The 57100-nt window shown below is 61.1% G+C and carries 50 protein-coding genes and 6 pseudogenes (1 of these 56 cut by a window edge); 19 read left to right on the plus strand and 37 right to left on the minus strand.

Annotated elements, in window-relative coordinates; translation table 11 throughout:
* Positions 1 to 130: 130 nt before the first annotated feature.
* The 7 genes from AC1MH0_RS22825 to AC1MH0_RS22855 form a co-directional block, all read right to left on the minus strand.
* A complete protein-coding gene (locus tag AC1MH0_RS22825; RefSeq protein WP_480966347.1) occupies positions 131 to 310 on the minus strand; it encodes a hypothetical protein in 180 nt (59 codons plus the stop codon).
* A gap of 260 nt (positions 311 to 570) precedes the next feature.
* Positions 571 to 1956 carry a PepSY-associated TM helix domain-containing protein gene (locus tag AC1MH0_RS22830; RefSeq protein WP_480966348.1) on the minus strand — a complete coding sequence of 462 codons (1386 nt, stop codon included), beginning with the start codon at positions 1954 to 1956 and terminating at the stop codon, positions 571 to 573.
* Positions 1957 to 1964: 8 nt separating this feature from the next.
* A complete protein-coding gene (locus tag AC1MH0_RS22835; RefSeq protein WP_480966349.1) occupies positions 1965 to 4337 on the minus strand; it encodes a TonB-dependent receptor in 2373 nt (790 codons plus the stop codon).
* Between the two features lie 80 nt (positions 4338 to 4417).
* On the minus strand, positions 4418 to 4936 hold the full coding sequence (locus tag AC1MH0_RS22840; RefSeq protein WP_480966350.1) for a DUF2946 family protein: 519 nt from the start codon (positions 4934 to 4936) through the stop codon (positions 4418 to 4420).
* 104 nt (positions 4937 to 5040) lie between these two features.
* Positions 5041 to 6146 (minus strand): IS3 family transposase gene (locus tag AC1MH0_RS22845; RefSeq protein WP_480966351.1). Its coding sequence is split into 2 segments (ribosomal slippage): positions 5041 to 5888 and positions 5888 to 6146, totalling 1107 coding nucleotides; the frame shifts between segments, so codons are not numbered across the junction.
* 342 nt (positions 6147 to 6488) lie between these two features.
* On the minus strand, positions 6489 to 7328 hold the full coding sequence (locus AC1MH0_RS22850; protein ID WP_480966352.1) for a helix-turn-helix domain-containing protein: 840 nt from the start codon (positions 7326 to 7328) through the stop codon (positions 6489 to 6491).
* Between the two features lie 588 nt (positions 7329 to 7916).
* Entirely contained in the window at positions 7917 to 8798 is an 882-nt protein-coding gene (locus AC1MH0_RS22855) for a replication initiator protein A (RefSeq protein ID WP_480966353.1), read from the minus strand.
* A 1184-nt stretch (positions 8799 to 9982) separates the two neighbouring features.
* On the opposite strand from AC1MH0_RS22855, the gene AC1MH0_RS22860 reads away from it, so the two are divergent.
* Positions 9983 to 10480 carry a hypothetical protein gene (locus AC1MH0_RS22860; protein ID WP_480966354.1) on the plus strand — a complete coding sequence of 166 codons (498 nt, stop codon included), beginning with the start codon at positions 9983 to 9985 and terminating at the stop codon, positions 10478 to 10480.
* Positions 10481 to 10525: 45 nt separating this feature from the next.
* A pseudogene (locus tag AC1MH0_RS22865) lies at positions 10526 to 10675 on the plus strand (PEPxxWA-CTERM sorting domain-containing protein); the annotation flags it as partial.
* 123 nt (positions 10676 to 10798) lie between these two features.
* On the opposite strand, the gene AC1MH0_RS22870 reads toward AC1MH0_RS22865, so the two are convergent.
* A complete protein-coding gene (locus tag AC1MH0_RS22870; RefSeq protein WP_480966355.1) occupies positions 10799 to 11326 on the minus strand; it encodes a DUF1996 domain-containing protein in 528 nt (175 codons plus the stop codon).
* A 455-nt stretch (positions 11327 to 11781) separates the two neighbouring features.
* Positions 11782 to 11949, minus strand: a complete 168-nt coding sequence (locus AC1MH0_RS22875) for a hypothetical protein (protein WP_480966356.1) — start codon at positions 11947 to 11949, stop codon at positions 11782 to 11784.
* 653 nt (positions 11950 to 12602) lie between these two features.
* Here AC1MH0_RS22875 and AC1MH0_RS22880 point away from each other — a divergent pair.
* Positions 12603 to 12824 (plus strand): hypothetical protein, encoded by a 222-nt coding sequence (locus AC1MH0_RS22880; protein ID WP_480966357.1) that lies wholly within the window; start codon positions 12603 to 12605, stop codon positions 12822 to 12824.
* Between the two features lie 765 nt (positions 12825 to 13589).
* Here the strand turns inward: AC1MH0_RS22880 and AC1MH0_RS22885 are convergent.
* The 6 genes and pseudogenes from AC1MH0_RS22885 to AC1MH0_RS22910 form a co-directional block, all read right to left on the minus strand.
* A complete protein-coding gene (locus AC1MH0_RS22885) occupies positions 13590 to 13988 on the minus strand; it encodes a DnaB-like helicase C-terminal domain-containing protein (RefSeq protein WP_480966466.1) in 399 nt (132 codons plus the stop codon).
* 78 nt (positions 13989 to 14066) lie between these two features.
* Positions 14067 to 14273, minus strand: coding sequence for a helix-turn-helix domain-containing protein (locus AC1MH0_RS22890; RefSeq protein WP_480966358.1), 207 nt, complete (start codon positions 14271 to 14273; stop codon positions 14067 to 14069).
* 329 nt (positions 14274 to 14602) lie between these two features.
* Positions 14603 to 15025, minus strand: a complete 423-nt coding sequence (gene tnpB / locus AC1MH0_RS22895; RefSeq protein WP_480966359.1) for an IS66 family insertion sequence element accessory protein TnpB — start codon at positions 15023 to 15025, stop codon at positions 14603 to 14605.
* Entirely contained in the window at positions 15022 to 15420 is a 399-nt protein-coding gene (tnpA, locus tag AC1MH0_RS22900; protein ID WP_480966360.1) for an IS66-like element accessory protein TnpA, read from the minus strand. The genes tnpB and tnpA overlap by 4 nt, the downstream gene beginning before the upstream one ends.
* Before the next feature lie 207 nt (positions 15421 to 15627).
* Entirely contained in the window at positions 15628 to 16929 is a 1302-nt protein-coding gene (locus tag AC1MH0_RS22905) for a UDP-glucose dehydrogenase family protein (RefSeq protein WP_480966361.1), read from the minus strand.
* A 139-nt stretch (positions 16930 to 17068) separates the two neighbouring features.
* Positions 17069 to 17559 (minus strand): annotated as a pseudogene (locus AC1MH0_RS22910) (integrase core domain-containing protein); the annotation flags it as partial.
* Positions 17560 to 18967: 1408 nt separating this feature from the next.
* Between AC1MH0_RS22910 and AC1MH0_RS22915 the strand changes: the two are divergent.
* A complete protein-coding gene (locus tag AC1MH0_RS22915) occupies positions 18968 to 20482 on the plus strand; it encodes a DUF1996 domain-containing protein (protein WP_480966362.1) in 1515 nt (504 codons plus the stop codon).
* Here the strand turns inward: AC1MH0_RS22915 and AC1MH0_RS22920 are convergent.
* From AC1MH0_RS22920 to AC1MH0_RS22930, 3 genes and pseudogenes are all read right to left on the minus strand, one after another.
* Positions 20469 to 20684: a PEPxxWA-CTERM sorting domain-containing protein gene (locus AC1MH0_RS22920; protein WP_480966363.1), complete on the minus strand. Its 216-nt coding sequence runs from the start codon at positions 20682 to 20684 to the stop codon at positions 20469 to 20471. The genes AC1MH0_RS22915 and AC1MH0_RS22920 overlap by 14 nt on opposite strands.
* Entirely contained in the window at positions 20647 to 21111 is a 465-nt protein-coding gene (locus AC1MH0_RS22925) for an Npun_F0296 family exosortase-dependent surface protein (protein ID WP_480966364.1), read from the minus strand. The genes AC1MH0_RS22920 and AC1MH0_RS22925 overlap by 38 nt, the downstream gene beginning before the upstream one ends.
* Positions 21112 to 21914: 803 nt before the next feature.
* Positions 21915 to 22117, minus strand: a pseudogene (locus AC1MH0_RS22930) (acyltransferase family protein); the annotation flags it as partial.
* 435 nt (positions 22118 to 22552) lie between these two features.
* On the opposite strand from AC1MH0_RS22930, the pseudogene AC1MH0_RS22935 reads away from it, so the two are divergent.
* Positions 22553 to 22762 (plus strand): annotated as a pseudogene (locus tag AC1MH0_RS22935) (IS481 family transposase); the annotation flags it as partial.
* Positions 22763 to 23017: 255 nt separating this feature from the next.
* Positions 23018 to 23386, plus strand: coding sequence for a hypothetical protein (locus AC1MH0_RS22940; RefSeq protein WP_480966365.1), 369 nt, complete (start codon positions 23018 to 23020; stop codon positions 23384 to 23386).
* Positions 23387 to 23411: 25 nt separating this feature from the next.
* Here AC1MH0_RS22940 and AC1MH0_RS22945 read toward each other — a convergent pair whose 3' ends face one another.
* Positions 23412 to 23630 carry a hypothetical protein gene (locus AC1MH0_RS22945; RefSeq protein WP_480966366.1) on the minus strand — a complete coding sequence of 73 codons (219 nt, stop codon included), beginning with the start codon at positions 23628 to 23630 and terminating at the stop codon, positions 23412 to 23414.
* 414 nt (positions 23631 to 24044) lie between these two features.
* Here AC1MH0_RS22945 and AC1MH0_RS22950 point away from each other — a divergent pair.
* Positions 24045 to 25144: pseudogene (locus AC1MH0_RS22950) on the plus strand (IS3 family transposase).
* Between the two features lie 498 nt (positions 25145 to 25642).
* Complete coding sequence (locus AC1MH0_RS22955; RefSeq protein ID WP_480966367.1) at positions 25643 to 26899, plus strand: NF038122 family metalloprotease; 1257 nt, start codon at positions 25643 to 25645, stop codon at positions 26897 to 26899.
* A 67-nt stretch (positions 26900 to 26966) separates the two neighbouring features.
* Here AC1MH0_RS22955 and AC1MH0_RS22960 read toward each other — a convergent pair whose 3' ends face one another.
* The 3 genes and pseudogenes from AC1MH0_RS22960 to AC1MH0_RS22970 form a co-directional block, all read right to left on the minus strand.
* Complete coding sequence (locus AC1MH0_RS22960; protein WP_480966368.1) at positions 26967 to 27572, minus strand: helix-turn-helix domain-containing protein; 606 nt, start codon at positions 27570 to 27572, stop codon at positions 26967 to 26969.
* 491 nt (positions 27573 to 28063) lie between these two features.
* A pseudogene (locus AC1MH0_RS22965) lies at positions 28064 to 28204 on the minus strand (PEPxxWA-CTERM sorting domain-containing protein); the annotation flags it as partial.
* A 525-nt stretch (positions 28205 to 28729) separates the two neighbouring features.
* The gene (locus tag AC1MH0_RS22970) at positions 28730 to 30322 is read right to left on the minus strand and encodes a DUF1996 domain-containing protein (protein ID WP_480966369.1); all 1593 of its coding nucleotides are present in this window, start codon (positions 30320 to 30322) and stop codon (positions 28730 to 28732) included.
* A gap of 597 nt (positions 30323 to 30919) precedes the next feature.
* Between AC1MH0_RS22970 and AC1MH0_RS22975 the strand changes: the two genes are divergently transcribed.
* Positions 30920 to 32044: a glycosyltransferase gene (locus AC1MH0_RS22975; protein WP_480966370.1), complete on the plus strand. Its 1125-nt coding sequence runs from the start codon at positions 30920 to 30922 to the stop codon at positions 32042 to 32044.
* Positions 32045 to 32059: 15 nt separating this feature from the next.
* Here AC1MH0_RS22975 and AC1MH0_RS22980 read toward each other — a convergent pair whose 3' ends face one another.
* The 3 genes from AC1MH0_RS22980 to AC1MH0_RS22990 all read right to left on the minus strand — a co-directional run bounded on the left by AC1MH0_RS22980 (position 32060) and on the right by AC1MH0_RS22990 (position 35689).
* On the minus strand, positions 32060 to 33517 hold the full coding sequence (locus AC1MH0_RS22980) for an oligosaccharide flippase family protein (protein WP_480966371.1): 1458 nt from the start codon (positions 33515 to 33517) through the stop codon (positions 32060 to 32062).
* A 93-nt stretch (positions 33518 to 33610) separates the two neighbouring features.
* A complete protein-coding gene (locus AC1MH0_RS22985; RefSeq protein WP_480966372.1) occupies positions 33611 to 34651 on the minus strand; it encodes a glycosyltransferase family 2 protein in 1041 nt (346 codons plus the stop codon).
* Positions 34652 to 34777: 126 nt separating this feature from the next.
* Positions 34778 to 35689: a hypothetical protein gene (locus AC1MH0_RS22990; RefSeq protein ID WP_480966373.1), complete on the minus strand. Its 912-nt coding sequence runs from the start codon at positions 35687 to 35689 to the stop codon at positions 34778 to 34780.
* Positions 35690 to 35920: 231 nt separating this feature from the next.
* Here AC1MH0_RS22990 and AC1MH0_RS22995 point away from each other — a divergent pair, with 231 nt between their 5' ends.
* Together AC1MH0_RS22995 and AC1MH0_RS23000 are read left to right on the plus strand one after the other, a co-directional pair.
* Positions 35921 to 36895 carry a glycosyltransferase family protein gene (locus AC1MH0_RS22995; protein WP_480966374.1) on the plus strand — a complete coding sequence of 325 codons (975 nt, stop codon included), beginning with the start codon at positions 35921 to 35923 and terminating at the stop codon, positions 36893 to 36895.
* Positions 36896 to 36956: 61 nt separating this feature from the next.
* On the plus strand, positions 36957 to 37985 hold the full coding sequence (locus AC1MH0_RS23000) for a glycosyltransferase family 2 protein (RefSeq protein WP_480966375.1): 1029 nt from the start codon (positions 36957 to 36959) through the stop codon (positions 37983 to 37985).
* Between the two features lie 57 nt (positions 37986 to 38042).
* Here AC1MH0_RS23000 and AC1MH0_RS23005 read toward each other — a convergent pair whose 3' ends face one another.
* Genes AC1MH0_RS23005 through AC1MH0_RS23020 form a run of 4 tightly spaced genes read right to left on the minus strand, consistent with a single transcriptional unit; the run spans position 38043 to position 42189 of the window.
* Positions 38043 to 38861, minus strand: a complete 819-nt coding sequence (locus AC1MH0_RS23005; protein ID WP_480966376.1) for a CpsD/CapB family tyrosine-protein kinase — start codon at positions 38859 to 38861, stop codon at positions 38043 to 38045.
* Positions 38862 to 38870: 9 nt separating this feature from the next.
* Positions 38871 to 40313 carry a GumC family protein gene (locus AC1MH0_RS23010; RefSeq protein WP_480966377.1) on the minus strand — a complete coding sequence of 481 codons (1443 nt, stop codon included), beginning with the start codon at positions 40311 to 40313 and terminating at the stop codon, positions 38871 to 38873.
* Positions 40310 to 41617 carry a hypothetical protein gene (locus AC1MH0_RS23015; protein WP_480966378.1) on the minus strand — a complete coding sequence of 436 codons (1308 nt, stop codon included), beginning with the start codon at positions 41615 to 41617 and terminating at the stop codon, positions 40310 to 40312. The genes AC1MH0_RS23010 and AC1MH0_RS23015 overlap by 4 nt, the downstream gene beginning before the upstream one ends.
* Positions 41614 to 42189 (minus strand): polysaccharide biosynthesis/export family protein, encoded by a 576-nt coding sequence (locus tag AC1MH0_RS23020; protein ID WP_480966379.1) that lies wholly within the window; start codon positions 42187 to 42189, stop codon positions 41614 to 41616. The genes AC1MH0_RS23015 and AC1MH0_RS23020 overlap by 4 nt, the downstream gene beginning before the upstream one ends.
* A gap of 223 nt (positions 42190 to 42412) precedes the next feature.
* Here AC1MH0_RS23020 and AC1MH0_RS23025 point away from each other — a divergent pair, with 223 nt between their 5' ends.
* The 4 genes from AC1MH0_RS23025 (at position 42413) to AC1MH0_RS23040 (ending at position 46653) form a co-directional block, all read left to right on the plus strand.
* Positions 42413 to 43960 carry a tetratricopeptide repeat protein gene (locus tag AC1MH0_RS23025; RefSeq protein WP_480966380.1) on the plus strand — a complete coding sequence of 516 codons (1548 nt, stop codon included), beginning with the start codon at positions 42413 to 42415 and terminating at the stop codon, positions 43958 to 43960.
* Complete coding sequence (locus AC1MH0_RS23030) at positions 43957 to 44769, plus strand: WecB/TagA/CpsF family glycosyltransferase (protein WP_480966381.1); 813 nt, start codon at positions 43957 to 43959, stop codon at positions 44767 to 44769. Before AC1MH0_RS23025 ends, AC1MH0_RS23030 begins: the two co-directional genes overlap by 4 nt.
* A gap of 118 nt (positions 44770 to 44887) precedes the next feature.
* Positions 44888 to 45403, plus strand: coding sequence for a serine acetyltransferase (locus AC1MH0_RS23035; protein ID WP_480966382.1), 516 nt, complete (start codon positions 44888 to 44890; stop codon positions 45401 to 45403).
* Positions 45400 to 46653 carry a glycosyltransferase family 4 protein gene (locus tag AC1MH0_RS23040; protein WP_480966383.1) on the plus strand — a complete coding sequence of 418 codons (1254 nt, stop codon included), beginning with the start codon at positions 45400 to 45402 and terminating at the stop codon, positions 46651 to 46653. The genes AC1MH0_RS23035 and AC1MH0_RS23040 overlap by 4 nt, the downstream gene beginning before the upstream one ends.
* Here the strand turns inward: AC1MH0_RS23040 and AC1MH0_RS23045 are convergent.
* Genes AC1MH0_RS23045 through AC1MH0_RS23055 form a run of 3 tightly spaced genes read right to left on the minus strand, consistent with a single transcriptional unit; the run spans position 46650 to position 49895 of the window.
* Complete coding sequence (locus AC1MH0_RS23045) at positions 46650 to 47873, minus strand: glycosyltransferase family 2 protein (RefSeq protein ID WP_480966384.1); 1224 nt, start codon at positions 47871 to 47873, stop codon at positions 46650 to 46652. The genes AC1MH0_RS23040 and AC1MH0_RS23045 overlap by 4 nt on opposite strands.
* On the minus strand, positions 47870 to 48973 hold the full coding sequence (locus AC1MH0_RS23050) for a glycosyltransferase family 4 protein (protein ID WP_480966385.1): 1104 nt from the start codon (positions 48971 to 48973) through the stop codon (positions 47870 to 47872). The genes AC1MH0_RS23045 and AC1MH0_RS23050 overlap by 4 nt, the downstream gene beginning before the upstream one ends.
* Before the next feature lie 19 nt (positions 48974 to 48992).
* Entirely contained in the window at positions 48993 to 49895 is a 903-nt protein-coding gene (locus AC1MH0_RS23055) for an EpsD family peptidyl-prolyl cis-trans isomerase (protein WP_480966386.1), read from the minus strand.
* A gap of 25 nt (positions 49896 to 49920) precedes the next feature.
* On the opposite strand from AC1MH0_RS23055, the gene AC1MH0_RS23060 reads away from it, so the two are divergent.
* Complete coding sequence (locus tag AC1MH0_RS23060; RefSeq protein WP_480966387.1) at positions 49921 to 50169, plus strand: XrtV sorting system accessory protein; 249 nt, start codon at positions 49921 to 49923, stop codon at positions 50167 to 50169.
* 13 nt (positions 50170 to 50182) lie between these two features.
* On the opposite strand, the gene epsI is transcribed toward AC1MH0_RS23060, so the two are convergent.
* Positions 50183 to 50872: an exosortase-associated protein EpsI, V-type gene (epsI, locus tag AC1MH0_RS23065; RefSeq protein WP_480966388.1), complete on the minus strand. Its 690-nt coding sequence runs from the start codon at positions 50870 to 50872 to the stop codon at positions 50183 to 50185.
* Positions 50869 to 51750: an exosortase V gene (xrtV, locus tag AC1MH0_RS23070; protein ID WP_480966389.1), complete on the minus strand. Its 882-nt coding sequence runs from the start codon at positions 51748 to 51750 to the stop codon at positions 50869 to 50871. The genes epsI and xrtV overlap by 4 nt, the downstream gene beginning before the upstream one ends.
* A 188-nt stretch (positions 51751 to 51938) precedes the next feature.
* Between xrtV and AC1MH0_RS23075 the strand changes: the two genes are divergently transcribed.
* The 3 genes from AC1MH0_RS23075 (at position 51939) to AC1MH0_RS23085 (ending at position 55791) form a co-directional block, all read left to right on the plus strand.
* A complete protein-coding gene (locus AC1MH0_RS23075; protein ID WP_480966390.1) occupies positions 51939 to 53204 on the plus strand; it encodes a DUF1996 domain-containing protein in 1266 nt (421 codons plus the stop codon).
* 65 nt (positions 53205 to 53269) lie between these two features.
* Positions 53270 to 54223, plus strand: coding sequence for a UDP-glucuronic acid decarboxylase family protein (locus AC1MH0_RS23080; RefSeq protein ID WP_480966391.1), 954 nt, complete (start codon positions 53270 to 53272; stop codon positions 54221 to 54223).
* Positions 54224 to 54405: 182 nt separating this feature from the next.
* The gene (locus AC1MH0_RS23085) at positions 54406 to 55791 is read left to right on the plus strand and encodes a sugar transferase (protein WP_480966392.1); all 1386 of its coding nucleotides are present in this window, start codon (positions 54406 to 54408) and stop codon (positions 55789 to 55791) included.
* A gap of 61 nt (positions 55792 to 55852) precedes the next feature.
* On the opposite strand, the gene AC1MH0_RS23090 is transcribed toward AC1MH0_RS23085, so the two are convergent.
* The 3 genes from AC1MH0_RS23090 to AC1MH0_RS23100 all read right to left on the minus strand — a co-directional run.
* On the minus strand, positions 55853 to 56365 hold the full coding sequence (locus tag AC1MH0_RS23090; RefSeq protein ID WP_480966393.1) for a CAP domain-containing protein: 513 nt from the start codon (positions 56363 to 56365) through the stop codon (positions 55853 to 55855).
* A gap of 85 nt (positions 56366 to 56450) precedes the next feature.
* Positions 56451 to 57080: a L,D-transpeptidase family protein gene (locus tag AC1MH0_RS23095; protein ID WP_480966394.1), complete on the minus strand. Its 630-nt coding sequence runs from the start codon at positions 57078 to 57080 to the stop codon at positions 56451 to 56453.
* A gap of 4 nt (positions 57081 to 57084) precedes the next feature.
* On the minus strand, positions 57085 to 57100 hold the 3' portion of the coding sequence (locus AC1MH0_RS23100) for a PEPxxWA-CTERM sorting domain-containing protein (RefSeq protein ID WP_480966395.1). The gene runs 878 nt beyond the window's last position; only the last 16 of its 894 coding nucleotides appear in the window; its start codon lies off the right edge, out of view; its stop codon occupies positions 57085 to 57087.

The raw sequence follows: 57100 nt of genomic DNA on the forward strand, positions 1-57100 counted from the left end.
CCCTGCAGGCTGGCCGTATCTTTCGAGAAATAGTACCCGTGCGGTGTCGAGGGTGGCAGCAAGAACGAAGTTTCGGTCCTTGTCGGCAAACGTAATCAAGGTGTCCAAGCTTCGTGCTAACCCCTCTAACTCACTTACTCGTGCCGATTCTTGCATTTTGAACCTCTCCATCTGCTCGCTCGCGCAAAGTGGCATATTCGGCAGCCATGTCCAGGTGCAGCTTCTTCACACTGGGATCAGTCGCCAACGCCGCCATATCAAGTTCCTGCTGTGCTCTCATCGCATAAAACTCGCCGTCGGTCTTCGCCACCGTTTCCCCACTAGTATGACCCGTTAACTACGTACGTCACTGTGATAATACGAATATACCGTCTGTCATACTGCTTCTCTGATCGAGTTTAGCCGTGTCGCGCTCCACGCAGATCAATCCGGCATTATCAACCTGCCATGCTCTGCCACCTTGGCAGTCCACGCTTCCATGGCGAACGGCTTCGTTAGAGGCACGATGCTGGGTTGTAGATGGCCATCACCCGAACTGCATTCGGCGCATATCCGGAATGATGAGCACCTTCAGGCTGGAGCACGCCTTAGGCCAAGCCAGTGTCGCGTCACGGGAATGCGGCGCAGGACAACCCATTCGATTACGAGGACGATCACGAGTGTCGTGCCGAACAGCGGCATGTAGATCCCAAGCCCGACGATCGCTGCCACCAACCCGATACGAAAGCGCGGACGGTTCTGCGGCAATGGTGCGCCCAGCAAACCCGTCGGTCTCCTCCGCCACCACATGACTCCGCCCGAAAAGGCCAAGACGGACAGCAGCAGCGCGGTTAGCGTGCCGAGGATCTGATTGGCGATGCCGAACAGTGCGCCCTCGTGCGCCGCGATGCCGTAGCCAATGACCCGGTCGATCCAATGGCGGTCGGCGAACGCGACACGGCCGACAAGGCGACCTGTCACACCATCGACCTGCGCGTCCGATCGCAGTGGGCGATCGGCTGCGTCCGATGACACCGCCCACGGCCCGCCTTCATGCGCGGGGGGAGACAGCAGCACGGGCGGTACAATCCGCAACGGCCGGACCGTAGCGATCACGCGCCCAAGCTCACTGGGCGAGATCGGCGGGGCAGCCATGACCATGCCGTCATGCCCGGCGTGAGCCCCAAGCATCGCGTTCGCTTTCGCCGTCGGCGCCTTGCCGCCGATCGTCCAGTCGACGGGACCCTGCGTCGTGCCCGTGAGCGTGCGGACCTCCCCCAGATAGCTGCCCCAGGCATTTGCCCAAGGGAGGCCAGTGAGGATCAGCCCGAGCGCGAACACCGAAACCCAGATGCCGGCAGTCGCGTGGATATCACGCCAGAACAAGCGTCGTCCGCCCCCCAGGCGAGGGTAGAGGATACCCGCGAGGCCCTTCCTGTTGCGCGGCCACCATAGATAAAGCCCGGTCAGGAGCATGACGATCGCCCAGCACGCGGCGATCTCGACGAGGTAGCTGCCCCACACCCCCGCGAGCAATTCGCCGTGAAGGCGCGATACCACGTTTAGCGGCCGGTCTTCCTCGCCGATGACCTTCAGCACCGCAAGCGAGTGCGGATCGACATAGACGCGGTGATCAACGCCATCAGCGGAGACAATCACACGCACGGCGTTTCCCGGATGTTCCGGGAGTATGTATTTATGCAGCGACGATCCTGGGACCGCAGCCAGTGCCGCCCGCACGTGCGCGTCGGGTGAGACGGTCCGCCCGGCAACGGGGAGATGGTCGTAGGGCCGGTCCAACAATGCTTCCAGCTGCGGTCGCCAAAGATAGATCGTGCCCGTCAGTGACAACCAGATAATGAATGGGATGCAGAACAGCCCTGCATAGAAGTGCCAGCGCCATACCGCGTTGTACCACCGCGCGCCGGGTTCCCGAGGGCCGGCGGGTGGGTTCGTGTTCATCGCTGAAGCGTCCATGCCCGCCATCATAATGCCTGGGTCAGACGTATCCCGATAGTCTGCGGCGGGCCGACGAGATAGGAAAAGTAGCTGGTTGCGGTGGTGTTGCCGGGCGACGTCGTGAACTCCTGACCGAAGACCGGCACGGCGTCGAACAGGTTGGTGACGAACAGGTCGACCCCCAAGCCGCCACGCATCGTCACCCCGGCGGAGGCGTCGATCAGCGTGTAGGCCGGACGCGGCAGCACCTCGCCTTCGCCGAACCCGCTGTCGGATCCGCCGACGTGGTGCGCCGCGGCCAACAACGTGCCGGTCAGTCCATCTGTGAGTACGGTCTCGTACTCGCCGCGCACATTCCACAGCCAGCGCGGCACATCGAGCACACGCGAGCCTGCCGGCAGCAGCAGGTTGGGCACGTCGTTGCGGTAGGTCGCGTCGGTGAACGATCCGCCCGCGTGAAGATCGAGCCCCCGGACCGGCGACACGGAAACTTCAAGCTCGCCGCCATGGCTACGAACGCGGCCGGCGTTGACGGTGAAGGAGATGGTCGTCGCGTTGTTGATCCCGCACGCTGTCTGGAACGCCTGCTGATAGTCCTTCCAGTCGATCGCATAGGCAGCGCCGTTGATCCGCACACGACCACCCCAAAGGCTGGTCTTGGCGCCGATCTCGTAATTTTCTGTACGATCGCTGTCGTAGGGCGGCGGTACATCGGGAATGCCTGCCGCGCGACGTTCCGCGGCAGAGCAGATATCATCCGTCACAGGCGCATTGACGCCCCCCGTCCGGAAGCCCTGCGAGTAGCTGGCGTAGAGCGTCGCGGCCCGGCTTGGCTCATAGCTCAGCGTGAAGCGCGGTGTGACGCCGTTCTCGCGATTGCGCTCGTCATAATCGTAGGCGAGATCGCCGCCTGCGACGCCACCGATCCCGTAACGTCGGCTCGCTTCGCGCTGGCGATAAGCAAAGACCCGGGCACCCACGGCGACCTTCACCTTCGCCAGAACGGCATAGGTCAGCTCGCCGAACGCCGCGATCTCGCTCTCACGGAAGCGCACCGTCGTGTCCTGGATGACGGCCGGGCTGCTGGCACCAAGCGGTCGCGGCGCGGTGACCCCGAACAGGTCAGCGACGGTAATCGTACGGCCGGAGTCCTGATGAAGGTCGCGGTAGAGCGCGCCGAAGACATATTGCAGCCGCCCCGGTCCATCGGACACCGCACGCACCTCCTGCGTGAACTGATTTGTGCGTCCGAAATCCTTGAGCGGCGTTGGGAATAGCCTGCCGCCTGGACCCGGTCCGACGATGTCCTCGACGATCGGAGAGTCAAATGCGGTGACGTCGAACGACAGGCGGTTGCGCCGGTCGAGCCACGACGAGTTGGATGACAGGATGAAGCCACCGAATGCATCGAACCGGTTCTCGATCAGCAGCGAGCCGATGACGAACTCGTCCTTGGCATATGTATCCTCATATCGCGCCTTCAGCCGCGCGCGCTTGCCGAAGGTCACGTCGCTATGGGGACGGTCCGCATTGCTGTACGCGTCCTGCCAGACCAACGACGGGGTGATCGTCAGGGTCGGCGTCGCATTCCAGCGCAGCGCAGCGCGAACCGTGCCGGTACGCGTCCAGTTGACGTCCTTGCGGACCGCTGACGTTCCCGCATTCTCGGTCAGGTCGCCGGTGCTGGGCCGCAGATCGTCGATCGAGCCGCCCTGCCGGACAAACCCGCCCGATATGCGCAGCGCCAGTCTATCGGCGACGATCGGCAGATTGAGCATCGCCTTGGCGTCCCAGCTTGTGCCGCCATCGGTGATGGTCGAAACGCTCGCCTGACCCAGTGCGGCGATCTTGGTGGCATCCGGCTCGTTACTCACGATGCGGACCAGGCCGCCCATCGATGACGATCCGAACAACACGCCTTGCGGTCCGCGCAGCACTTCGACCCGAGCGACATCGAATAGCTGCGGGTCGGGCTGCGAAAAGCCGCGGAGTGCACGGGTCTGAAGCGGGGTCTCGTCGAGGTAAACGCCGGTGGTCGGCGACTGGACGAACCCCACCCCGCCGATCCCGCGTATGATGTACTGCGAGTTGCCGGGCCCGGTGGTCGCGAAGGCCAAGCCCGGCACGGAGTCCGCTACGCGGGAAAAGTCCTGCACATTGAGGCGGCGAAGCAGGTCGGCGGAAAGGATGGTGACGCTTGCGGGCACGTCCTGAAGCGCCTGCTGGCGTTTCAACGCGGTTACGGTGATGTCGCCGGTTTCAGCCGGTCCAATGCCCGGCGCATTGGTGGCTGTAGTGTCGGGCTTCGTAATGTGTCCCGCGTCATCCTGAGCGGATGCTGGTACGGCGAGCAGGAGGCAGGGCAGGCACGCCCCCGCCAGCAAGTGAAATCGGATCATGGATAGGCCTTTGACCGGCCCCCGCGATTGCGCGCGAACCGTGGACGTGGTGGCTCCTGAAGGAACAGCCGATCAGTCAGTCAAAGGGCGGCCGGGGGACCTCGAAGGGGAGGCCTCAGGTAGCTGCGGCGGACCGTCGTCGGTTGGATGGCTTGTGACAGCCCGATCGCCATGACGAAGGCGATCAGAGCGACGAGCTGAATAGGATCGATCGCACCAAGCGATGCTGCTGACAGACCAGCAAAAGCGCACGGCATCTCAGCCTTATCGTGGTCCTGCGACTTGCCGTGATCGGGCATGTCGCCGCGCATCCCTGGCATTGCCCTCGTCATAGATTGAGGGGGGACGCCGGAACATAGCTCGATTGAGATCCGGCCGTGTTCGCTGCCGATCATGTACCCGGCCGGTACCAGTAGCTTAAGCAGCAGCGCTGCCGCGCACACCAGCACAGCAAAATAGCGTTGCGCTAGCAGGCGACGAACGGTCAACACGGGACGCCGGTAGCGTAGCTGAACGGTGCTGTCATTGCCGCGCTGATCCTCCCCAAAACGAACCTTCCACAAATCGATTTTTCGGGTCTGAGTACGATCTGATGTCACGGAAAAGGCGGTGCCCGTTGAATGTTTCCGATTTGGCGCTCTCTATTTCGAATAAAGGCGGTGTGTCCTGCTGACGTGCTCCCCGTTTTCAGGCCGCTGATAACTTAGCTTCGGTGTCCATATGCCCCTGGCGGGGGGCGGTTCGTAAACTCGGCGGGTGCCATCCCGCCAAGACTGCTGTGCGGACGCACGGTGTTGTAGTCCGTCCGCCATGCCTCGATGATCCGTCTCGCCGAGGCCAGCGAGGGGAACAGGTGTTCGTTCAGACACTCGTCGCGCAAGCGACCATTGAACGATTCCACAAAGCCATTCTGCTGCGGCTTCCCCGGGGCGATGTAGTGCCACTCGACCCCGGTGTCCTGACACCAGGCGAGGATGGCGTGACTGGTCAGTTCGGTGCCGTTGTCGCTGACCACCATGCACGGCAGCCCGCGACGCTCGACGATGACGCTCAGCTCGCGAACAACCCGCCGACCCGACAGCGAGGTGTCGACGATGCATCCCAGGCAATCGCGGCTGTAGTCGTCGATGACGTTGAGCATGCGGAACCGCCGGCCGCAGGCCAACGAGTCCGATACGAAGTCGAGCGACCAGCGCTGGTTGGGTTCTTGCGGGATCGCCATCGGCGCCCGCGTGCCCAGCGCGCGCTTGCGACCGCCACGCTTGCGCACCGTCAGTCGCTCCTCGCGATACAGCCGATACACCTTCTTCAGGTTCATGCCCTTGCCCTCCCGCTTGAGCAGGATCGCCAGCCGTCGATAGCCGAAGCGACGACGTTCATTCGCGATCTCGCGCATCCGCTCGCGGACAGCATCGTCCTTCCCGCGAAGCGGCTCATATTGCCACGCCGACCGGTTGACCCCGATCAGCCTGCAGGCGCGACGCTCGGAGAAGCTGTGGTCGGCCATCAGCTTCTCCACCGCAGCGTAGCGATCTCCAGATCGGGTCAGTTTTTTCCCAGCAGATCCTTCAGCGCCGACACGTCGAGCATCGACTTCGCCAGCAGCTTCTTCAGCCGGCGGTTCTCGTCCTCGAGCGCCCGCAACCGCGCCGCCTCCGACACGGTCATCCCGCCGTACTTCGCCTTCCAGTTGTAGAACGTCGCATCACTGATCCCATGTTTCCGGCACAGCTCGGCGGTCTTCACGCCGGCCTCATGCTCGCGCAGCACGCCAATGAACTGATCCTCGGTAAATCGGCCTCGCCGCATCACTCGTCTCCATCTGACGAGCTAACTTACCAATGGCATGAATTCTGGGGAGCAGGTCACGAGTGAACGCCTTTGCGCAGGTCATTCTCCAGGCGCTATCGTCAAGGACGATCCCAAATATGACACTGCCCTGAAAGGATTTAATGTCTGAGCGTAGTTCACCGACTGACCTTTGTTCGGTTTCTCTTGGCAGGCATCCATGACAGACTCGGTTGGATGATTAGACAGCAGAACCGCATGGTCTCATTAGGGAGCATTCGCGTCGACATCGTCGACGCGTCTAGGGTTTTCCGCGTGTTTTCCAGTCTTAAAATTCGACTGGGTAGTGTCAAATTCCAGCGATTATTCGCGTTGGCTGACCAAGCCAGCACCGTCATTTCTTAGATTAATAGTATCTTTTAGTGTTTGCGGATTGTTTTGAGCTTCGCGCTCGATGCGGTCGATCGCATCGCCAAGCTTGGCGAGGATCTTCCCCAGCGGCCCGTTAACGGTCATGCGTGCCAGATCTCGGCAGGATAGCGTGTCCAGCATCGCGTTGGTTTCTAGGATATGGTCCGCGTGATGCTGGACGGTATCGTCCGGCAGTGGCGCGGGACGCATCCAGCGTGGAAGATAGGACCGTACGCTACCGGGCAGCAAAGGCCGATAGGCGTTAGATGTCTGCTCGTACCTAGGCCCCGGGCCTTGGCTCTCCACGCGGTGAAAACGCCGCTGCCGTACCAGGAAACCGATCGCTTCGAGGATCGCAAGCGCACGACCGACGGTTGCGCGACCGAGACCTGTCGCTGCTGCAAGATAATCGTACGAGGGATAGACCCGGCCGCGGTTCAACCGAGCGAGCGTGAGGATCTCTTCGAAGACACGTACGGCGCTGCCGGTAAGCCTGGCGATACCCTCTTCCACGACGCTCAACGTTCGCTCGCCCGAGCGCACATCGCGGCGCAGGCGTCGCGCCGAATCGAGGGTCTTGCGTGCGACGTGCAGCAAGCGGTCAGTCTCACCCTTGGCCGGCGCTGTCCAAAACACTTCTTCGAAGGTGCCGGCCTCCAGGCTGTCGCGCAGCACAGGCGCGCCCGTCCGGTGCGGTGCACCGGAACGCCCCGTCATACATCCCGTCGCACGCGCGCGTGTCAGCGAGCCGAACGCCTTCAGCGCGGCGTCGCCAATTGTTGTGGTTCCCATCGTCCGTTCCCCTTCGAGGGTGGCGGAAACAGGCAAAAGTTAGCCGTGGCACGAAACGCGCATCCTTGAATTCACTCTGAAAAGCGCATATCTAGAGACCGTTGTTGAGACGATCGTTTGTGCTTGCCGGCACGAGCTAGTATGTGCTTTCGGGATGCCCGGCCTTCGTGCCGGGTTTCCTTTTATCCGCTCACAGCCATTCCTTCGTCATCGATGCCATGGGCAAAATAGGACAGGGTGCCGATCTGAACCGCGTATGCACCTCGCGCCAAACGCTGCGCGTGATGCGGCTCAGAAAACGCTGACACTTGTCCCCGCTTGCCAATGATTGTTACGACCATGTCCCCGTTCGTTGAATCCGTCAGGAAACGGGATCCGAAAGGCATGATCGTTCGGTCATTCTTGCGGTTTATGGGAGCGGGACAAAGCGCCAAGATTCGTGCTTTCGCACGGAAAACTCGGGTAATGTTCGTGCTATCACACGGAAAACCCCGATCGTGGGCCGGTAGGTTAGCCAAGCGGGTCAAAAAGCGACGATTGCGTGTTCGTGCTATTACACGGAAAACCCCGTGCGCCCCTTTCAACGGATTAGATGTCCGTGCCACCTTGTAGGATCGCAAGATCCCTTTTGGAGCAAAAGCCAATAGTCGTGTGCAAACGCGGCCGGCCACCGCGGCCCGACGGTATTTTCGTTTCGACCACGTCGAGCGTATATTCGGGCAGACTATCCTGTTCGGATACGTCGCGGAGCTGCTTCTTGAAATATTCAAGGCCACGTCTGTCGGACGCGCAGCCTACGCGCGCCGCCAACTCGCCAATATCAAGTTTGAAGCCGTCGTCCTTACAGTTAAACTTGGCAAGTTCATACAAACGCCGCTCGATAGGACCAAGCTTGAAGAAGTCGTGATGATAGGCGGCGATGCGTTGATCGGTCAGGATGGCACGATACAACCAGTCACATACCATGACTTCGACCCATTTTACGCGGCGTTCGCCTGTCGATGTCTTGATGTACTTGATGTCGGCCTTGAGCAGCCAGGAAAAAGAACTATCTGATCCTTCGCCGCCGGTTTCGATATTGGTAACGATCTGCGTTCCCTGCAGCCTGTTCAGCGAGGCCTTGAGCGACGTGTATGACCGCGCGGACGAGTTCGTACCCGTAACGCGGAAGAGATCATTGGCGGTAAACGTCATGATCCGGTCGGCTTTTTCTCCTTTTTCGGCCCGCTCTGCCATCAGGCTGGCGATATAGAGCAGGATTTCCTTGTCGTAGATCGTCGCGACACCGGTCTTGCTCGGATTGATCTCGATCCGGGCCTCGCCGGATTCGAAAACCATTGGTGTCATATGGGCCTTTTTCGATAGTGCAAAAAACGGGAATTCGGCCACTGTGCGCTCACCCTGCACATCGCCGTACAGCGGACTGTGCAGCGAGAACAGATCGCCTTGAAACACCGAAACGTCGCCCATGATCTCAAACTCGCCTTGATCAGCGAGCAACCTGTGTTGCCACATCATTCTTGTCCAACGGAAAAGGGGGTTTTCCGTGTGATAGCACGAACATTAGCGGGCTAGCCGAGGCTCGGCGCATACGGACGGTCGATCATCCCAAAGCATCGCGATTTTCGTGCAATACCGTGTGATTCTACGTGCTTTCACGAGGAAAACGCTGGCGGTTGCATGAGCCGGACGACCGACGCGGGAAACTTCGTGCTATTACACGGAAAACCCTCGTTAGCATCCAATCCCGCCAACGATAGCTGGCGCTTCGAGCGTCCCAGCTAGTCCTCAAGCTGACCATTAGAGAACGCTCGACCTAAGAGCGGTGAGCGAGCTGGCTATGATCGTGGAAAGCGCAAGAAGTGAACTGCCCCGGGTTTGTCGGAGGCTCCAACTCCTCACATGAGGGTTTTAGGGTCAAGGGGTTATCACGTGTGTACATCCTTTCTCATTCGGCATCCAAGGTCTGAGCTCGATCGCATAGTACCGGCCCGGTATCCGAGCCTGCACAACCTCACATCCGGTCGCCGCTCTGAACGGCTGCACCAATATCCCGCTTTCGATGGGCAAGGGCTCAGGAGAACGGGGCCATTACCGTTGAGCAGATTGCGGAGCCGGTATGGCGGAAGCCCCCGGTGCCGAAGGCTCCGCGGATCATCAAGACGATGGCCAATCCCCGTCAGGCCTTGCAATCGATACTCCCCTTTTCAGGTGCGTGATCCTCATCGCGGCGGTGGACAGCAAAAATGGCGATCTTGATACAAGTTTACGCAAGCGTTGGGTCGTGAGCTATGAAACGTCGCCATGCAAGGCATCGAGCGCATGATGGAGCGAAGCTTCGAGGCGGGGTTGACCATCAGCCGTACGGCTGACGGCACACAGGACGACTGCCCGTACGATGAATGGCTCGCTCCAAATCTAAGACGTGTTTGGCTTTACGGCTGGACGTCAGGAAAGCAGGGTCGCCCCTGCAGGCAGAAGCTGCGACTTAGCTGACGGTACACGCGGCGTAATAGCATTCGCTACTACCACCTTGGTGAACGTACCAATACAAGGCGAGATGGATGTTGTTAGAATCACACTGCGCTATTTGATGAATGAGAGATTAACAGCACCTCCAGACGCTCCTGTGCGTGGCACAGAGGGAAATACCTATGAAGAAGATTGTACTCGGAGCGCTGCTTGCGGCAAGCGCATTGATCGCTCTTCGTGCCAGCGCACAAACAATTTCGACGAGCCCTAACGGTGATTCCATCGGGAATTTTGGACCTGACAGCACTCAGACGTACGGCCAAGTTTTCACGGCTCCCACCACCGGCCTTCTCACCTCGTTCACGCTTTCGCTCGACGGTGCTGTGGGCCGACTGTTCGGAGGGGTGGGTACATGGAACGGCCCTGCCAGCTACGCAGAAGGCTTTGGTTCGCCTACAAACCTTTTCCAGAGCGCCAGCGTAAGCTCGGTCGGGCTGCAGGGATATACCTTCACACCCAACGTGTCGGTGACGGCAGGGCAGCAATATGTCGCATATCTTAGCACCTTCGGCGTAAGTGGCGTCAGCGGCTCTACGACCATGCCGACGGCAGAAACCGGGGCGTTCACAAACTATTTCGTGTTCAACAATATTGGCGATCCCCGCGGTGCGGCGACCTAGGATTATATTGGAGAATTCGGACCCTCCGTTGCATTTACTGCCACGTTCGCAGCAGCGGGCGGCGCAGTTCCAGAGCCAGCGACGTGGGCGATGATGATCCTTGGCATGGGCGCCGTCGGGTTCGCTATGCGTCGCCGGATCAAGGTGTCGGAAGTGAACTTCACAAACCACGTGCGCGCGATCGCGGCTTCGTAAGCGACCAAATAGACTGACGACAGGCCGCCCCCTCGCTAGAGGGTGGCGGCTTTGTCATGTTCGCGGCTTAAAGCGCCGGTGCGACCATCAAACGCGAAGCGTGATAGTCGAGCGTACCACGCTTTAGCATGGTACGCTCGCCGAGTTCGCCGTCAGAGCAGTTGAGTAGCTTGCGATGCATTCGCGGTTCCAGGTTTCGCGCGCCTTCGGCTCCCAGCCATCCATATAATCAGCGTGGAAGGTCAAGCGGCCCGGCATCCGCATGCCGGCCATCCGGTCCGACGAGAACCACACCTTGCCGTCGCTCTTCTCGATCGTGTAGACGACGCCCTGCGTGAGCTCCGGGATCAGGTAGGGGTGGCTGTCGGGACAACGCAGCTGCCCGGTCATCTGTCCGTAGGCCCCGTGGATAAGGTGCGAGCGGTGATCTGCGCTGTCGAGCGTGCCGGTCCAGCAATTGCCAAACCCGATCATTGCCATAACCTGGCCTGCCCCGCCGCAGTCGCCGATGACCTCACCGATCAGCAGGCGATGGTCGGACGGCCTGCCCGCGGGGATGCAGCGGAAGTGGAACGTGAAGTTTTCCGGCTGCTTCTCGCCCATGCGTTTCATGTCGAAGCCGGAAACGACGCGCAGTCGCGGTGCAGCCATGGTCACCTCCAGATATGCATACCGGTTTGAGGCCACCCTCGCGAAGTGGCTGGAAGGAACACATCTTTTTCAAAAAGTAATTTCGTGGTAGCTCCGAGTCGTCAGTCGAACGTGGCGAACTGGCAACAGCCCTTCAACACTTTCCACGTTGCAAGGAGGCCGCTTTGAGCGAATGCCATGACAACGCTGATATTGATAAGATACTGTCTGACGTGCTCTCAGTTCTCGATCTCAGGCGGGAGCATTTGGCTGCTGCTCTTGTAGGTCAAGCTCTTACCTGGCTGCGATGGCCAGACGAACCTAATGCAGAACCTACGAACTGACGACTATGGTCGAGCGGGCAGCAAATCTACCATACCGTCGGACAATCGCCCGAGCCCCCTATGCAGACCTCTGCGTTGGGGACGAGGGCAGTAAGGCGATGTCGCCAGCAGGTCACGCTCGTCGCGGGCTGCTCAAGCAGCTGCCCGCACATAGGTACCTTGCGGGAACGAAGCTGTAAAAGTCCCAACCTTGACTTGCTGCGCACGACCGAACAGGCTGATAATAACGGTGGTGGTCAGGCCGACGCTCGCGTCGACGAACCCCTTGATGCCCGTTAACGAGCCAGTCGTGAACGTCACCTCATCGCCCGCGTGCCCTATCCCGCGCGCGCCCGCTAGCCGGCAGGGATGAGCGATAGCTCCCTTGCTGCTGGGCCCGCAGCGGCGATAGCTCCGATGGCGGACGTAGACCGTCCCGCCTTAGTACCAGAAGATCGAGAAGTGTGGATGGGGGGGGACACGTCCATTTATTCGATGCGCTGCAGGTCGACTTGGTGAGCGCAGCGTTCAACGCGTACGTCGGCGCCAATGGCACGATGCGATGCTCGGTGCTTTTGCTCAGTGGCACCCGACGCTTGATATGCTCTGTCGGCGTCCACACGTCCATGCCGGCATCCTGCAGCGATGCGACAAGGCCCAAAGTTCCAGGTCCCGACATACGCAAAATGCATCAGCCTCTAATTGCATGTTCGTTGCTTCCCCGCGCCATGGTCTCGACCTTCGTCATTTGCTGTGAATGTTGATGCCGCGGATCGGTTCGCTGGAGAGGTCCAAAAGTTGGAATGCCTCTCGAGCGAGGTCGGCCGCCGACGGGCACATTCCGCGAATATCTGGCTTTCGGCGGCCAAGCGCGATCGCAATGCATTCCACGCCAGAGGATCAGCAAGTTCCCGTAACCTACCCAGATTGGGCGAATAATTAACCGACTCGCAGTATGCAGGGTCGCATGAAAAATGCTGTTGATTTTTACAAAAGCGGTATTCGACTGGAGCAACTGGTTCGGGGGCGACGAGCGAATGCCCCGAACGGACGTTGAACGTATCCTCGAACTGATACCTGCTTCGCGCACAAGCGGCGACCGGACGTCGGCTTCCGGCTTTTGCCTCGCCATCCATCGGCAGCGCGTAATCCGGCATGGCATACTCCAGCAGGCGGCGATCGAAACTCCGACGTAACCCGAACGTATGACCCGATTGAAGTAACTTCCGATCATGCGTGCTCCTCCAGTTTCCGCAACTCGGTAGGCGGACCGGGTATAGCCATCCGCCGGTAGCGTTCCGCGTTGACCGACTGGCCTCCCGGGCCTCGTCCTGCGCAGCGACCTTGGTCTGAAACCGTGGCTCGATGCACGACACCGGCTCAACTCGGCCGGCATCACTGAGCAACGCTGCGTTGGTCGCTTCCTCGCTGTAAGCATATTGCCACTTGGCGATCAGGGCACGAGCCAACTTGGCTGTCAGCTACCTTCCCCCAGCAGAGCCACACCAGCGTCGAACAAAGCCTTTTTCGAATCGCTCGACGACGCGACAGCGTCAGTAAATTTATCTACTGAACTATCTCCTCCCTCTTCCTCTGCCGGGACTTTTCCCCACTGGCGGGTAACTGGTTCCCCGCCGCTTCCCCACTAGCCCCCCTCTTACGAGGCTTCAGTTCTCCACTAGCCTTGGCTGAAGGGGGGTAAATTCCCCGCTGGGCGTAACTGAAGGGGTATCGAGTTCCCCCACCGTCCCGTGTTGAACGGGCCTAGATGTTTACCCAGTTCCAAACCGTTTCCGACTGCGGATAAGTCGAATTTGGCTTCTTGGGACGCTGGTACTGGCAAAAATTGCGGACGGCGCCGTAGCGCTTGCCATCAACCTCGTACGACATGATGCAGCACGTCGGCCAGCTCGTCCAGCAGCGCGACGGCATCGACGCTGTCAGCCGGCAGCAGCCGTATCTTAAGCTTGATTGGCGACCACTCGAACGAGCCCATGACGGATCAGTTTGGCCAGCTTAAGGCCCGACGTCTCGTTGATCTCGATCGGCCACTCGTCGAACCGCGCCTTGGCGGCCATCTCGTGCGGGCGGACGGTGCCGTCGCGGACATGCTCGTGTGGTACGCTGGCGCGCGTGGAGAAGATCATGTCGGCAAGCATGCGGCGGGTAAGTTCGTCCGCGCTCATCTCGAGCGAGAAGATAAGGACGCCGTGACCCATGTCGGCCGCGCCAATCGAGTACGACGTAACGAGCGATGTCTTGCCCATGCCGGGGCGACCACCGACGACAACCAGGTTGGAAGGGCGCAACACGCCGATCGCGCCGGCGAGCGAATTGATCGTACCGCAGCGGACGCCGATGCAAACAGGTCTACCTGATGGTCCATGATCCGGACGGCAGTGACCATTACGTAGCGTCCAAGCTCTACGCCTTCGTCGCTATGTTTTTTGGGTCTTTTTTCGATATCCGCGAACATATCGTATCTGCAGGTTTAGTGCTTCAAGTAGATCGAAAGGTGGCCCTCGCTTGCCCTTAATAAATTCATTTATATGGCTTGCGTTGCATCCCGTTAATCGGCACCATTCCCGCAAGCTCATGGCTGAAAAACGTTGCTCCATAGCTTTTCGCAATTCATCCTCGGTCATTTTATCTCCCTCAGACCTACTCAAACTGGTTGCACTTTTGCGTTATGGTTGACTTCGCATTGGCACTGAAAAGCACAAGACTTCTAAACGCGTACGAGTTATAATGAAGGTTGCGATGACAGCAAGCGGTGTTCCACGACACCTTGTTGACGACCACGTAAGCGCGGACGGTCGGCCTTTTTGAAAAATAGCAGGCCTAAAGCCATGACGATATCATGTGACGATGCAGGCAATATAGTGCCGCATTGGCCCGGGCAGGCGAGGCCTCCAGCACGGCAATCCGCGCCTCGGCATCAGATGGGGCAAGAGGGGCTTGCGATACCTCGTTTTCATAGCAGTTCGTGCCTCCTCACACGAGCAATAATGGCGGAAAAGCTGTGTTTTTGACCTGCCCATGTTGGTGACCAAGTCCGTTCGGGACGACGCAAATCTATGCCCTCCAGAAGCGTCGACACCTGCGCCGATGTCAGCGCCACTGTGCCGGTCGCGGTCACCGGCCAGACGAAACGCCCCCGGTCCATCCGCTTCGAAACAGGCAGAGTCTCTGGCCGTCGAACCACAGCAACTTGATCAGGTCGCCGCGCCTTCGGCACGCTCAAGAGAGCCTTACCGCGGAACGCGAACAGCGCATCGGAATGTGGTCTTTTTCGGAGCACCTGCTGCACCAATACCGCCAGGCCATCGAAGCCCTCGCGCATGTCGGTGACGCCGCAGGCCAGGAATATCTGCGTTGATGTCGGCTGCGAGATCATCGCGCCAGCACGTTAATCACGCGCGACAGCGCCTCGGCGTCGACCGTACCGCCGACAGTCAGTCGCACACCCGAAGGCAGCTCGATGCCGATCTGCCCCGGGGTCTGGGCGTCCGCTGCCACCTCGATGGGCGGCGCCGACAGCATCACGGGCGGCTCGCTGATCCGGACTTCGGCAAATGCGGCCTGCGGCCGGGCCGGTACGCCGCTCAGTGCACCCGACATCGCCTGGCGCCGCCAGGTGTAGATCGCGCCGCTGCCGACTTCGTGACGCTCGACCGCCGCCCGGACCGACCCAGCCGGCCCGAACGCATCGCGCAGGATCGCCAGCTTCTGCTCGACCGTCCAGCGGCGTCGACCGGATACCCGACCGACAATATCGATACGACCACTCATACGACCGGTCGTATGACTACTCGCCACATCTGCGGCTAGTTCTATGCAGCCAGGCGACGTCGTGCGCACCGCCGCCGACATCAGTGCCATCGTGGGTCATCAAGGCTATCGACCGATAACGACGATCGATGCCGGCATGCCTCAGTTCGTCGCTTGGTACCGTGACTATCACAAATTGTGATGTGGCCACCGGTTTCCAACGAACGTCTAGCACCCGACCGCAGTGTAAGCGAAGCCCGCCGCCTCGACTTCTTCGCGCCGATAGACGTTGCGCAGGTCAACGAGAACAGGGGCGACCATAATTGATTTGAGCTTACCCAGGTCGAGTGCGCGAAAGGCATCCCATTCGGTGACGATCACCACGGCATCCACACCGGCAGCGGCCTCATAGATGCTCATGCAATAGTCGAGATCCGGCATGGCTTGCTTTGCCGGCTCCATCCCTTCGGGGTCGAAGGCACGCACATGGACCCCGGCGTCGCTCAACGCCTGCGCGATCGCAATCGACGGGGCATCGCGCATGTCGTCCGTATTGGGTTTGAAGGTAAGGCCGAGCAGCGCGACCGTCTTGCCCTTGGGGGCCGCACCCAATGCGTTCAGAACCTTGCGGCCCATAGCGCGCTTGCGGTTGTCGTTTATCTTCACCACTGCCTCTACGATATGCACAGGCGTTGCGAAGTCCTCTGCCGTCTTTAGCAGTGCAAGCGTATCCTTGGGGAAGCATGAACCGCCGTAGCCCGGTCCTGCGTGCAGGAATTTCTTGCCGATACGATTGTCGAGACCGATCCCCCGGCTGACGTCCTGCACGTTCGCGCCCACCGCCTCGCACAAATCGGCAATTTCGTTGATGAAGGTGATCTTGGTCGCGAGAAAGGCGTTCGCGGCATATTTAATCAGCTCTGACGTACGCCGGCCCGTGAACAGAATCGGTGATTCATTGAGATAGAGCGGGCGGTAGACGCCGCGCATGACGCGACGCGCGCCTTCATCATCGGTGCCGATTACGATCCGGTCAGGACGCTTGAAGTCGCCAATCGCGGCACCTTCACGCAGGAATTCCGGGTTGGACACCACTTGAATATCGATGTCCGCCCGTTGTTCGCGGAGGATTGCCTCGATCTTGTCGCCGGTGCCGACCGGCACGGTGGATTTGGTTACAACCACTGTTGGCCCGGTAACCGCCGCAGCAATTTCCTCTGTTGCAGCAAAAACATAGCTGAGGTCGGCGTGACCATCGCCCCGCCGCGACGGTGTACCGACCGCGATGAAAATAGCATCAACGCCAGCGACAGACGCGTTCAAGTCGGTGGTGAAGGTCAGCCGGCCCGCCGCGACGTTGGCTGCCACCAATGCCCCCAGGCCCGGCTCGTAAATCGGCATCTTTCCTGCGTTCAATGCCGCAATCTTCGCCTCGTCCTTGTCGACGCAGATCACTGTGTGGCCGAAATCTGCAAAGCAGGCGCCGGACACCAAGCCGACGTAGCCCGAACCAATCATCGTGATGTGCATCTAAATCTCGTGCGCTGAGGTGTACCCCGAAGGTCGCGACCTTTATCCGTTTGGTCGATAGGCGCTAGGTGTTAAAGGGGCTGGCCGTACCGATTATCGATCGCCTGAGCTACCCGAACCGGGTGGTCCGGGTTGGCAGTTAGTGAATTGTTGTCTCCGCTGCCATGGCCGGTCGAAGGTGGAGTGAAGCGGGGCCAGAGACCGGCAACGGCAGTGTTGCCGCTTCCGGGGCCGGAGGACGGTAGCGGAGACTGCTGTGTAGCCGGACAGTGTTGTAGTATCGTCACCACGCCGCGATCAGCACCTTATTTTGTCGGCATTGAGGCTCTCGTTGTAGCGGTTCTCCCACAGTGAATCCGACGTTATCAGAGCGTCTTCACACCGGCCTGCCAAAGCCATTTCTGAACCGCGGTGGCGATGAACTCGATGCCAATGTCCGACTTGGCATGCGCGCGCGGCCGCGGTCGATGAACAGCTTGTTTAAGGCCGCCAGCACGTTTTGTGGTGAGTTGGCAGGTAACCGTCAGTGCCAGGCATTCCCTTCTCGACTCGTCGATGTGAGGATGCTGAGCTTGCGCCTGTCACGCGACCTTGCTTGCACGAGATCGTACACTCGACATGCCTTGGATACATCCCAAGGAAACGATAGATGAATTAGCAGCCTCAAGCTGCTTGGCGCCGCATTCAAGGCAGCCAAGGCAAACCCGACAATCGTCATCAGCGCTGTCACCGCACTCTCGCCGGTCGTTAAGGGGATCAAGGTCGAGGCCAAAAAGCGGGAGTCATAATTTCTCGGCATCTGACAAAGAAATCTCAACGGGGCAGTAAGATTAATCGGACAGTCTTCGTGAAAATGGCCGCCACCACCTCCAAGGGCAAAAAGCGAAGTGCCTTTCTCGTCTGCAGCACTAGATAATTCCTGTGTCAGTGAGCGAAGCTGGCAATCGTTTAACGCTAGATGCAGCCTAGTATAGCTGCCGGCTCGGAACGCCTCGGCTGAGTCGGTGATCTGCAGAATAAGAACAGTCCCGCCGGGCGTGCGATCGCGCCGCCAGGAGCGCCGACCATTTCCATCAACATTGGACTTCCTCGTGGGCACCGAAATCGGTCGGATCACCTGTTAACTATGTTCTGCTCTCACGGTTAGCATCATAAATGGCGCGCTTCCCACAAGGCCAACCGCGACACTTTAAATGACGCGCTCCGACGCATCTTCGCGCGGGAAAAATGTCGGTGACCCCGGCCCCCTCAGTGACCATCAACAACGCAGCATCAAATTCCCTAATGCCGACCGCAGAAGTCCGACCTCGATGCACGAAGGAGTGCCGCATGACCTTCAACCCAAATGTCACGATCGCCGCGAACGAGGCACTTTTAGGCGCAACTCGCCCTGCCACAGCCCGATATTGTCAAGCTCCCAAAGTTCAAGGCCGCCGTTGCGGTTGGAACTGCGCGCGTCTTGACGATCGGCAACAGCCTGAACGCCGCCGCCGGCGCTGGTCAGTTTTTCGGCGGTACGCGGACGAACTCCGCGACGTCGGGTACCGGCTAGCGCAAGGATGTCGCACTGCCAGCGCAGATCGGCGCGATGCCAAATGCCGCCAGCATCGCCGCGCGGGACGTGCTTTCTTCGGCAATGGCAACTCCGCTTCGCCGGGGCCGCAATGGCTTACGGCCTGACGACACCTGCCGACGTCAGACTGGCAACGATTCAGCTCGGCTGGAACGAGCGAGGCAACATCGCAGCGCAGTACTGGTCCGACATGGAGGCGCTGATCGCGCTGATGAAGCTACGGTGTCCGACGCCGACACCCAGCTCATCAAAACGCACCTCACCGATCGGGGATAGGCCGACAAGCTGGTGGCGATCGTTGCGATCACGACGGTGAGAGCCTCGCTACGCCGAGCGCCTTCAACACGGGCGTCCTTGGCGATTTGTGACTACAACGATCCCATTCACCTTGCCGAGCTCGGCTATTGTCGAGAGGCCGTCAGATTCGTGCACTCTATCGGCGCTCGCACCTGCTAAGGATCGCCTATGCGCTATCTCCTCATTCTGGCATCGCTGTTTCTAATCGGTCCAGAATCGACGCAGACGATCAACCGCTGCCCGTCGATGGCGGCCAATCGCGTTGCGACCTCGACCGAACAGATCAAACTTGAGACGGACGCAGACTGCTTCGCCCGTGTTGCGACTATCGCGACAACGAGCGCTCAGGTGCAAACCGACCGCGTCGCCGCCATCGCGCCGAAGCCGGCTGTGCCCGACCTGCCGTTTATCGACTGTGCGAAGGAGGGCGCGACCTGCAATGGCGCCGGGTGGGGCGAGGTCCGCTACGGCGCTGGCGACCAGACGCGGCGACTTACGGTGCAGGGCAACGTGGTCTGCAACAACGATACGTTTGGCGATCCTGCGCCAAATACTCCTAAGCGGTGCCAGCGCCGGGCGGCCGTTGCTCCGCTGCTGCCTGAAAACATCGAGCCGATCGCAAGCAACTTCGATCTGGCGGGCCTGCTCTCCCCTGGCGCCAATGCGGTCGTACCATCCGGTAAGCCGGACGTGGTCGGCGCCTTCCGGATGATCTGCAACGCTGGCCAGATCAACCAGGACGATCCGATCCTCTACCCGGGTCAGCCCGGCGGCTCGCCGCACCTCCACCAGTGGTTCGGTAACACCCGAGGCAATAATGCCTCGACATACGCCAGCCTACGCTCAGGAGGCGACAGCACCTGTTCGAACGCGCTTAACCGATCGGCCTATTGGGTGCCCGCGCTGATGACTGCTGTGGGTAAGGTCATTCAGCCTGACTATATCTCGATCTACTACAAGCGCCGGCCCGATGGCGATCCCGAGTGCATTAAGGAATCTACCAAGGGTTGTGTCGGCCTGCCGGTCGGGCTGCGCGCCGTTTCCGGCTTCGACATGAAACGCATGGGCGAGAAGCAGCCGGAAAACTCCACGTTCCACTTCCGCTGCATCACCGCGGGCAGGCCGTCCGACCATCGTCTGCTGATCGGTGAGGCCATCGCCGACTGCGGCGGGGCAGGCCAGGTTATGGCAATGATCGGGTTTGGCAATTGCTGGACCGGCACGCTCGACAGCGCAGATCACCGCTCACACCTGACCCATGGGGCCTACGGACAGATGACCGGGCAGCTTCGGTGTCCGGCCAGTCACCCGTATCTGATCCCGGAGCTCACACAGGGCGTCGTCTACACGATCGAGAAGAGCGACGGCGAGGTGTGGTTCTCGTCGGACCGGATGGCCGGCATGCGAATGCCGGGCGGGTCGACCTTCCACGCTGATTATATGGAAGGCTGGGAGCCGAAGGCGCGCGAAACCTGGAACCGCAACTGCATTGGCAGACTGCTTAACTGCAGCGACGGCGAACTTGGCGACGGTACGATGCTGAAACGCGGAACGCTCAACTACCGCGCCGCCTCGCGGCTGATGGAGGCGCCGCGCCTTTTATCACTGCATGTAAAACCGCCGCCCATCGGTGGGGCGGCGGCTTCCTTCGTACCTAACGGGGTTAAGATCAGGCGAATCTGATTTTCCCAATAACCTTACTGTTGCGGCGACGCATTGTAAACCCAATCATGCCGAAGCCTGCGAACATCAGCGCCCAGGTAGCGGGTTCCGGCACGGGCGCCGTAACCGAGAAGTTGGCGGCCTCAAAAGCGTCGACGGTCGGCGAGCTGCTGAACGGCACCGAGTTAATTGAGTGTGCCAGCATTTGCGGTGAACTGCACATACTGCGAAAAAGACTGAGAACCGGAAACGACCGGGAAGCCGAGGCCAACTGCGGTAAACGTCTGCGTACCGGCGGTGCTATTGACCGTCAGCACGTTGTAGGCGTCAGGTGAGCCCCACACGAAGTTCAGGAACGAGATCGGTGAAAGAAATGCAAGCGTTGCGACGTTGCCCGAGGTCGGGCCAGTGGCAAGGAAGTTGCCGCCGAAGACCGTTCCGGCCGGACGATCAGCGAATTGCAAATCATTGTTATAGACCGAGCCACCGACGAGTGTCGCCACTGGCGTCGCCCCGTTGCTGAGGCCAGTTGAGCTCAGCGAAAGCGGATTGGGGCCAGCAATGCCGAGCGAACCGGAAACCTGCGCGCTGGCAGGAGCAACCGCCATCACAGCAACCAATGCTGCCCCGGCAATCAGAAATTTCCTCATACTATTATAACCCAATTTCGTGTCGGCTCGTCACGAACCTTATGCCGTAACTTCAGCGTTAACGTTCCGTTAAGCTGCGACGCCCAAGCGAATTTGCCAAAATCGGTAGATGAGCATGGCATGGACCAAAAGCCCGCAAATATGGAATCTTTGCAGCTGCAATTGCCGTTGGAGAGCAAGTCAAAACCTTGTCTACTCCAGTTGGTTCCTTCTGCCGGCATCGGTATTCACCAATGCGGCTGGCTAAACCGTCTCATATTGGAACAGTTCACCGGAAACGCGGCGTGGTCGCCTGAATGTGGAACCATCATTATCATCTATCGTTGGCGAAATTGGCTGCATTTAGTTCTTAAAATAAATCGTATTTACGTATCTTGCGGCCGGGTAAGGGGGCGAAGGTGAGTATAATAATTTCTTTCATTTCCGCAATCTGGTTACTGCCTATCGCCCTAGTACTGATCACGATGCTGATTGCTTCGTTGTATCCGCCGTTAAGTCGACTATTGAACAGGGCAATCTTCGGCGAGCCTTTTCGAACAAGGATACCTGCTCGGTGTGATCAGGCTCAGTCGGATGCACGTGCGCCTGCGGACTAAGCTGCCTCCCATCTCCACATAGAACATTGTGAAAGCCTGATGCTTCCGCTTTATATTTTACTTGTCCTTTTACTTGGTGTTTTAGCGGTCTCGATCCGTATGGCAGGCGCTGAGAAGCGCAGGCGACGTCGCGGGTGGGCCGCCTACTACGATCATTCTGAATAGTGCCAGTCTACTGGAAGCGTCTACCGGGGTGTTGATGTAAATGCGCTGTTCATAGAAGTCGACGACCGAGAACCCACCGCCGTCGATGTCAGGCAGGATAAGCTTGGTAATTAAAAAACCTGAGATTACGAAGAACACGTCGACACCGACGAAGCCGCCGCTCATCCTGGCGACGCCGGCATGAACAATACAACTGGAACGACTGCGACGGTGCGCAGCCCATCGATATCAGCTCTGTACTTCAAGTCCGCTTCCCTACGGCAGCGGTGCCCCCTTGCCGCGCCTCGCTGGGAAGATGCAGTCGCATATTTCGCACCCCTTGGGCAGGCTGTTTGGCGCAGCGGCGGGTGATGGGGGCGACCCCGGTACGCTGCGAACCGGCTCCTGTCACCGACGCGTGACACCGATCGCAGACAGGCAAACAAACCCCACACCACTGGTACCGCCACGATTATTCCGGCGTAGGCGATCGGCCCCATTCCCGGTCGCACAATTGCGAAGTGCCACAACACGCGTCGGCATCGAGCGCGACCAGAACGAGAGGTCCGACATTAACGTCCGCAGAGCGCCGTCCCGAATGCCAGCGATCTCGACACGCTGCCCTCGGACATCGCAGCGTGTAGGTGTTTGATCCCACGGTTTGATGGTGCGATCCTTTCGTTGGAATGGAAGGAAGCAGTATGGGACAGGTACGTCACGGGAGCGCCACGACCACGCACGCCGTCAGAGCAGCAATACAGCGATCGCAAGCTTCGCTCGCGGCGCCGAGCCGGGAGCTTGGGATCAACCCGAAGACGGTGGCGAAGTGGCGTAAGCGAGCGACAGTTGAGGATTTGAAGACCGGGCCGAAGGCCCCTCACTCCACGACCTTAACCGAAGCCGAGGAGTCAGCATTTTTCCAATAATTCAATGCCGTCTCCGACATATTCCGTGTCTGTACCAAGCTAGTGCGGCGAGGGAAGCATTCATTTGCCGGAATGGTAGGCGGACGTCAGAGAGCCAGCTGCTGGACCGTAGCGCAGGCCCCGAACGCTGGTCCTTCCTCGTCAAAATTAACCGCCGACGGAAGGATTAGATCGTTCCAAAAAGGATACTGTTCAACAGCGCTTAACGCGTTCTTCAGCGCCAAATGAGATGTGATCTCAATGAGCTTCCATGACCATCCTTTACTTAAACCAAGCCGGCCGCAAGACGATGCGCGGACTACTAGTCGATCGCCGATCCACCTCCCCGCGTTCTTAATCGCGCCGGGGGGCGATCCGTTTTCTGCCACCGTGATCGACATCGCTACCCACGGTTTTCGGATCCAGTCGGGCTATCGCGCAAAGATGGGCCAGTTTCTAGCCATAGAAGTACCAGCGTTCTCGCGCTATTCGGGCTGGGTTGCTTGGGCCCACTCCGGCGAGTTCGGTTTTGACGTAGCCAATCCGCTGCCCGAACCGGTGGTAGATCATATTCTTAGCTTAGCGTTACAGGATTGGATGCCGAACCACGGTCCTTCCTCATCAGGTTAAAGTCTACTCGCTGAATTGTAAGGAATCAAATTATCCCCAATTCAGGGCCTTCGTCTTCCGAATAGAAGGCATGAGGGTCGTAGATACGCCTTTTCACCGATCGCATCTGGCGGGGAGGGTTTGGCTCCGGAACATCAGGGACCGGGTCGGGCAGGGTAGGTAACCCGCCTCCGAACCGGATCCAGATATAGGCCCCGTTCCCGTGCATCGCCTGGAAGACCGCGGTCGCTTCGTCTTCTTTCATCCGCTTGCCAATCAGGGGCGCACACTCTGCGTTGACGCAGCCCAGCTGCGTCCTTATCGCTGGAGATGGCAACAGCGTTCGCGTCGAACGGGTTCTTCGGCTCGAGGCGTAGCTCTACGACGTCACCCGGGGCGCAGAGCATGAACTCCATGAGCCTGTTGATCTTCGATTCATTCTCGTTCGGGAATTCGATGCCCACAATGGAGGTGGTGAGTTCGTCCGCAGCCAATCCCACTAGGGGTTCGGGGTGACGTATTTCGTAAGCTGGCTACGCCCTGTCAGCTTGCAACATGAACAGCTTAACGATCGCCATAGTGTGCTTTGCCGTCGTGCTCTTGACGTCCCCCCTGTTTTTTAGTCCATTTTGAGCGAGAGTTTTCCGGCCTTGAGAAGCCTTCGGGCAAGGAGCTGGAAATGAAGAAATCTAGGTACACAGACGAGCAGATTGCCTTTGCGCTGAAGCAGGCGGAGAACGGTACGCCGGTGGCCGAAGTCATCCGGCGAATGGGGATCTCGGAGCAGACATTTTACTGCTGGAAGAAGGTGTACGGCGGTCTCGGGGTTGGCGAGCTGAGGCGCTTGAAGCAGCTCGAGGATGAGAACCGGCAGCTGAAGCAGCTGGTTGCCGACCTCAGTCTGGACAAGCACATTCTGCAGGATGTCCTGTCAAAAAAGCTCTGACGCCTGGACGACGACGCGAGCTCGTCGCGTACGTCCAGGCGTCCCATGCCGTGAGTGAGCGGCGCAGTTGCTCGGCGCTGGGCGTCGAGCGGTCGTCGGTGCGCTACATCTCGCACAAGCCGGACCAGACACCGCTGGTGATGCGCATCCGTGATCTGGCGGCAACGCGGACGCGCTACGGCTATTTCCGGATCTACATCCTGCTGCGCCGGGAAGGATGGGTCGTGAACCACAAACGCGTCTATCGGCTATATCGGAATGATGGACTGAGCCTTCGGCTCAAGAAGCCAAGACGCAACGTCAGCGCTGCCAACCGCGAACGCCAACCCGCGGCACTGGCGCCGAACGAGATGTGGTCGATGGACTTTGTATCTGATGCCCTGTTCGACGGCCGGCGATTACGGGCGCTGACCGTCGTCGACGCTTTCACCCGCGAAGCGCTGGCGATCGACGTCGACCAGGGGATCAAGGGCGAGCAGGTTGTCGAGGCGATGGAACGGATCTCGTCGATCCGCGGCACGCCCAAGACCATTCGCGTGGACAATGGGCCGGAGTTCATCTCGAAGGCACTTGACCGCTGAGCGTATGAGAACGGCGTGACGCTGGACTTCAGCCGACCGGGTAAGCCAACCGACAATGCGTTCGTAGAGTCGTTCAACGGTCGCCTCCGCGACGAATGCCTGAACGCACATTGGTTCCTGTCCATTACCGACGCCCGAGGCAATATCGAGGCCTGGCGAAGGGACTATAACGAGAGCCGCCTTCACACATCGCTTGGCTGGATGACGCCGGTCGAATATGCTGCTGCCGCGGCCGCCAAGGCGGCCGAATGAACGCCGGAAACTCACCTTCAGATTGGATGAGAAACCGGGGGACCCTCACATCCCTACTTACTGCGCTGGAGCCGTGCTGAATGCTACCCCCACGGTATCCCAAACGAGCCTCATGGACTCCTGACGAGGACGCGCTCCTTATGCGGGGATTAGCCGCGTCTGAGCCGCTGAGCGCGATAGCCGCTCGGCTTGATAGGACATTGGCTTCGGTCCAGCGTCGAATGACGAGGCTGGCATTGGTTCGTAACGTCAAACAGGCTGACCGAACATCCGGACGAACATAGTTGCTCGATCATTCTTATTGCCAAGGCGGGCGCCGGTAACGCCTAGCAATTAGGTAGCGACGCCCCCCCCCCCCCGTCGTACTGAGTTCAAAAGATCGTATAACAGGACCTTAAAGGGTTGACTGCTAAAAGTTTTCACCCTTTGTTAACTAAAGTGTCAGGGGCTTGCTGCTCTAGAAGCGGAGCTTCCGCATGGCGCCAAGGGGGAATGTAAATGATGGGGTCTTTTCAAAAGAAATTGCTGCTCGCGCTCGGCGCAGGCGCTGCAATTTTGGCAGCCGTTCCAGCACAAGCGGTGGTATTCAATCTTATCGACACAGGTGGTACCGCTCAAGGAACCGAGGCACGTCGCGGGTTCGAGATAGCGGCCGGCTACTGGTCATCAGTATTGACTGATAATATCACAATGAACCTAAATATCGGGTTCTCGGCACTAGGAACAGGTATTCTGGGTTCGACAGGCAGCACACGCTCTCTGATTACAATGAACCAGTATTACACTGCCTCGGCAGCTGATCGAACGAGCGCCCTTGATGCGTTTGCATACAGCAATCTCCCCGGTTTGGGCACGAGCACATCGGTTACCGGTGCCGGGGCGGTTTCTGCCATTTCCAACGGTTTCGCCAATGGCGTGAATGCGGCTAACGGTTATACTGATTTGTCTACCCGTATCGACAATGATGGCTCGGTCAACAACTCGACCCTAGCGGTTACGAAGGCGAATGCCAAAGCGCTCGGTTTAACGACCGATGTGAACGGCGCGGCAATTAATTACGGCAGTGCTGACGCAAGCATTACATTTAGCAACCTTTTTTCCTTCGACTTCGACCCGTCTAATGGCATCACGTCTAGCGCATTCGATTTCATCGGCGTCGCCATTCATGAGATCGGACATGCACTGGGCTTCACATCTGGTGTGGATACGGTCGATGCGCGCACCGCACCAGGCCAAACGGTCGGCACCAGCTTGAGTTCGCTTGAAAACTTCGTCGTAATGAACTCATTGGATCTGTACCGTTACAGCTCGGCCGGTAACCTTGATTGGTCGACCCAAAATACCCCGTACTTCTCAGTTGATGGCGGCGTCAGCCAGTTCAACGTCGACTCTCGCTTCTCAATGGGTCGGCTCAACGGCGATGGACAGCAGGCATCGCACTGGAAGGATAGCACCGCGGGCGCTCCGCAGCTTGGAGTGCTTGATCCGACCTCTGGCCGTGGACAGATGCAGGAGATCACAGCGCTTGATCTCGCCGCTTTTGATACAATCGGCTGGAATGCTAATGTCGATGTGCTTGCCAACCCTGGCTATCGCGTGACTACCGCGCAGGTTTACGCAGCGGCAGTTCCAGAGCCAGCGACGTGGGCGATGATGATCCTTGGCATGGGCGCCGTCGGCTTCGCCATGCGTCGCCGGATCAAGGTGTCGGAAGTGAACTTCACGAACTACGTGCGCGCGATCGCGGCTTCGTAAGCGACCAAATAGACTGACGACAGGCCGCCCCCTCGCTAGAGGGTGGCGGCTTTGTCATGTTCGCGGCTTAAAGCGCCGGTGCGACCATCAAACGCGAAGCGTGATAGTCGAGCGTACCACGCTTTAGCATGGTACGCTCGCCGAGTTCGCCGTCAGAGCAGTTGAGCAGCCTACCGATGCAGTTGCGGTTCCAGGTTTCGCGCGCCTTCGGCTCCCAGCCTTTCATATAATCAGCGTGGAAGGTCGACCCGCCCGGCATTCGCATGCCGGCCATCCGGTCCGACGAGAACCACACCTTGCCGTCGCTCTTCTCGATCGTGTAGACGACGCCCGGTGTGAGCTCCGGGATCAGATAGGCGATATCCACAAGCTCGACAACGTCCAGTCGCCGCTCCCCGGTTTCATACCGCGACACGAACTGTTGATGGCGATTGATCTTAGCCGCGAACGCCTCCTGGCTTACGCCTAATCCCTTATTGTCGCCGATCCCCTGCGGTGTCGAACAGTCCCCAAATCGCTCTTGGGCGCTCGCTAGAGCCATGAGTAGCGCGTTGGCCAGGTGTCGGGAGCCAAAAAAGACTTCATCGTCCTCTACGGCCCCTTCTGGCGCTTCTGCGACGACGGCTTTGGGGATGGCGAGCATCAGCCGCTCGACATAGTTTTCATCGAACACGGCGGGCGATCCACGGCTTGGTCATAGTGAGCAAGGCAGATAAGGCCGATTGTTTCCAAGGCCATTGCAGAGGATCGCCGATCATGATGGCTGCCGTAATTATCTGTCTCGTTACCAACGTGCCTGATGGCACCACGATCGTTTGCAACGACAAGACTCGATACGCATTGCCGGGCTGGAGGTAGGGGCGCGTGTTTCGACAAGTGCAAAGGGCTTGCTTGCCGGTTTGACCATGGGGAAGAAGGTATCGTGCCTACCCACCGGCAATGAGGGGCCTTTCATTGTCGCGAAATGCACACTGCCGGATCATCGTGATCTTGCATGTACCCTAATCAAGTTAAAAGCTGCGGTGCAGTCAAAGGAATCTTGGCTGCGCTACGGACTGGAAGACTGCGCTAAAAAATGTGCAAGCGATACAATAGAAAAGCCGCCGCCCCCTGCTCCGGGGCGACGGACTTTCTTCAACCTAAGTCTTTAATCTTAAATAAATTTTATGCGTAGGCAACCTTGGTCGTGACCTTAGACTTGCGACGCATTGCAAAGCCGACTGCACCCATGCCGAGGAGCATCATTGCCCACGTCGCGGGCTCAGGCACAGCGCCCGGAGTTGCCGCCGCAGAGTAGGAGAAGTTAATTCGGCTGTAATTCTGCGAGGTGGGGTCTGAGAACAGGTCATGAGCAGGACCGTTCGCAAGCGAATCTTGGAAGCCCAAACGCTGGATCGTCACCGGTAAGCCACCAATCGTGGAGGTGAAAGGACCGGTGGCATAGCTGTTAATACTGCTGAGCGAGCGCGAGCCGAGGATGCCGATGATGTCGCCGGTATTGATGCCGATTGACGTCGCGATGGAGGACGCACCGTTCTGGTTGGCGAAGAAGCCCAAATTGGTGAACGCATTCGTCGTGGTCGTAAAAGCGGGAGGAGTATTGGCAAACCGGACGACTTCGACCCACTGGTTATCGTAACTTTGCCGCCGCAGCCGCGGTGCCGGAAGCGGCGAGCTGGCTGCAGAGATGATCCTCGGCTTTGGCATTCTCGGCGGAGCGTTGCGCTACCGCCGTCGGCGTGTGATCACGCGGTCCGCGTGACGAAAGACTGTCGCTGGCCGCCATTGGGTGGCCGGCGACAGGTCATGACGTTCGCCTATACGGGCGGATCAAGCGGGGGGATCGATTAGCCGCGGATTGGCATCCCACGAAAAGCCGTCGTACATCCGCAGTTGCTTGCCGTTGCCAAGGTCGCCGCCCGAACAGTTGAGCAGTTTGTCAATGCAGTTGCCGTTCCACATTTTCATGACGTCGTCGTCCCAAGCACCGAACCAGTCGGCATGCATCGTTGTGCCAGGACGCTTGGGCGCCATGCCAGCCATGACATCGGACGACAGGCGCCACGTCGTCTTGTTCGCGTTCCACTGACCCGAACGGTCCAGATCGGCGTCGGTCGTGTACCACGCGCCCAGCGTGAACGCCGGGATGACATAGGGGTGCGTTTCCGGGCACTTCTCGTAACCCCATGAGCCATAGTCCGGGTAGGTCATGTGGCTGCGATGGTCAGCGGTGTCGAGGCTCTTGCCGTCCCAGCATTCGGGACCGCTGATGACCACACCCAGCCGGTTGCCAACAGGGCAGGCTTTGGCCGCCGAGACGATGTCGGGATAATGTCCCGGCGTACCGGTCGCTCCGTCGCAATTGTAGTAGAATGCGCTGCCGGGTACGTCCGTTGTCATATTGTAGCCGAATATGTAGCGCAGCCCCCGTGGCAGATCACGGCAGCCCTTGGTCGCCATCCGCATGCATTCAGGATCGTTGGCTGGCCGGCGCTTGTAGTAGATCGATACGTAATCGGGGCGCACTACCTTGCCCTTGCCGTTCATCATCGCCGGAATCCAATAGGCCGAGCGATTGAGGATGTTGTTGCAGGTACTATCACCCGTCGTCCGCAGGCTAGCATAAGTAGAATTGGCGTTTGCCGCGGTGTTGCCGAAGAATTGATGGAGATGCGAGCGGCCCGCCTGCCCAGGGTAGACGATCGGATCGTCGGCAAGCACCTGACCGGGGTTGCAGATGAAGCGGAACGCACCGACGACGTCGGGGGTATTGCTAGCCGGAATAGCCCCCGAGCCCCACGCCGGGACAAGGTACTTGTTGACGTCGAAGTTACTGGGGATTGATGCGAGTTCAACCAAACTTGGTCCTGCCGGAGCCGTAACGGTCGCCGTCAGGCGATAGGCGCAGGTCTTAGCGACGCCATAGACGGGATCACCGAACATCCCGTTGCTGCACGTTATCTTGTCGGTCACTTCTTTGTACGCGAAGACGTCGCGCGCTCCGTAGCGCACCTGCGTCGTGCCCGGCACGATGCAGGTCTGGTCCTCGTTCGCGCAGGTGATCCACTGCGCGGGCGTCGCTACCGTCGCATAGGAGCAGGATTTGACGACGCCGTACGAGGGATCTCCGAACAGCGCATTGCCGCAGACAAACTGGCCGGTGACCTCGCGTGTGACGACCTGGTCGCCCACGCCATAACGGACGAGCACGGTGCCCGAGACGTTGCACGTCTGCCCTTCCCGCGCACAATCCACCCAGTTGGGCGTAACGGTAGCGGACGAAGGCAGTTTTGCCGTCAGCGCCGCCAGCGGCGCGGTGATGATCGTCACAGGCGGTATCGACAAGGTGCCAGATGCAAAGTTGGCAGCGAATGCCACGCCTACACAAAGCAGCCCCGTGGCCGAGGCGATGATTTTTAGCACTGAAGCCCCCCAATGAGTACGGCGGAACGCCGTTATCGGACCACTCCGCGGCGGCATGTAGCCACGGATTTGTTCGCGGGAACAAAAGCATGCCACCGGTATCCACACCGAGAATACATTTGGTAAACGCAGCGGTTACGTTATTAAAAACAGCCGGCGGTTCTTCGCGCGGGCGGTGGGACGAGGGCTTTTACGGATCCCTGACGGGCGAATGATGAGCAGATCGTCAAATCTGGACCAATTGTGCTCAGTTCTTAATTCAATATACTGGCAGGTAGAGAACCGTAATTGTTGTGCTTATATCCGGGAGATCGTCAGCCGAAGGTAAGTATATAACCTGTGAATTTTTCGGCTTATGGCGATACCGGCTACAGACATTAAATGCATTTGCTATGCGGGCGACCGGCTGCCTGGATTTCCGCTCATTGACCAGCGAACAGGCGGTTCGCCTGGCGCGCCGATTGCGCTAACCGGTTCGGGCCTGATCGGAAGAATGGAAAGCATGGCTCAAGACAGTCCCCCTGCCGTTAATCGGCCATCCGGTCCGGCGAACGCGCCGGCAAAACCGTCGTTCGCCCACCACGCAGTGGTCGCGGCATGAGGATCCTGTTCCTTTCGATTGCCAACCCGGGTGATTTCTCATCGGGTGGCAACCAGCGCAGCAATTATATCCGCGATGCGCTGCAGCAAATCGCCATTGTCGATACGATCGTCGTCAAACAGGACATTGCTTCTTGCGTTCGCGACGAATGGGACGATGATCGGGTGATGATGGTCGCTACCGCCTATTCCGCCGGGCGCCGTGAAAAGCTGCGTCAGCAGGGTGTGGCGCGCCGGATGATCGCCGCCGCTGACGCGGCGAACCGCTACGACTTCATCGTAGCGCGCTATCTGCGTACCGCGATGCTGGTTTCGCCTACGGCCCATCGCAGGCTCGTTGTCGACGGCGACGATCTGCGCCAGAATGGGGCGGGCCGGTCGCTCGCCCGTCGGGTCTTCGTCTGGATTCGGGCGGAGGCGATTCGTGTCGCCGCGCGACGAATGTTTACGATCTGGCTGGTCGATCCTCGGGATCGCGTAGCCGTTCCCGGTGCGCGGGTCGCCATGCTGCCCAACACCGCCCGGCGCTTCGCCGCACTCAACGCCGGGGCCGCAGTCGCACCGGGCCTGGATCCGGGGGCGCCTGCGGGCCGACGAATCCTGATGGTCGGCATCTATTCCTATCCGCCCAACGAGCAGGGCCTGACCTGGTTCGTGCGCACCATCCTGCCGCGGATCGTGGAGCGCTTCCCCGACGTCGCGTTCCACGCCATCGGCCGCTATCACAAGCCCGAGCTGGACGCGATCGCCGGGCCGGTAACGATGCGCGGCTTCGTCGACGACCTCGCCACGGAATATCGCCGAGCCGACGTCATCGTCTGCCCGATCATGTCGGGCAGCGGGACACAGATCAAGGTGGTCGAGGCGCTGATGAACGGCCGGCCGACCGTCGTTTCGGACTTCGCCTATCAAGGATTTGCCGACGTTCTGATCCGCGACGACCATCTGCTCGTCGCGCGCCACGCCGACGAGTGGGTCCGCGCAATCGAGGCCGTGTTTGCTGAGCCCGACCGGTCTACAGCCATGGCGGAGCGCGGCCGTGAGGCTGCCGAACACGCTTACAGCCTTGACGCTTTCTCGCGCCGCGTAGTCGATACGTTCAGCTGTCCGCCGCCCATATGAGCGTAGTATCAGCGCTCAGAGCGTGCGCGCCTGGCCCGGCAGGCGGCGGGTCGCCAGCGCCGCGATTAGCTTCAGCTCATGCAACAGCGGGTGCTTGAGCATCGCAAGGCCTGCGATCCACATTACCACACCAAGCACGATTGCTCCCGCCAGCAGAGGCACAGAAGGGATGCCCGTCGGTGTGGTCAGCATCAACACGCCCGACGGCGCAATCGCGAGCAGCGTAAGCAGAGCGCTGCCGAGATAGGTGCGGGTGAAATCGTGTCCCGACGTTTGCGTCATGCTGTTGAGATAGGGGCGATAGAGCCAGATCGCGAAAGCCGCCTCGAGCGCGCGGCTGGCAGCTGCGGCCTCGAGGCCGATCGTGCAGCCGACCGCAAACATGGCGATACCTATCGACGCGCGGATCGTCTCTAGCCGGGTCTGGTCGCGCAACCGGTTGGTCGCGGTGAACAATTCCCACGTCATCGTGATGGATGACAGCAGGATCGAGGTCAGCGCCAGGAACGCGAACGGCACCACCGCGGGCGCCCATTTCGCCCCGTAGACGAGAATGACGAATGGCTTGGCGATCACCGCGAGCCCGGCGAAGGCAGGCCATAGGATTGCGGTGATGATTGCAACCGTCTGCAAATAGCGGTCGCGCAGCCTTTCGCCGCGGCGATGAACGTCCGAGAAATCGACAAGTACGACCCGGCCGACGACCAGATTGATGTTGTGCCAGAGCAGGTTATTCATGCCTGCGGCGCGATTGTAGAGACCCAGAGCGCTCAGCCCCAGCATCCGGCCGATCATCAGTTCGGAGAACCGCTGGCCGAGGCCGTGGATGCCGGCGACCGCGAGCATCTGCAGGCTAAATTCTAGGATGCGACGCCACGAGGTCAAGCTGAACTGGTAACGCGCATGGTGTCGGCCGGCATAGGTGCCGAGCAACGCCAGCACGGCGCCGCTTGCGAGCTGTGCATAGGCAATACTCATATAGCCGAGCCCGGCGACCACAAGGCCGACACCCACGAGGGCGTTAGTGATACTCGACGCGGTGGAAATTAGCGCGAGCGCCTTGAAGCGACCCTCGCGCTCCAGCTGCGCCATCGGCAGAAACGAGACAATGCTGAACAACGGCGTCACCGCCAGCACCAGCAGCACGTTCTTCACCCCTGGCGCGTGCATCGCCGCAGCGCCGAAGACGCTGAACGCCACAATGCCCAGCGCGAGAAGGATCGTCAGCACCGCATTGACGGTGAAGGCGGTGCGGGTGAAATCCTCGGTGAGGATGCGCTCGCGGACAATTAGCGCGGGCAGGCTGACCTGCTGAATGATCGACAGCACGCCAACCAGCGCGGTCGCGACCGCGAAGATTCCCATCTCGTACGGGCTCAGATACCGCGCGAGAATGACCGAAAAGGCGAATTGTAGCAGGAACGAAGTCGCTTGAGCGATGCCTAGCCAGGATAGCGACTTACGATACGACATCGACGTAAAACTCCTGGCGCCCGGTCGCCGGCCCCGGGTCCGGTGCTCGCCCCTTAGCCTATCTTCCCCAACGGTACAGGATGCTTGCGCAGGTCAGCGACCAGCGTGGCGTTTAGCAAGCCTGCTCAGGCCCGTTACGCCAAACACAATCTCCTTGAATGTCGAGCCGATCCATGGCCGATAAAATGGGATCGAACGGCTGTTACGGAAGGCGCCAAAACGATCCGACAGGCGATCCGCGGTGTAGGTCCGCTCGCGCTGTTCGCACAAGAACGCGCGCTGCCGGTATGTCTCTGCTGCGCGTACCGCCGGGGCAGCAAAGCGGCCGGTGCCACCGCCGACGCCGGCGAACAGCCGCGCCATCTCAGCGTCGAACGCCGCTTCCTCGCGAAAGCGCTCCTCGGGCACGGTGATCGCACTGTAAAGGCGGTTGGACAGCGGCCGGCGCTTCAGCCCGTAGGTATTGCTGCCGTGCTGTCGATAGCACAGCAGCGGTGTTGCGACATGGGATATACGGCCTAGGGCGGCGCAAAGCGTATAGATCCAGTGGTCGTGCGACAGGGGCAGGTGCGGCTGGTCGGGTTGTTGCGGCCGGTCGCCGCGCGAGATTGGTTGCAATACCGCGCGATCGAACATCATCGAATTGCCAAATCCAGTGTTGTAAGGATCAAGGGCCAGCGGCTCGATCACGCGGTCGGCGTTGATCCCCTGGTTCCAAGTCAGTCCCACGGGGGCGAGAGCAGCATCGGTGACGATAAGCGGGTGGATCGCCAGCAGGCTGGCGTCGTCGGTCATTCGCTGGGCGGTCAGCGCCAGTTTGTCGGGCAACCATTGGTCGTCCTGGTCGCTGAGCGCAACGAAGTCGCCGCGGCAATGCTCGGCAGCATGCAGGAAATTGTCGGCGAAACCGAGCCGCGCATGGGGCGGCATGATCCGTACTTCGAACGGGGCAGTTGCCGCGAAGCGCTCAACCATCGCCAGCGTTGCATCGGTCGATCCGTCGTCGCTGACGACAATCTCGGTGGGTAGCCGTGTTTGCGCGGCGATGCTCTGCAACTGCTCAAGGATAAAGCGTTCGCCATTGTAAGTCGCCATGGCGATCGAGATCGACGGACCGGAACGCGGTTGATTCACATCGTTATTCCCTTGGCAACTACCGCGGTCGTACTGACTGCCTTGGCGTCCCGTGATGCCTCGCCCAGCCGCGTCCCGCCTTAACGCCCGCCGGTGCCGGCAACAACCCGGACGAGGTCGCCACTGTCAGGCGATGATTTTAATTCGCCGCGCGTACAGCGCCCAGTGTAGGCCCCGCCATTTGCGCAGGATCCAGCGGTTCAGGGCGACGCCGCGCGGCGTCGCCCTGGGTTCGACCACGTTGTCGTGCAGCCATCGTCCCAACTCGGGATGTTCGCGCGCGACCCGGTCGAGCATGACCGAGCGATGCGGGGGCTGCATCGACCGCGAATAGTGCAGGACGGCGGAAACGCCGATTGACGGCCCCCGGTCGAGCAGCGGCGGGAACAGCATATGGTGGTCGCAGTGCGAGAGATGGCGCCAGCGCAGCCGGAGCCTGGTCATCACCGGCGACAAGGTGACTTGGTCGGCTGAGAAGAACGATCCGTTGGGCAGCGCTATCCTGCTGTCGAGCAGGCGCCAGAAGGCAAGGACATAATCCGCCGCGAATCCTGAAGCGCGCCGCCAGGAGAACACACCCGAGTTGAAATAGACGAGCCTGTTGCCGGTATCGTCGGACAGCCACGGCAGGCGCGCATAATCGACGCCGATCACGTCGCACAGCGCGATCCAATAGGGCTCGCTGCGCCGGTCTGCGCTGCTTACCGCGGCGTTCAGCGGTTCGGTGCGCGCCGCGAAATCCTCGTCGTCGGCAAGCAGCAGCCCCGACGGGTCCGAGGCGATCAGCACGTCGCTGTCGAGCCACGTCACCACCGGCGTCTTCGCCAAGCGATCCGCAGTTTCGACCGCCATGATCTTGTTGGAATAGCCGAACCAGGGATAGCGGTTCTCGCCGATCGGCGATGTGACAATTTCGACGCCTAGCCGGTGCAATTCGTCGCGAATATCCCGACGCAGCGCCGGGCCGGTTCGCCCCATCACTGCCATCACGGGCCCGTTGCGCAAGCTGCCACCGAACGTGCGCAGTGATCGCACCATCAGCAGTGTCTCGTCCTCGAGCCGACCCGATTCGATGGCGCAAACGAAAGTCGTCGGATCCGGCACGCATAACCTCGTATTGGCGAACCGCCCGCCACCCCTCTCCTCTGACGGGCATTGCGAACGATGTAAATGACGACAAGTCACCCCGCGCCGTCTTACCCAAGGCTTGTCCGCGGCGGTCCCGAAGTCGGCCTATGCACCGATCAATCACCCGGATAAAGGGATACGATGCATCGGTACGTCAGCGCTTACGAATTGAATCCCGAGGGATCGCCGTTCGTCGATTTGGGTGAGGGCTTCGTGTCACAGGACGTGTCGGCGCTGCCCCGGAATGCGCTGGAGCGACGGATCACTCGGCCGCGGCTGTCGCGCATTCGTGCCGCAGCGCAGGCGGTCGCGCTGTCGCGGGGCGATCCGATCATCACGCATCTGCCGCGGCTGACCGCGACTGTCGCAGGCTTGCAAAAACTCTCGCGCAACCGGTCGCGCCATCTTGGCTTCTCGTTCAACTTTACCCGGCTGCCGGCTGGACCCAGCCTTGAGCTATTCCGGAGCGTACTTAGCCGGGTCGATCAATTCATCACCTTCTCGCGTTACGAGGTCGACCTGTACGCCGGGCATTTCGAGATCGCGGCCGACCGGATCCAGTCGATGCTGTGGGCGCAGGCAACGCCCGAAGTCGGAATTGCTCCGACGCCGTTTACCGGTCAGTCCTATGTCTGCGCGTTGGGCGGCGAAGGCCGCGACTATGCAACGCTGTCCAAAGCGGCGCGGCTGCTGCCGCACATCACCTTCGTGGTGATCGCGCGAACCTATAATGCGATCGGACCCGATGCGCCGAACGTCCGGGTACTGTGCGATATCCCGGCACCGATGGCGTGGCGGATTGCGCAGGAATCGCGGCTGATGGCGCTACCACTGCTAACCCGCGACACATGTTGCGGGCACATCACGCTGGTCGCCGCCAAGCTACTGGGCGTCCCAACAGTATCGACCTTCTCGCTCGCGACACGCGACTATATCGCCGATGACTGCACCTGCCCGCCGGGCGATCCGCAGGCGCTGGCTGCACTAATCGGCGCTGCCTACGACAATCACATAGCGCTGCGCGATGAGGCGAGGGCTGGCATCGCGGCGGCCGAGGCCGCGCATGGCCGGCATCATTGGCAGCGGGCGGTTACTGACTTCCTACTCGAACGTTAGGCGTGTCGAAGCTACGGTCGGTCGTACACGCACGCCTTGGAGAACACGGTGATGATTGGTGATGGACGAGGCTCGCTTAGATCGACGACGGCGACATCGCATGATTGATCTCGCCACAGCCGTCGGCGTGGTCGTGATCGGACGCAACGAGGGCGCGCGGCTCATTGCGTGTCTTTGCTCGACCTCGGCGCTCGGGCTGCCGGTGGTTTATGTGGACAGTGATTCGACAGACGGCAGCCAAGCGGTCGCACACGCCGCGGGGGCACGCGTCCTCAACCTTGATCTTATGCGGCCGTTCACCGCGGCGCGCGCGCGTCTCGAAGGCGCCGAAGCGCTCTTCGTGGCGAACCCGAAACTCACCTATGTCCAGTTCGTCGATGGCGACTGTACCCTTGCACCCGCATGGATCCCTGCCGCACATCGGTTTTTGGAAGAAAGCCACGGCTATGCGGTTGCCTGCGGGCGACGCCGCGAGCGTTCGCCTGGGTCGTCGCCTTATAACGCGATGGCGGATCTGGAATGGGACACGCAGGTTGGGGATGCTGATGCCTGCGGTGGCGATGCACTGTTCCGGATAGCTGCTTATCGCGCGGTTGGCGGTTTTGACGCCGCGCTGATCGCGGGCGAAGAGCCCGAATTGTGCACGCGACTCCGGGGTGCGGGATGGCAAATCCGCCGCCTTGATATTGAAATGACTGTTCACGACGCAGCGATGACGCGGTTATCGCAATGGTGGAATCGCGCGGTGCGCAGCGGCTTCGGCTATGCGCAGGCGTGGCAAGCGACGCGGAGGGGGAAGCATGCGCTCTATCGCCGCGAACTGTTGCGCGCGAGCGTCTGGACGTTGTCTCCGGTCGCGCTGTCGATCGTCGCCGGCTTGGCGATCCATCCCGCGGCGTGGCTGATCGCGCCGCTCGTATACGCCGCGCAAATAGCGCGGCTAGCGATGAAGTTCGGTGCGACCCACGTCTTCTCCTGGCAGCGCGCCGGTCTGTTGACGCTGGGCAAGGCGGCTGAAGCGTGGGGCGCACTAGTGTACTTCAAACGTTGCGCGGCTGGCGCCATCGGTGATACGATTTCGTACAAATGACCGTGCTATGCATCTGATCGCTACTCTCATCGACCGTCCTTACCGGCCAACGCGTGCTCAGGTTTCCTGGCGGTCGTAATATTTCGTGTATTTGTTCCCGTAGCCGCCATAATCATACGGATCAGACCAGCCCCCGTCGTAGCGGTTCAGCACGCTGCCCAGACACGGAGTCGGTTGCAGCATCTCGCGTGTGCCGATCACCTGCTTGCGCGTGGTGACGCCTTGTTCGACAACCATCAGATAGGCGTCGAGATGCTCGCAGATCACCGCAGTGTCGTCGTTGGCAAAGGCGGGCGGCAGGTCGCAGATTACGATCGCATTGTCGGGCAGCGCTCGCATTGCGATCGCCAATGCCTTGAACCGCTCGCTCGCGAACAGCTCGGCCGAGCGATCCATGCTGGCGAAGCACGGGAAAAAGGCGAAGCCGTCCTCGCCGACGCGATGCCCGATGTCGCGAAGGTCGTTGACCTTGCCTTCAAGGAACAGCCCTAGGCCGCGGCCTGTTTTCAAGCCAATTTCACGCGCAAGCGAGCCGCGACGCAGATCAAAGTCAAACAGATAGACTTCGCGATCAGGCATCCGCGATAGCGCTGCGGCAAGGTTGGTCGAAATAAACGACTTACCCGCATTCGGCGCGGCCGACGTGATGCCGACCACCTTGACGCCGCGCTGACTCATCCGCTTGGTGATCTGAGAACGGAACAGGTTGAACGCCCGCGAACGGATGTCGCGCGATTCGAAGCCGACGATTTTGCGCCTGGCAAGATGCGTGGGATCGAGGTCGAGTACCGGCAGCTGCACCGCGTGCGGAATGGTTACGACCTGCGCGATCGCACTGTCGCCACGCGATGCCGTTGAATGAAGATGATCGGTCACGTCGCGATCCTAACCTTTTGCCTTGCGCCAGAAGCGGAACCATTGCCGCCTCTTGGCCACATTTTTAGCGGTCACCGTAGGGATAACACCCAACGGAACTTCGCCGAACAGCTGGGTCAATACATTGGGATCACGGATTGGCCGCATCACCAATTCAACCAGTCCGACCAGCACCAATCCAAGCGCAAGCCCGGCGAGTGGGCCACCGACGATCAACATCCACCGCTTAGGAAAGCTGGGCTCGTCAGGGACCACCGGCGGATCAACGATCGACAGCCGTTCGCCGAGCTGTTCGTTCTCGGCCTTCACGCCGGCGCGCGCTTGAAAGAGCCGGTCCGACACGCCCTTGAACTGCTCATTGAGGCCGTCGAGCTTCTGTTGCAACTGCGCCACTTGCTGGAGAATGACCGGTGCCCGCGACTGCGCGCCAACGGTCGCGTTGAGCCGCGCGGAATCGCCCGCCTGGGCGGAACGGAGCGCGGCGATCTGACGATTATTGAACGCAACCTGGTCGTCAATTGATTGCACCGGCACGTTAGCGACGTTCTTACGCGCCAGATTTTTGGCTTCGGCCAGCCGTTGGCGGGCAAGCCGCACGTCGGGATGGTCGTCGGAATAGACTGCCTGCGCCGCGGCGAGCTGGGCTTCCGCCTGCGCGACGATAGGATCACGGGTGTCCGCGGACCGGACTAGGCTGCGTTGGCTTATGAGCTGCGAATTTTCGCGCTGTAGAGCGGCGATCTGGACATCGTAGCCACCGCTTCCGGCACCCATCATTGTCACGCCCGCGCTCGACAGGACTGTGCCGTTGGCGGCCTTGATCCCGGCAATCTGGCGTTCTTGCTCTCCAATCTGCTGTTGCAGCGTTCTGGCTTGGTCGCTGAGGAACTGCACTGTCGCATCGGCCTGCTGCGTCGACTGCGTCGCGTCGAGCTGGAGGACCTGTTCGCTCAGATCCTGTGCGACCGACTGCGCCTTGACTGGATCGGCATAGGAATAGGAGAGCGTGAAGGCTATCGTCGCGCTGCCGTTGGCCTGCTGCTGAAGTTCGGAGCCGAGGGGTGCGATGGTAACCGCCTTGCGCATCGTGTCGACGATGTCGGACATCGCTGCGTCGGCCCGCTCGCGAGGGTACAACTGGTACCGGTTGACGAGGTCGATTAGTTCGGGACGGCTTAACACCCGCTCGCGGATGCGCGCGATGCGGCGATCAATGACGTCGTCTGGATTGCCCCCTGCGATCGCCTGCGGCAGCGACGAAGACTGCACCAGCAAAGTCGCGGTCGAGGTATAGCGGGCGGGCAGCAGGATCGCCGCAGCGAGGCCCAGGATCGACGCCACCACCGCGGGTATGACGACGTACCAGCGCCGTTGCCAGATGATCGCCGGAATGTGGCTGATCAGCGAGCCGCCGCCACTCTGTTCGGCGTCAAATTCGTCGTCATGCTTCATGGTCTGCCAAGCCTATACGTTACACCGACCAGCGCGGTCATGTTGGCACCGATCCGGGTGGCGTTGTCGAACGTCTTCGCGTAGCCGAGCGCAACGTTGCCCCACAGCGAAGGTGCGAAACGCCGCGAATAGCTGGCGCTGGCAGTTGCGAAATCAACCGAACCGTCACGCGTGATCCCCGGCAGACGCTGGATCGGATCGCTGGCGCGCGAATAGCCGGCACTGACCGACACGTCGTCACGTGCGCTCAGCCGATAGGCGAGCGACCCGGAGGCGCTGGTCTGAGTGCGAACGCCTTGGAACGACGAGGGTACAGTCTGCCGCGATGCGCTGAGGCACGTCGACAGGCGCTCGTCGCGGCGGCACAGGTCGGCGCTACCATTAAAGCTGACCGAGGTCCGGCTCGAACCGAATTCTTTCATGCTGACGATTGCCGCGCCGAGGGCAGCCGACAGAGACCAGCGATCGCTGATCGTGCGCCGCACCGTCAGCGATGGCTGATAGATCGTCGCATCGCCGAAGCTAGTGCCGAGATAGTCGGTGAAGCCGACCGAGAAGCTGGCGCCGACATTCAACTTTTCGCCGAGCGCGCGCGAATAGGCGATGGTGGGCGTCATGTAGTTGAAGTCCTCGACGTTCGCGTCCTTGGAGCGGTTCGCCGTAGCCGTCATGTTGACCGTGAGCTGGTCGCGTAACGAGAGAGCAGTCGAGAGTCCGCCGGAGGCCATGTAGACTTGTCGACGCCGGCCGATGCCGCCGAGCGACGGATCTATGATGGCGTTGGGCAGATCAGGTAGGACGACGGGCAGAGCGGTACCACCGCCCGTAATCGGCGTTGGGATGACCGTGCCGGGCAACGAGGTACCGAACGGCACGCCAAGCCCGGTAAAGGTGCCGACGATTGAGTTGGTATAGCTAAGTGCGGCGTTGAGCGTCATGTACTCGCTTAGCCGGTGTGTCCCCGAACCCTGAACGTTTAGGTTCTCGTTGGTGCCGTAGTTCTTGTCGTAGAACGTAATCTCGGCGTTGCCATCGACCCGCAGGCTGGTCAACGGGCGTTCCATTGTCCAGCTCGGCCGGATGCCGATCGTCTCGGTTGCCGCGGTGGGGGTCGAACCTGGACTAAGAAACGGATTCGTCGAGATGCCCGCCCTGGCGGATAGGTCGGCGCCAACCTGGCTCTGCGCGAGGGCAGGCGCGGCAACGAGCGGCATGACAGCAAGCGACACGGCCAGCGCAGCGGCTGGCCGGGTCAGCGGCCAGTCGAGAGGGCGCCGCGCGGAGGAGATGATAGGTCTGCTCATGGGACGATGATCGTATCGCCGCTCTCGATGCGGGGGATCAATTTGTCTCCTGCAGCGTCGCTCGGCACGCCGTTGCGCATCACCCCGGCTAGGCGGGCGCGAATGCTGGTGATCGTGTTACCAGTCTTACGAACGATCGAGATGCTGTCCAGATTGGCAAATTCGGATGGACCACCGGCGAGGCTGAGCGCCTCGAGCAAGTTGACGTAGCGGCCGGGGGTAAACGATCCGGGGTTTTTGACCTTGCCGACAATCGAGAATTGTAGCCCGCTGGGATTTCGCACCGACACCGTCACCTGCGGTACTGCGCTGCGGTACTGGCCGGAGAGCCGCTTCGAGATCGCCTCCTGCAGCTGTTCGGGCAACAGTCCCTGCGCATAGATTTGGCCGACCAGCGGCATTGCGATGGTACCGTCTGGCAGTACGCGGATTTGGCGTTGCAGCCGCTCTTCGTTCCAGACGTAGATCTCGATCTCGTCGCCGGCGTTAATCCGGTAAGGCATGACGCCTGCGCCGCGAACGACGGGGGGGGCGGCGGTGGGCGTTACCTCTTGCACGGTTTGCGCCGCCACTGTTGGCGCGATCACGCTGACAAGCACAGCCGTCGTTAGCACGCGCCGCCACGAAAGTATCGACATTGCATTTCCCTTTATACCCTTGAGCAACTTCCTATCGGCTTTTCCCATAACTGGCGAGGCTGAAAGGAGGGTTACCAGGAATTTGCACTGTTGCGATTCCATCGCAGCCAATTACGAGAGGGTTGTGATGGGTCCTCAGCGCGCCATAATTATCCGAATGTGGTCGGTGCTTCTTGCAGCGCCGTTGCTGGCGTGCGCCGCGAGCGAACAGCAGGTCGCCGACATGGCGGCCCAAGCACAGCAGCTGCTTGATTCCGGCCAGCCCGGACAGGCGCAGGAACTGATCGGTCGCGCTGTGCGTGAACGCGACGATCTGCCCGGCGTTTTCTTGGTCCAGGCACGGATCGCACTAGCGCTGGGTAAACGCGCGGATGCCTATCGTGCCTTTGCCAATGTACTCGCGCTTGAGGCAACCAACCCTGAGGCGCTGATGGGCGCGGCGCAGACCGGGATGGGATCTGGCCATCTCAAGGAGGCCGATGAAGCGGCCGACAAGATCCTCGCGCTTGATCCCAACCAGACCGACGCGATGCTAATCAAGGGCATCGGCAAGATGGTCCGTAACGACCTCGACGGGGCAATTGCGTTCAGCGACCGGATCCTTGCGCTCAAGCCCGGCGATATGGCGGCGATTATCCTCAAGTCTCGGGCACTAGCGTTACAAGGCGATCGCGCCGCAGCGCTTAAGCTGGTCGAGACTGGTATTGCCAAACAGGGGCCGACGCTGGAGCTGACGATGGCGCTAGCCGAATTGCAGCGGCGGAACGGCGATGCCGGCGCATTCCTGGCGTCGCTGCGCCGAATCCGCGAACTGGCCCCCGCCAACCGCGACTATCGCTTCGACCTGGTCGATACGCTGTACCGGCTCGGCCGGATCGACGAGGCACGCGTCGAGACCGCATCGCTGATCGCGGAGCCGAACGAGGATACGCGCGAGGCAACGCGCTATGCCCGACTTTGGTACGCCTATGACCAAGCCGCGCTGACCCCCGACCAGCTTGCGCAAGCTGCTGCCAAGGCGTCGGTTGATACCCGTTTGGCGTTGGCGCGCTTTTATGTGGCGACGGGGCGCGGCGCCGTCGCGGCGGCCCTGCTGCAGCCAATCGCAACTGGCTGGTCAAGCGATGTCCAGGCCACCTACGCGCGGGCAGTCGCGTCGGCAGGGCCGGCGGGCGGTTCGGCAGCGGTTACGGCACGCGATGCCGCGATCCGCATTCTGGACAGTGATACCGACAACGGTGCTGCGCTGCTGGTTCGTGCCGACACGACATTGGCGCGCAACGACCCGAGTATCGCGATTATAGATTATCAGCGCGTCATCCGGGACTATCCTGAATGGGAAGAAGGCTATCTCGGCCTGGCCCGCGCCTATGCAGCCGCGAACAAGCCTGAGGGTGTTCGCCGCGCGTTCGAAAGCGGTCGCCAGGCGATGCCTCAAAGCCTGCCGCTCGCCCGCGCCTATGTCATGCAGCTACTGCGCACCGGCGACAAGGCGCACGCCGTCGAAGTGGCGCGGCGGTTCGGGCTCGATTCCCCGTCGCTGATTGCCGGCTGGGCCTGGTATGGCACAGTCTGCGCGCAGGCGGGTGGCGGTGATTGCCGGACCGAGGCGGCGGACGGACTTAAGCGAGCGCGCGCGCAATTCGGGCTCGACCTTGCCCCCGGTACACCGCCTCCGGTCGCGCTAATTGGGCGGCTAGATTGACCACCACCGCACCGTCGGCGTCGAAGACCGACTTCCTCGATCTCCCGATCGCAAATTTGTCGTTCGACGCGGCGATCGACGCGGTGTTCGCGCGGGCGGACGCCCCGGTCTTTTCGTATGTCGTAACGCCTAACGTCGACCACGTCGTACGGCTTGATCGAGCGGCACATCCCGCGGTCCGACCTGTGGCACCGGACCCGACGTTGGGTCCGGTGCTCAGTGATCCGATTGGCGCCGCGTTCGTCGCCGCTTACGACGCGGCTGCGCTAGTGCTCTGCGACAGCCGGATACTCAGGGGACTGGGGCGGCTGTCGGGACACGATTTGCAGCTCGTGCCGGGAAGCGACCTGACGCAGGCAGTACTTGCTGATCCGCGAATCGTGGCGCGGACGATCGTAATCGTCGGCGGCCAGGCAGCGCTACTGTCTGCGCTCCAGCGGCGCGTGCCGCAGGCGCGCTTCATCCAGCTTTGCCCGCCGATGGATGCGCTGCGCGACGAAGCCGCCCTCGTCGAGATTGAGCGTTTTGTGGCGGAGGCCTGCGCTGATATCGTGTTCTTCGCGATTGGCGCACCACAGAGCGAGATCATCGCGCACCGCTGCCTGCGCGCCGGGCAGTCGCGCGGTGTGGGCCTGTGCATCGGCGCCTCTCTTGAATTCATCGTCGGTGACAAGCGGCGCGCACCGTACTGGATGCAGCGGTGCGGCCTGGAATGGCTGTTCCGCCTTGCGAGCGAGCCACGGCGGCTGTGGCGGCGTTATTTGGTCGAAGGCCCGCGCATTTTTCTAATCTGGGCCCGGCGTCGCTAGAATCGCACAGATTGGTGGATATTACCTTCTTCACGCCTGATGCCCTAGAGGTTAGACCTGCTCGGCATAGCCCGAAGTGTCAGTTCCATACGGGAGTTTCGGGAGCTTGGGGCGGGCGATGAGCGATTCGGATTGGAAAGCGGATGTGGCGCGGGTCGGTGGGCGCCGCGCCATGATGCGCGAACAGTCCTTATGGGCGATCCGAGTGTATCGTTTCGGCCGGTCGATCGACCGGCGCGCGCCGGGACCGGTCAGGGCGATACTGCTCAAATTCTATTGGCTGTCGTTCCGGTTCGTCGAGACACTGACCGGGATCAGCTTACCCAAGGATGCGGTGTTCGGCCCCGGCATCCGCATCTGGCATTTCGGCGGCATCTTCGTCCATCCCGACACGCGGGTCGGGATGGGGTGTACGCTGCGGCAGGGGGTGACGCTGGGCAATCGCGAACCGGCGGGACCGTGTCCTATCCTTGGCGACAATGTCGAGCTAGGGGCCTATGCACAGGTGCTTGGCGGTGTGTCGATCGGCGACAATTGCCGGATCGGCGCGATGGCGGTCGTCCTCCATGATGTGCCCGACGGTGCCTCGGCGGTAGGTAATCCGGCACGCATTGTGTGGCCCACTGCGTCATGAGCGACCATTCGCCCGGCCCCGATCGTCATCGCATCGCCTATCTCATCAACCAGTATCCCAAGATCAGCCATACTTTCATCCGCAATGAAATCGCCGCACTCGAACAGAACGGGTTCGACGTACTGCGCATTGCGATCCGCGGATGGGACGCTGAGCTGCTTGACCCTGCGGACGTCGCCGAACAGGCGGCGACCGCCTATGTCCTGCGCACCGGGTTACGCGAATCGGTTAAGGCGGCGCTCAAGACACTGCTGTCGAGCCCGATTAGGACGCTTAAGGCGTTGTGGCGGACCGTGCGCCTGAGCATCGGCAGCGACCGGTCGCTGCCCTATCACCTAACGTACCTCGCCGAAGCCTGCTTGGTGCGGCAATGGACCGAGCGGCACGGCTCGCGGCACGTCCATGCGCATTTCGGCACCAATGCAGCCGAGGTGGCGATGCTCGTTAATGAGCTTGGCGGTCCGCTGTTCAGCTTCACCGTCCACGGGCCGGAGGAATTTGACAAGCCGTACCAGCTCAAGCTGCGCGAGAAGATCCGCGCGGCGTCGTTCGTCGTCGGGGTGTCGTCGTTCGGGCGCAGCCAGCTCTACCGCTATGCCGAGGCCGATGATTGGCAGAAGATTCACGTCGTCCATTGCGGGCTGGGCGACGATTACCTCGGTGCCGGGGCGGCCGGTTTTACCGACGCGCCGACGCTCGTCTGTGTCGGCCGACTCTGCGAACAAAAGGGGCAACTGGTCCTCGTTCGGGCGTGCGGCATCCTGGCGGCGCGCGGGGTTGATTTCCGCGTCGTACTCGTCGGCGACGGCGAAATGCGCGCCGAGGTCGAGCGCGAAATCGGCCGCGATGGCCGCCTCGGGAATCGCGTCACGATCAGCGGCTGGCGCAGTTCGGACGCGATCCGGGCAATTCTGACCAGTTCGAGGGGCCTCGTCCTGCCCAGCCTTGCCGAGGGCCTGCCGGTGGTCATCATGGAAGCGATGTCGCTGGGACGACCCGTTATCTCGACCTATATCGCGGGCATACCCGAACTGGTGCGCGACGGTAGCGAGGGCTTTCTGGTGTTCGCCTCAAGCGAAACCGACCTCGCCGACGCAATGGAAAAGCTGCTCACGCTCGAGGCGCCGCAGTTCGACGCGATGGCGGCGCGCGCACGCGCGCGGGTGGTCGAGCGCCATACTGCGATTACCGAGGCGGCGAAGCTGGGGCGCCTGTTCCGTAAGGCAATGGCCTTACCTGCAGGCGATTAGAGCGTATCGTCCCGAGACGCGTCGGCGTCGCCCGGGCGCTGCGTCCGCACCCAGCCGGTATCGCTCCCACCGCGCAGCAGGCTGCGGTAAAGCGGCAGCTTCGTGGCGATGTAGAGCGGTGTGCGCAACAGCGCCTTGCCGCTGATCTGTCCGCGTCCTTCCGCCAACCAAGCGGCGATCGTCGCAAGTCCTGCCGCCAGCGTCGCGCCCGTTACCAGCAGCGCAGGGATCATCGATGCGCCGAGCAGGATCAGCAGTGCCGTCGCCAGCACCGCCGCGCCTGCGGTCGCGAACAGCAACGCCAGCGGCGGTACGATCAGATGCAGTCCGAGCCACAGCCGGCTGCGCGACACGCTTGCGATCCCATGGCCGATCAGCGGCAGCGCCTGCGCGCGCGCAACCGACAGAAAACCACGTTCCCAGCGTTTGCGCTGGACCATCAGTGCGCCACCCGTCGCGGCATCGCTCCACACATGCACCGTTTCCTCTGCACGCGGCGGCTTGCCGCTGCGCGTCAGCCAGACGCCGAGCGCAAGATCCTCGGCAAGGTCGGCGCTGGCGAGCGGGGCAAGGGCGAACTGCTCCCAGGGGATCGCCATACCGGTTCCGGTCAGGGCCGCGACGCCGCCCAGCCGTACCATTCCCCGCTGACGGACCAGATTCTTGACGAGGAAGGCGAAGTTGGAGATCTGCGCGGTAGGCGCCGCGGCAAGATCAGGACGTTGCAGGTTACGTGCCTGTACTGCCTGACCGCTCGCGACCGCAGCGCAGGCGAGCGCGCCGACGCCGCGGCCGCCGACCGCGCAGTCTGCGTCAAGCACGACCACGCAGGCGGGCGGCGAGCCGCTCCGCGCCGTTCCCACGATCGCCTCGCGCCCGAATGCGAGCGCATAGCCTTTGCCGCGCTGCGCCGGATCGGTGCGTTCGACCACCTCGGCTCCCGCGGCGCGCGCGCGCGCCGCGGTGTCGTCGGTGCAATTGTCAGCTACAACGAGTAGCCGGATTGCAGGACCGCTTGCCAATCGCAGCGCCGCGATCGTTCCAGCAATCCCCGCGGCCTCGTCATGCGCGGGGATCAGCACGACGGTATCCGGCACCGCGCCCGATGCGTCCGACGCAGCGGGTGCGCACAGGCCAGCAACGACCTCGGCGGTGTACACCGCGAGCAGCACGGTCGGAGGCAGCGCCAGGACCGCTGCGACGACGTTGATTGCGTTCATCGCGCTATTGCGCCGATGAAGTCGCGATAAGCGCCGCCTACGCGATCCCAGCCGAAGCGTTCGGCGCGCTCGCGGCGCGCGGCCGACCTCCCAGTGGTCGTACCGTCAGGGCCGGTTTGCGCCGCCAGCGTCGCTGTGATTGCGCCCGCTACGGCTGTAACAGATTTCGTGTCGACCAGGGGTTCGTCATCGCCGACGATCCAGCGCAGCCGCGGCGTATCGTGGCCGACGACGGGCAGACCGCAAGCGATCGCCTCGACGAAGACGTTGCCGAATGATTCGAGCATGGATAGGTGAAGGAATACATCTGCGGACCGGTATAGCGCCGGGATGTCGGCGGGCGTGACGGTGAAGCGACTGAATCGGCCGGGCAGCAGCGTCGCGGCAAGCGCGTCGATCTCGCTACGTAGCCCGCCGTCGCCGGCAATGACGAGGTGCGCATCGGGCACCGCGGCAACCGCCCGGATCCCTTCATCGACGCGCTTGCTGGGTATGAGGGCGCTGACCATCAACACCACCGGCCGATCCGCCGGTAGGCCGAATCGCACCCGCTCCCCGGGGCCGGGCGAGAAGCGCGCCAGATCGATTCCGTTTGGGATTAGTGCCGAAGGCCAGCGCGCTTTATTGCGTTCGTAATAATCGGGGTTGGTGCACACAAGGCCGTCGCAGCCGAACCAGCGATATTCCGACGTCCGGGTCACCGCTGGCCAGTCGCCGTTCTGTGTAACAAAGACGTGCGCGGGTCGTTTGCCGCCCCAGCGTGGTCGCCGCAGCACCATGTTGGTGAACGGGAACGAGCAGGTAAGCGTCGCGTCGAAGGCTTCGGGGCGAAAGTGTCGCGCCAGCCCCGGCGCGAAGCTTGCCTCCTCATAAGCCGTGTCGCCGCGAAGCAGGGGCAGCGACGGCATCCGTTCGAACCGGGTGCGGTCGATCGCAGGAACGTGGCGGAAGGTGTAGGGGGTATCGGGCCGGGGCCCGCCGGCCCCCATCACCGTCACCGCATCGCCTGCCCGTGCGCAGTGCTCGGCGACCGCGAGCAGCGCAACCTCCGCCCCGCGGTCGAGGCGATGGAAACCGGGCAGGGCAAAAAGCAGGCGCATGCGGCCGGTCAGGACCTGATCACTTGGTTAACTTCGTCGGGGTCGCCGCTGCGGCGGGCTCGAACCCGGGCTGGTAAGTGATCTTGGCCTTGGCGCGGGCGTCCTTGAGGCGCTGCTGTATCACCGCTTCGAGCGCCTGCGCGCGCATCATCTGCACCGCTAGTGGTTGTGTCTGCGCAACTGGGAGCGGGGCTGCCTCGCGACCAACGATCACGCTCGCGACGACGCCCTGCGGGGTTGGTACGACGAATGGTTCACCCTGCGGGAGCGCGAGGACCTGTTGCAGCATAGGCGCAGGAATTTGCGCGGAGTCCACCTTACTGGTCCCGCGCGCGAATTTGATCCCCTTGCTGGTCAAGAATTGCTCCACCGCGTCAAGCGAGTGCATCTCCTTCAGATTGTTGATGATAGCCCCATCCGTGGTTGGCGGAAAGCGTAGCTGATCGAGCGTGTAGATCGTCCGCCCGGCGAAGCTGGTCGGATGATCGGCGATGAACTTGGTGATCGCCGCCTGGTCAGGAACACGTAGCGTGTCCTGCGCGCGCTTGGCGTAGAATTCGAGCAGCAGCGCTTGATTAAGCTGGCGCTGGCGTATCAGGAAATCGGGATCGCGATCCAGACCGGCCGCTTTGGCCTCCTGTTCGACGAGCCGCTTGTCGATCAGTTGCTGGGTGATGATGCCGCGAGCCTTTTCCTTCTCGGCGCCTTCGGGGATCTTGGCGTTGCCAAGTTCGGCGTTGACTTCCTGCAGCGTGATCTCGTCACCGTTGACAACGGCGGCGACCTGGCCGGTCGCCTTCTTCGAACAGCCGCTCAGCGCCATCGATAGCGCGAGGCAGGAAATCAAAAGGGGGGCATGGGATTTAGGGCGCATCGACGTTCCTCTGGAGGTGACGGACATTTCACGATAGAGCGGCCACATCACCTCAAAAAAAGGTTCTGTCGACGTGGAAACCGCTTATGACTGGATTACCTTGGGATTGTTCGGCGCACTGATCGTCCTGTTTTTGGAGCGGTCTTCGAAAGCCGAGCCGACCGACCACCTCTGGCAGTATATTGTTCCTGCCGTCGGGTGTGCGGCTGCCAATTACGCCGGAAATCATGGACAAACGATTATCGCGCTCCTGCTTATCGTCGGCGTGGTGGCCTATACCCATGTGGTGCTGAAGCCGCTCGAGCTCTGGCGCAGACGCTAGCCAGACCCGATCGTCACCCCTGTCCGATCATCAAGCGCCGTGCCATCGGAGGCGATGCCTCGACCAGTTGGGCAGCGAATGCGGCGAGATCGGCATGCGCGGCGGCCATGTCGGGTGCCAGCGTCGAGATCCTCACCAGCGCACCGTCGGGGATCATGCCGTCGAGATTGGCGCGGACCACCGCTATCCGCTGGTCAAGCCAACTCGTCGGGAAATGGTTGCCGATTCGGGTCCAGTACAGGATCTGTTCGGTACGGCTGATGCCGTCCGCCGAGAAGCTGTTGGCGTTAATCGAACCGCCGACGCCGTTCGGCACCTCGGTCATCTGCGTCGGTGAGATGCGATAGCCCCCTGCCGGATAGCAGACTTCGGGGCGGTGGACCTGCAGCATGCCGTCCTGCACGTTGCTATAGGCGACGAGCAGCATAATCGGCAGGCGATTGGGCGATGCGTAGCTACGTGTGACGAGACCGCTGTAGAGCGCGTCGGACAAGGCGTCAGGCGGTGGCAGCACAAGTCCCGAAGTGTCTTGGTACGTCCATCCGCCGATCCGCATCGGAATTAACCGGTCGAGCGTCTCCTTGCGTATCGGCTTGGCGATCGACTTAGGCTGGCGCGCGACCGCGGCTCCACCGATGCCGAGCAACGCTGTGCCGATCACCATGCTACGTCGGTTGATCAGTGGTGAGTAGGCGGATGTCATACCGTCCTCCGGGTGTTGAAGCGTCGCCAGATCGGTTCGATCGCACTGTCGAGGCCGAAGATCGTGAGCAGCGCGATCGAAAACATCGTCAGGCCAGCGAAATTGTGCAGGAACCCCTGTGCAGCGGCATCGCCGACATGGTAGGTCAGCAGGATCAGGATCAGCACACGCACGAAATTGGTGAAGACCGCCACGGGGAGGATGAGCAGCGTCAATAGCGCTGCGTAGCGCCAGTCAGCCTGGTGGCGGATGTAAACGTAGAATAGCGAAATTGACGTCAGCGCGACGATCGAGTTGAGCCCGGAGCACGCCGCGGCGACGAGCAACTGAAACTGGCCGACCTGAATCGACACCCCAGCACTGCCGATAGGATAGCCAAACTGGTAAAGCAACGCAACTGCACCGTGCGAGATCGTAGTTTTCAGTGATCCGGTTAATGCTGCTACCAGCGTATCGGGCAGCGGGAACATGAAAGCGAGATAAAGTAGTGGAAACCACAACCGCCGCATCGATTGCAGGCCGATGACGGCGTAGATTGTCGCCAGGACGACGCCGTACATGAGATAGCCCTGAATCTCCACAATCTGAGCAATGCGCGAGACCAGATAGAGCGGCAGCGTCACCGCCAGCGCGAGCGCGGCCATTATTGGGGGTGGCGGGGCCATCAGCGGGCGCGCTTCGGGCCACAGCCGCCACAGCAGCCACAGGCCGGTGCACAACACGATCGGACCATGCGCGCCCGACTCCGTACTCCAACTAACCTTGGCGACGAACGCCATTGTCGGCACGACCACGATCGCTAGGCCCGCCAGCAGCAGCAGGAGCGGGGCAAAAGCGCTTGTCGCGTCCTTACGGTTCACCATTGCCAAGGTCGCCATTAACGTTTTTTCCACACCCCGGTTTTACATCTCGACCGCGATATGATCGCGAACCCCATCCGATGCCTAGCATGTGCGTTGCCCCCGGCCAACCCAGTTGCGGGTACCGGCGGCCGTCCCATTTCAGTACCGCTCGATATGGCAGCTAGCCATTGCGATGCCTCCTTCGAATGCCTGGGGGTGTCGGTATGATGCCTGCGTTCCACGGGGTGACGATGGTCGCCGGCCGGCGGTTGAAGACGTCGCTCAGCCTGGTCGCAGCGCTAGCGCTGGTCGGTTGCGGCGGGGGCGAGGCGAGTAGCACGGCGGGTGCCATTGCCGTGGTACCCAGCGGTACAACGGCACCGGTGCCGTTGCCTACCCCAAGTCCAACGCCCAGCCCGACGCCGACGCCGGCCGCAAACGATACGATCGCGCCTACGCTCGCCGGCCTCGATCCGGTCGCGTCGAACGTTGATGTCAGCAGCTATTTGATGAAGGCATGGGGATCGGGCGACATCCCGGCGTCGGGCGTGCCGGACGTGGTCGGCGCGTTCCGCTTCATCTGTACGCCCTCGCACAACGCCTATGACGATCCGATCGTCTACCCCGGGCAGTCGGGCAAGTCGCATCTGCACACGTTCTTCGGCAACACCGGCACCAATGCCGCATCGACCTATCACAGCCTGCGCACAAGTGGCGAGAGCACCTGCAACAACCTGCTTAACCGGTCCGCCTACTGGATCCCGGCAATGATGACGCCGGCGGGCAAGGTGGTGATGCCCAATTACGTCAGCATCTATTACAAGCGGCGCCCGGATACCGATCCAGAATGTAAGCGCGAGGGCATCGCCTGTATCGCTCTGCCACGCGGGCTGCGTTACATCTTCGGCTATAATATGTCCAATCCCGCAGCGAGTTCTTGGACCGATTATATCTGCGATGGCAAGAACGCCGTGGCGGGTCCCTTTAGGACGATCCCCGAGGTGGCGAAGGGCTGCCCGGTCGGTGCCATGCTGGGCGCGCGCCTGACCGCACCGTCGTGCTGGAACGGGCGCGATCTCGACAGCGCGGATCACCGCTCTCACATGGCCTTCCCGAGCTACGGCGACTGGGGCTACGAGAAATGCCCATCAACCCATCCCTATGTGGTGCCGACTTTCTCGCTCTCGGCCTTCTACATGGTCGATGACAGCATCGATCGCAGCGGCGACAAGTCGCCGACCGCCAACACTTGGTATCTGTCGTCGGATCGAATGGCGGGGATGCCGTGGCAGACGCCGGGTTCCACCCTACATGCCGACTGGTTTGGTGCCTGGGAAGATTCGGTGATGAAGCTGTGGACCGAGCATTGTATCAATCTGCTGCTTAACTGCTCGGGTGGTGACCTTGGTAACGGCCAGCAGCTCAAGATGCTGACCGGCTACAATTGGGGGACGACGACGCAGCTCGTCGATGCGCCGCTCAAATCGTAACCCAATGCTTGCTTTGCCTGTTTCCCGCGGCCACGGGGAGGTGGTAATCAATAAGAGGTGGATCGATGGCACGTCAGTACGGCGTTCGTAAGCGAGTGATGGTGACCGGCGGGGCCGGATTCCTGGGCTCGCATCTGATCGACCGCTTGATCGAGCGGGGCGACGAGGTGCTGTGCCTCGACAATCTGTTCACCGGCACCAAGCAAAACATCGCTCATCTGCTCGGCCACGACAGGTTCGAGTTTATGCGTCACGACGTGACGATTCCGCTCTACGTCGAGGTCGATGAGATCTACAATCTCGCCTGTCCTGCCTCACCTATCCATTACCAGCACGATCCGGTCCAGACTACCAAGACCAGCGTACACGGCGCGATCAATATGCTTGGCCTTGCCAAACGAACCGGCGCGCGGATTTTCCAGGCGTCGACAAGCGAGGTCTACGGCGATCCCGCGGTCCATCCGCAGCGCGAGGATTACTGGGGACACGTCAACCCGATCGGGCCGCGTTCCTGCTACGACGAGGGCAAGCGCTGCGCCGAAACGCTGTTCTTCGACTATCGTCGCCAGCACGCACTCGGCATCAAGGTCGCGCGGATTTTCAATACGTACGGCCCGCGGATGCATCCGTCGGATGGCCGGGTGGTCTCGAACTTCATCGTCGCTGCGCTGAAGGGCAAACCGATCCCGATCTACGGCGACGGTTCGCAAACGCGCAGCTTCTGCTACGTCGACGATCTGGTCGAAGGCTTTCTGCGCCTAATGGACAGCGCGGACGAGATCACCGGACCGATCAACCTTGGCAACCCCGGCGAGTTCTCGATGCGCGAGTTGGCCGAAAAGGTAATCGCAATTACAGGCTCCAAGTCGGAGATCGAATACCTGCCGTTGCCGCAGGACGATCCGCGCCAGCGCCGACCTGATATCAGCCTGGCGCAGAGCATACTCGACTGGGCGCCTAAGATCGCGCTGGACGAGGGGCTCGAACGAACCGTCGCTTATTTCAGACAAATCGTGTAATCGGGCAGGCGACGTTACCTCGATTTCGGCTTTGGCCGCCCACAAAGTTTTACCGCATCGATCCTATTCAATCTAGTATAGTTTCAATTCGGCACAACGGATACGATCGTCATTGTAGGCAAAGTGTAGATGGCATTGTATCAATATTGCCTGCCGATGCGGCGTACGGGGAACTCCGGTTTATGACGGCCCAGACTGCGGTAAAGGCGGATGACCGTTGGGGGGGGCAGGGCGGCCGCGCTGATACCCAATCCGTCCGTGCGCTCCTGTATTTCGTGCTCGCGCTGCTTGACGTCACCGCTGTCATCGTCGCGTTCGCGATCTCGGATATCGTTCGACACGAGCGCATCTTGGATATGCAGTCGATCAGCTACTGGCTGATCGTACCCGTCTTCCTGGCGGTCAGCTTCTATGTGCGCGCTTATTCTTACAACACGCTGATCGCCCGCCATCTGAGTCTCTGGAAGGCGGTCACCGCCATGCTGGGTGCGACCGCGATCACGATCATGCTGCTGTTTGCGCTCAAGAACAGCGGCGACGTGTCGCGCGTTGCCTTCTTCGCAGGGACGTTGCTGAGCATTGTTGGGCTTGTCCTGATCCGGTTACCGCTGCCGTTGCTCATCGGGCGGTTAGGATCGCGTTTCTACCGCCGCGTGCTGATCGTCGATGGCGACTTTGCCGATCCGGTGCCGCCCGATCTTGAACGGATTAACGTGGCGGCACTCGGCATCCGGCCTGAGATCACCGATCCCCTGATGCTGCACCGCTTCTCGCAGATCGTCGCTGGCGCCGATCGGGTGACGGTGTCGTGCGCGGTAGAGGATCGCGAACGCTGGTCGCTATATCTCAAAAGCGTCGATTGCGACGGTGAACTGCTCGTCCCCGAACTGCGCAACATCGAGCCGCTTGGCAGTTCGCTTGATCCCGGCCTTGTCGGGGTGCGGGTGTCGTTGGGACGGATGGACATGCGCAACAGCTTGGTGAAACGCGGGTTCGACCTGTCGATCGCGCTCATTGCACTGATTATGCTGTCGGCGGCGATGCTGGTCACCGCAGTTGCGATCAAGCTCGAAAGCTCCGGCCCTGTGCTATTTCGCCAGCAGCGGATGGGCCGCGCCAATCGCCTGTTCGAGGTGCTCAAGTTCCGCAGCATGTACGTCGATCAGGGCGACCAGCACGGCGTCCGTTCGACCGCGCGCGGCGATCGCCGCATCACTCGCGTCGGTCGCATCATCCGCGCGACCAGCATCGACGAACTGCCGCAGCTGTTTAATGTCATCGGGGGCAGCATGAGCCTGGTCGGGCCTCGTCCGCATGCGCTCGGCTCGCGTGCTGGCGACGATCTGTTCTGGCAGATCGACCGGCGCTACTGGCTGCGGCACACGATCAAGCCGGGCCTTACCGGGCTGGCGCAGGTGCGCGGGTACCGCGGTGCGACCAACCATGCAGACGACCTCGTCAAGCGGCTTGAATGCGACATGGAATATCTGTCGCACTGGTCGCTTATGACCGACATCACGATCCTAGCGCGGACGTTGTTCGTGCTGTTGCACCGCAACGCCTACTAATCGCTTCAAACAAGGTCCCGGCAAAGCGCGCGGTGACTGACACCGGTACTTCTATTAGCGCTCAGAACGGCACTTCGCCTTCGTAATTCCCCGCCTCGCTGTACCGGCAGACAAGCACGTCATCGCGCCCGCCGCGGCTCAAAGCGCAGCCAACCGAATGCGTCGCGCGCCACATCAGCTGCGTGTAATGGCCGACATCGCCGACCCGCCCGGTCGTGCTGTTGGCGGGAAAGCGGCCTGCGCGGAAGAAGCGTTGTTCGCGAGCCCAGGCATCGACCATTGCTTCCGGGGTGTAGCGCCCGGCGGTACCCGCCCACAGATTTTCACCCTCGGGCGCCGCAACGTTTTCGGGGGCGTGCTGAAAGGTACCGGTAGTCGCAAGCCGATCCGCCCAGACCCGCGCCGACCGGGCCAGCGCAGGGTCCCAGGTCAGCGGCGGGATGCCCAAGCGGCTTCGCTCGACATTGTGTCGCGATACGATGCGTGATTCAAATCCGTCGTAGGCGCCCATCAGCAGCGGGGTGACTGCGCATGCCAGCAGCACGCCGAACCAGTGTCGTCCGTTAGAGCGCATCGGGGTCTCATCCTTCGCCTTTCCGAAGGGAGATCATGCCGACTAGTCCTGACCGCGCGGTTAGAAAGCGTGGTAAGGGCGTTCTTTAGGACGAATTGGTGACGGGAAGTACAATGACGGCATCGCCGCGCCGGGCGACGGCGAACAACCTGCCCGCGAAATCGGCGGGAACCCCGATACAGCCATGCGTCGCGCGACCGCGTTCGACCGCACTTGCATGAATCGCGACACCGTCGTCCGTCAGCCACAGCGTGAAGGGCATGTCGGCATCGTAAAGCGACGAATGGTGCATGCGCTCCTTGCCGAGCAGCGCGAAGGTGCCCGATGGCGTCTCCTTGCCGTCGGTGCCGTAAATGATGACCGCGGTGCCGATCTCATTCGCACCGCGGAACACCGACAACAGTTGCCGCGATAGATCGACTCTGATCCAGATCGGCCCCGTCCCAGGCGAAGGATCGTCCCACACCGACGCACCGAATGTCATACGCCGTGGTGGTGCGAGCATGCTCGCGATTAGCCGCCGGCTGCCATCAGGAGCGACGAAGACCGGGCGGTGACGAGGATCGAATCGAATCCGATTGTCGTGGGCTGAAGTCGACAGGTCGGCCGTGCCGCCCGCCAGGTTCGCAATCGGATCGGCCGGATCGGTACCGTCGTCACACGCAGCCAGCACCGCTAACCCGGCGAGCGCGAGCCACAGCCGTGGCGTCACCATCAGCCTAACGCGCGCCCGTT

This window comes from Sphingomonas sp. AP28 (genome assembly GCF_056680455.1).

Coding starts and splice junctions, on each gene's coding strand:
- tnpA (WP_480966360.1), bottom strand. CDS start 15,420: ATGAGTGGTCGTATCGATATTGTCGGTCGGGTATCCGGTCGACGCCGC.
- AC1MH0_RS22925 (WP_480966364.1), bottom strand. CDS start 21,111: ATGAGGAAATTTCTGATTGCCGGGGCAGCATTGGTTGCTGTGATGGCG.
- AC1MH0_RS23035 (WP_480966382.1), top strand. CDS start 44,888: ATGAGCGATTCGGATTGGAAAGCGGATGTGGCGCGGGTCGGTGGGCGC.
- AC1MH0_RS23040 (WP_480966383.1), top strand. CDS start 45,400: ATGAGCGACCATTCGCCCGGCCCCGATCGTCATCGCATCGCCTATCTC.
- AC1MH0_RS23025 (WP_480966380.1), top strand. CDS start 42,413: ATGTGGTCGGTGCTTCTTGCAGCGCCGTTGCTGGCGTGCGCCGCGAGC.
- AC1MH0_RS22870 (WP_480966355.1), bottom strand. CDS start 11,326: ATGGCTGCACCGCGACTGCGCGTCGTTTCCGGCTTCGACATGAAACGC.
- AC1MH0_RS23055 (WP_480966386.1), bottom strand. CDS start 49,895: ATGTGGCCGCTCTATCGTGAAATGTCCGTCACCTCCAGAGGAACGTCG.
- AC1MH0_RS23095 (WP_480966394.1), bottom strand. CDS start 57,080: ATGGTGACGCCACGGCTGTGGCTCGCGCTCGCCGGGTTAGCGGTGCTG.
- AC1MH0_RS22855 (WP_480966353.1), bottom strand. CDS start 8,798: ATGGGCGACGTTTCGGTGTTTCAAGGCGATCTGTTCTCGCTGCACAGT.
- AC1MH0_RS22975 (WP_480966370.1), top strand. CDS start 30,920: ATGAGGATCCTGTTCCTTTCGATTGCCAACCCGGGTGATTTCTCATCG.
- AC1MH0_RS22940 (WP_480966365.1), top strand. CDS start 23,018: ATGAGCTTCCATGACCATCCTTTACTTAAACCAAGCCGGCCGCAAGAC.
- AC1MH0_RS22920 (WP_480966363.1), bottom strand. CDS start 20,684: ATGTGCAGTTCACCGCAAATGCTGGCACACTCAATTAACTCGGTGCCG.
- AC1MH0_RS22955 (WP_480966367.1), top strand. CDS start 25,643: ATGATGGGGTCTTTTCAAAAGAAATTGCTGCTCGCGCTCGGCGCAGGC.
- AC1MH0_RS22990 (WP_480966373.1), bottom strand. CDS start 35,689: ATGGTGCGATCACTGCGCACGTTCGGTGGCAGCTTGCGCAACGGGCCC.
- AC1MH0_RS22945 (WP_480966366.1), bottom strand. CDS start 23,630: ATGAAAGAAGACGAAGCGACCGCGGTCTTCCAGGCGATGCACGGGAAC.
- xrtV (WP_480966389.1), bottom strand. CDS start 51,750: ATGGCGACCTTGGCAATGGTGAACCGTAAGGACGCGACAAGCGCTTTT.
- AC1MH0_RS22830 (WP_480966348.1), bottom strand. CDS start 1,956: ATGGACGCTTCAGCGATGAACACGAACCCACCCGCCGGCCCTCGGGAA.
- AC1MH0_RS23090 (WP_480966393.1), bottom strand. CDS start 56,365: ATGCGCTCTAACGGACGACACTGGTTCGGCGTGCTGCTGGCATGCGCA.
- epsI (WP_480966388.1), bottom strand. CDS start 50,872: ATGACATCCGCCTACTCACCACTGATCAACCGACGTAGCATGGTGATC.
- AC1MH0_RS23075 (WP_480966390.1), top strand. CDS start 51,939: ATGATGCCTGCGTTCCACGGGGTGACGATGGTCGCCGGCCGGCGGTTG.
- AC1MH0_RS23050 (WP_480966385.1), bottom strand. CDS start 48,973: ATGCGCCTGCTTTTTGCCCTGCCCGGTTTCCATCGCCTCGACCGCGGG.
- AC1MH0_RS22995 (WP_480966374.1), top strand. CDS start 35,921: ATGCATCGGTACGTCAGCGCTTACGAATTGAATCCCGAGGGATCGCCG.
- AC1MH0_RS23085 (WP_480966392.1), top strand. CDS start 54,406: ATGACGGCCCAGACTGCGGTAAAGGCGGATGACCGTTGGGGGGGGCAG.
- AC1MH0_RS22860 (WP_480966354.1), top strand. CDS start 9,983: ATGAAGAAGATTGTACTCGGAGCGCTGCTTGCGGCAAGCGCATTGATC.
- AC1MH0_RS23080 (WP_480966391.1), top strand. CDS start 53,270: ATGGCACGTCAGTACGGCGTTCGTAAGCGAGTGATGGTGACCGGCGGG.
- AC1MH0_RS23015 (WP_480966378.1), bottom strand. CDS start 41,617: ATGAGCAGACCTATCATCTCCTCCGCGCGGCGCCCTCTCGACTGGCCG.
- AC1MH0_RS22905 (WP_480966361.1), bottom strand. CDS start 16,929: ATGCACATCACGATGATTGGTTCGGGCTACGTCGGCTTGGTGTCCGGC.
- AC1MH0_RS23010 (WP_480966377.1), bottom strand. CDS start 40,313: ATGAAGCATGACGACGAATTTGACGCCGAACAGAGTGGCGGCGGCTCG.
- AC1MH0_RS23000 (WP_480966375.1), top strand. CDS start 36,957: ATGGACGAGGCTCGCTTAGATCGACGACGGCGACATCGCATGATTGAT.
- AC1MH0_RS22880 (WP_480966357.1), top strand. CDS start 12,603: ATGCTGTTGATTTTTACAAAAGCGGTATTCGACTGGAGCAACTGGTTC.
- AC1MH0_RS22915 (WP_480966362.1), top strand. CDS start 18,968: ATGCGCTATCTCCTCATTCTGGCATCGCTGTTTCTAATCGGTCCAGAA.
- AC1MH0_RS22835 (WP_480966349.1), bottom strand. CDS start 4,337: ATGATCCGATTTCACTTGCTGGCGGGGGCGTGCCTGCCCTGCCTCCTG.
- tnpB (WP_480966359.1), bottom strand. CDS start 15,025: ATGATCTCGCAGCCGACATCAACGCAGATATTCCTGGCCTGCGGCGTC.
- AC1MH0_RS22890 (WP_480966358.1), bottom strand. CDS start 14,273: ATGACCGAGGATGAATTGCGAAAAGCTATGGAGCAACGTTTTTCAGCC.
- AC1MH0_RS22850 (WP_480966352.1), bottom strand. CDS start 7,328: ATGGGAACCACAACAATTGGCGACGCCGCGCTGAAGGCGTTCGGCTCG.
- AC1MH0_RS22980 (WP_480966371.1), bottom strand. CDS start 33,517: ATGTCGTATCGTAAGTCGCTATCCTGGCTAGGCATCGCTCAAGCGACT.
- AC1MH0_RS23045 (WP_480966384.1), bottom strand. CDS start 47,873: ATGAACGCAATCAACGTCGTCGCAGCGGTCCTGGCGCTGCCTCCGACC.